The sequence below is a fragment of the Chitinophaga sp. CCNWYY40 genome (genome assembly GCF_037483205.1).
GTDB classification, from domain to species: domain Bacteria; phylum Bacteroidota; class Bacteroidia; order Chitinophagales; family Chitinophagaceae; genus Chitinophaga; species Chitinophaga ginsengisegetis.
The window spans coordinates 518,639-576,309 of record NZ_JBBHLF010000006.1; the positions used below are offsets into that span (position 1 = coordinate 518,639).

A 57,671-nucleotide genomic window follows, 5' to 3' on the forward strand; every position below is an offset into this window, starting at 1 on the left:
TCAGACTTTCCAGTTTAAACAAATCCGCCTGGCTGATCACATCGTTTGCATGCTGCCAGGCTTTTTCATAATCCCCGGTAAACAGGTATACTCTTGCCAGCATTGCCTTCACATACCATTTATTGATCCGGATGCGCTCCGTGTTGTTGCCATCGTAGTTTTCAGAAAGATACCCTGACGCTTCTTCCAGGTCGTTGATGATTTGCTGGTATACAGCGCCAGGGCTGGCGGAAGGGAGTTTTACTGTATTATTATAATCGATGGATAAGGCAAGTGGAATTTTTTCGAACAGGTTTACCAGGTAGAAATATCCCATTGCCCTTACTGCCAGCGCTTCGCCCAGCACCCGTTTCCGGTAGTCCTGCGTAAACTCGTTTGACGTAGCAGCTTTCACACCTTCTATCAACGCATTGGCATTGAAAATTCCCTTATAGGCCGTCTTCCATATTTTCGTGGAATACCCAGGGTTCCGCAATGTGATCCTGGCGGCCATCTCTACATAGTACTGGTAGTCCCCGCTAAGTGAAGGCTGATATAATTCATCCGCCGAATGCCCTGCAGCCAGTGTAATTCCCCCGGCGCTGTATAAATCGCTGCCCAGGTGCTCGTACGAATTGACTTCAAGTTCTCCTCCGCTGATCAGGTAAGAATACAAACCATTAAGCGCAATGGATGCCTGATCATCGCTCTGGAAAACCTGGTTGGTAGTAATCGAATTTACCGGGTCCTTTATATCCAGCAATTTATTGCACCCCGTTACCAGCATGCCTGACAGCAGGATACCGGTTGCATATATATTGAAAGCAAATCTTTTCATACGATTGATTTTAGAAACTTAATCTCAGGTTAGCGGCAATTCTTCTGATCTGCGGCGTAGTGCCCAATTCAACATCCGCCATCCTGTATTGCGAGAATTTGAAAATCTTTGATGAATTCACGGAAACCGTTCCCTGCGTCATGCCTACTTTCTTTAACCATGCTGCAGGTAGCATGTACGACAAACTAAGATTGTCCAGGCTGATATAAGCCCCTTTGGCATAGTAGGCATCCGATCCGGAAAATCCGCCGCTGTTGAAGGTGGAATACTTAGTGTAAAGAGCTTTGTCGCCAGGTTGCTTCCAGTGCCTGTCTTCAATTTCCTTATACATCAGCATGTTGGCAGTATTCCCATACCCGAGGTTATTCAACTTATCTTCCACCAGGGAATTTTCAAAGCTGAATTGTGCATCCAGTGACAACACCCTTTTGAAGTCTACCCGGAAGCCCATCCCACCGAAATATTTAGGATTCAGGTCAATCACCCGGTAATGATCGTCCAGCTCCGTATCCGGAAAATTCGTGGAAGGTATTCCGACAGGTCTCGCCCCATCCCCGTTATAATCCTCAAACTCAGGTGTTCCTTTCATTGGGTTGATGCCGATATAGTGCGCGTAGGACTTGGCGGTTACGGAAGCCCCTATCCTGTACATATCCTTGTAGGGAGAGTCTTCCAACCCTTCAAAAGCTACCAGCGTATTATTGTTCTTACTTACCTGGAAGCGTGCGGTCAGGCCCCAGGTCTTCGTGTTCAGAATCGTTCCATCCAACATCAGCTCCACCCCTCTGTTCCGGATAACAGCGGGCCAGTTGCCCACCACAGCAGAAAACCCTGTGAATGCCGGCGTGGTAATATTTGTCAACTGTTTTCCGTCCCTGTTGATGTAGAAGTTACCTTCAATGTTCACGGTGCTGTTGAAAAATCCCACCCGGGCGCCTACTTCAAACTTGCTGGCACTGGACCAGCTGTATTTCTGGTTAACGGGTTGTATGAGCGTATAAATTGTCTGATCATCGTAGTCCGGCAGTTTGTCGAGAATACCCGTTGGAATGTTCGACCAGCGCGAGAGGTATTGATAATCGCCCACATTGGCATTCCCCATCACGCCATAGGTAGACCTGATTTTGGCGAACGTGAACCAATCCATGCTGGCATTCTTAAACCATTCTTCATTAGATAAAACCCATGAAACCCCTGCAGATCCAAAGTTACCGAAACGGGCCCCGTTACCGAAACGCGACGAGCCGTCCCTCCTGCCGTTTAAACTAACGATGTACTTATTTTCCCAGTCGAATGCCACCGTTGCCAGCAACGAAGCAACTTTCAGCTCGGCATAATTATTCAGCGCCTGCACCACCTGGGCATTGGAGTAGCTTTTGATGAGGTTATCGTTCGAGAACATCAGCGCTATCGTCGTTACCACATCCTGATCGGCATAACTGTAGTCCGCTGCCAGGGAAGCCGACACTTTAGCGCCGCCGAACAGTTTAACATAGTTGATACTTGGCCTTACCAGCAGGCTCTTTCCGGACCCATTACCGAAAATTGCCGTGCTAATGGGAAAGTACATGGGATCTTTCCCGGCTTTAGGCATATAATAGCCGGATTTATTGGAGAAAAATTCCCCGCTAAAGCGAATACCTGCCGTCAGGTCCTTAAGTATTTCGTAAGTAAATCCAACATTGGTCTGACTTTTCAGCGTTTGATTCTCTCCCCAGTTTTTAATATCCGCGAATGGATAAACGCTCGCATACTGGTTCCTGTACGGTTCAAAATTATATTGCCCGTTCTCATCATAAATCCACGGAGCATTGGGCGCCAGCGAGAAAAAGTCTAACGTAGCGGCAGTTTCATTGTTGGAATAAGTACTGTTGGAAGAAAGTTCCACCATCAGTTTGCCGTTCGGGCTGCGATGGTTAAAAGACAATCCCACTGTTAAGCGATCGTTGCCCCTGCCCTGGTTGTACATTTCCGTTGTGGAGGTATATCCCACACTCACGCGGTAGGTATTCTGCAGCAATCCGCCTTCCACACTGAGCTGCACATCATTCGACTGCTCATTTTTGAAGAAGACGCGTTGCCAGTCGGTATAAGCTTTGGGATCCCAGATCGTGAGGTCCGGGGCATTATCCCGGGTAGGAAAAACTGCATCATTGAGCATTGCTTCCTTTCTCACCGCCAGGTACTGTTCTGTGTTCATCATATCCATGTAGCGCTGCACGCCCGAAAACACTTTGGAGTAGCTTACATTAAACCTGGTAGGACCAGGCTTACCCTTTTTGGTAGTGATGAGAATCACGCCGTTGGCGCCTCTGGAGCCATACAACGCTGTGGCATCCGCATCTTTCAGCACATCCACGCTTTCAATGTCCAGGGGATTGATCATATACAAAGGACTTTCGGTAGTCGAATACCCGCCGCTAACAGGTGTACCTGCACCCAATGGGTTAACGGATAAAGTAGCAATCGGTAATCCGTCAACAACATACAGCGGATCTGTAAACATGTTTTCGTTCAGCACATTGCGTCCGCGTAGCTCTACTTTCCTTGCCCCTGCCGTGTTGGCCGATTGGCTGATCCGGAGGCCAGGGATACGGCCTGCGATCGCATCCAGCACATTTACGACGGGTTGCCTTTCAATATCACTGGCTTTCACCGTGGCGATATTGGCGGTGCCAATTCTTTTATTGGTTGTGCCCAAAACAGTGACCTGCACCTCATCCAGTTTGTTTTCGGAAAGCACCAGCTCCGTGTTATAGGATCTGGCAGTAAAAATCTGTTCCGTTATTTTAAATAGATGGTCCACATACCCGATATAGCTGACCCGCATTTGGTCGCCCAATCTCATCGGCACCTGGACAGATCCATTTCCTGCGGTCAGATAGTTCCGTTTGTCGGTAAGATTGCTAATGGTAGCGCTGACCAACGGTGTATAACCGGAAGAATAGACATAGACATTTATCATTTCCTGTTTTGCCGGCACCGTATCAATGGGTTGGCTGGCTGCAGCTAGCCTGAACTCCTTCTGGGATACCAGGATGTTTTTGTCGATGATCTTGTAGGTCAGTGACTGGTTCTCAAATACTTTGTTGAGAAAGGTTCCCAGGTCAACTGCCCTGGCATTGATGGTGACCGGTTTTGCTACCGATAAGGCTGTGGCCTTGTACAGGAAAACATAATCGGTTTGCGATTCCACGGCTGCAAACACTTTTTCGAGTGCAACGTTTTTACCGTTAAAGCTGATGTTCTGTGAAAGGCCTCTGGCAGATACCTGCAACAGGGCAGCGGTAAGAAGAAAGAATGTTAGTCTCATTACTAACAGAGATTTGGTTGAGCTACGTTTCCGTTCATAGGGAACCCGTATGCAATAAGAAATAATTAGCATAGCTTTGCTTCAACCGCCCCTCTCATAAGGGACGGAATGTTTAAGTGAATAAATAAGCAGTCTTTAACCTGATTGTGATTATTACCTTGCTTGAACATCTACCGGAAGTGTCGCAAGCACTTCCGGTTTCGTTTAAGCAACGTCTGTTACTATAGCTATTTTACATACAAAATATTCCCCTTCAGTTCCAAATTAACATCCATCGTTTCCAACACTTTTAATACATCAGACAAGTTGGTATTGCGGTGCATTTTCCCTTTGAAGATTACATTTTCCGGCTTTCCAATGTATTGTACATCTATATTGTACCATCTTTCCAGCTGGCGCATGACACTGTATAAATCCAGGCCGTCAAAATTAAACAGGCCGTTTTTCCATGCGATAATTTTATCCGGATCAGGCGTTTCCGTTATGGTCAGCGTAGCCCCCTCCGATGCATCCGGTTTGCTTAAAACTGCTGTTTGGCCAGGCACCAGCACTTTGGGCTGACTGGTATGCATAGGTGTTATTTTCACAGCACCGGTCAGCAGTGTTGTACGGATTGTTTTTTCATCATCATAGGTGTTGACATTAAATGAAGTACCCAGTACTTCCAGTTTCATCTGATCGGTTTCTATGATAAAGGGCTGCCAGCTCTTTGCGGCGACTTCAAGATAAACCTCCCCGCTGATTTTCACCCTTCGCTCCCGTCCCTTGAAAGCGACCGGATATTGTATAGAAGACGCTGCATTCAGCCATACTTCCGTTCCATCAGGAAGAATGACGTGGTACTGCCGACCTTTAGGTGTGGTGATGGTATTATGGGCCACCCCGTCCGTTGCGGCGGTAGCATCGTATTTAAGCTCGTTATTATTCAGCGAAATTTGCGTCCCGTTCTGCGTAGCAATTTTCCCTTCACCCAAACTGTCTAACACCAGTTGTGTACCGTCTGCCAGTGTCAGGATGGCGCCGTTTTTACCAGGTGGAATATCTTGCTGGGCAAGCTTCCGGCCAAAACGGTCAGCATTTTGCGTACGATGTGTCAGCAGGAAATAAGTGGATACTCCTAACGCCAGTACAAGCACCGCGGCGGCCCATTTCCACGTATGAAGGACCCGCATCCGGTGCACATTTGATTTTACAGGTTTGTTGGAAAGAAAACGTTCCAGCCCGGCGGTTTCGTCAAACCGGCCCATAGCGCGCACATTTTGCTGTTGTATCTCAGGATTGTTCAATTCCATCCATAACTGCCGGTTTTCGTCACTGGCAGCGATCCACGCATCCAGCTTCTCCTGCTCGTCGGCCGTAAGCGTACCCTGTTGCGAACCTGAAATAAATGCTGCAATGATGAATGGATCGTTTGAAGAAGACGCCATGTCTAATCTGTTTATGTTATTACAACATGGTATTCCGATCGTACTAAAGGAATCGAAAAAAAATTATGAGTGGGAGGAAAATAATAAGAATAAGGCTACTACGGCCGGCGACAGGCGCATTCTCAGCAGCTTCATGCCCCTGGTTTTCTGGTTTTTAACCGTTTGGAGGGAAATAGAAAGGATTTCGGCGATCTGTTCGTTTTTCAGTCCTTCAATATAACTCATGCGGACGATCTTCCCGCATTGTTCGGGCAGGTTGCTGATCTCGCGGTAAATCACCCTGAAAACCTCCATGCGGATGATGTCCTGGTCCTCGCCCGTGGTGGCCTTTTCCTGCTCATGGAGAAATTTGGCCTGGCGTTCCTTGCTATGCTGCGCCCCTTTCAGGAAATTAAGGGCAGCATTACGGGTAGCCTTGTACAGGAAATCCTTCAGATGCCGGAGATCCTCGAAGGCATATGGCTTCTGCCATAATTTTTCAAAAACGTCCTGCACAATGTCTTCCGCATGCCCGGGCTCCCCGATAATAGATTCGGCGTAATGGCAAAGCGCATTGTAATACTCCTTAAAGATATAAGAATAATGCAATGTATCCCCCGAAGTCAGTCCCCGCAAAAGCTGAAACTCATTATAAAAAGATTTCCGCGACAAGTTTGCACCCCGATTTTAGTTGAAATGTAAAAATAGTCAAAAATTCAAGCTATAAAAATGCAATTCAGGAGTGGAATTTCTCCCTGCCTCAACCCAAAAACTATATGTGCATCAGCAAAAATCGTAAATTGACAATGATAGTTCTGTTCCTGGCAAACCCCCGTTACGTTTAATTCCCCCGCTAGTTGCCACAAACGGAAGTAATTGACAACTTAATATTTTGTAACTTAAAGTTCACTGATCATGAAGCTTAAACTAATTCTATCGTTTTTTCTTTTAACCACCTGTTTTGTTTCATTTAGTCAGGATATGCCATCTGGAAAATCTCAAAATCACGACATTACTGCTACTGAAAAAGGCTTAATAAAGGTATCCGTCATGTATCCATATGCCGAGGGTAAAACTTTCAATATGGAGTATTATGAAACCAAGCATATGCCCATGGTGGCTGGCTTTTTAGGAGCAAATCTGGTGAAATATACTATTGAAAAAGGGCTTTCCAGCGGTATTCCTAATCAACCTTTACCTTTTATGGCTATTGGTATATTCTATGTAAAAAGCTTAAGTGAATATCAGGCGGCTATTGCGCCAAACAGAGATGCGATTCGTGCAGATTTTATAAACTACACCAATGTCGTTCCCGTCATTTTAGTGAGTGAAGTTGTAAAATAAGCTAGTATAGCGATTTATTGCAGGGATATACTTATAAGAAAAAACAAATAAATTTGTAGCAGAAAAAATGAAAACCCAAACAAGCCAGGTCAATGCAGAAGAGGAAAAACAATCGATCCTGCTTACGCTCAATGATTATCTTCAAGGACGTCCGGTACTAGACATCGAAAGGATCCGGGCGGCGTTTCACCCCGATGCATACATCCGGACCATCATAGAGGGAAAGTTGGTTCAGTGGACACTGCCGCAATATCTGGACCTGGTTGCCCAGGCAACAATACAGGAATGCCATCCAGAACACCTTTCATTTACCTGGGATGGAGACACTGGTTCTGCCCATGTGCAACTGACTTTTGCCACTTTCCGGTTCATTGACCGGTTTAACCTGATAAAGTTAGACGGGAAATGGCTGATCGTGGATAAGGTTTCCTATCGACAGGAATTATGATGAGAAGTCGTTGGGGAAAAGCCACCGGTCTCCGGCAATACCTGATAACATTAAGAAAACAACTGTCTCTCCGGCTTTATGGAATGAATTACAGCGTAAAAACAAAAAACCCGCTTCTACTATGTAGAGACGGGTTTTTCTAAAATCCAGTGATCCACTGGGGGTAACTTATATCTTCGTAATGTCGTGTAGAATCTGTGTTTGATAGCGGTGGGCGTTTATTGCATTTTTAGCCATTGGCCAAACTCGTACCCTAATTTACCAACTTTAATAATCAGTGCTGCCGCTACCAGTACAAAAGCGATTATTTTAACAAGCGGCTTGTCCTTGTAGACCGCTCAGGTAACCTGCCGAAACATTCAACGATGAGGCCACATACTGAACAGTTGGCATTCCATCTCTTAATACCAGCTCGTTATTGAAATATTTATCCGGCAAAGCTTCCAGGCGTTCAAGAATGGAATGACCGGATCTTTTACGTGTAATAAACTGTCGCTGGTTATACCTGTTTGCATAAGTCAGTAGCAATTCCAGTTGTGCTATGATAACAGGGTCACTGAATTGATGAATATTCTTACGATATTCGTGTGCAATGTTTTCCATGACGTCCAGGATGGACCTTTCTTCCTTATCTGATAGAAAGAGTGCCTCATTGACCTTGTGGCCAAAATAATCGTATTGTCTGATCGTCATTGCGATTGTTGTTTTCAATAGGAAATCAGGATGGATGAGCAATACCCATCCTGAACGGTTGGCTGTTTCCGCTTCGTCTGGCTCCATTTCAAATATCTGGCCTGGTGCCCTGAAACGGGGAACGGATTTGCCCTCATTGAGAGAGTTTTAAAGATTGAATCAACAAAACATTCACCCAGACAAATATCTCACAACAGATGAAAAACAAAAAAATACTGCTCATAATATCTATCATGGACTGTTCACAAAATCAGTCAACAACCGCTATTGATAATACTACACAATCATGAAAAAATTGAAAAAACTATTCCCTATATGCTGCATGCTGATCACTGCACTGTCGTGCGATGAATCAAAATTGTCTAAAGGCCCTGTAAACAGCCTCTCGCTCATTCGCGCAGAAATCAATATCACACAACGTTTACATAGCAAGATCGAAAACCAGGCAGTGGTCAGTTTGTTCGATGAAGAAGGAAAGACCATTAAAAAAGATTCTATCAAAATCTATGTGAACGGCGCGGAAGTAAGGTACACGGTCAGACAAGGGCTCTATTACACATCCAGCACCTATTATTTAAAGGATAGTGCTAATCCCAAAAACAATCAATTCAATTTTGAAATAGTGCTTCCGGACGGCAAAAAATCATTCCTGGCCGAGGTGGATGCCCTTGACCTGGTGAATGGTCAAAACATCAGTTATACAGAAACAGGGAATTTAAATAAGGATTATGAAATAACCTGGAAAGAACTGACCGGCGTAAATTACCTGGCCATCGCAAGAACCCTGAAGGTAAAAAAACAGGAGGAGCCGAATATTACTACTTATGAAGAGCATATGCCGGATACGATCAGCATTCATTCTGAAGGGCGTCATGTGATATCTAAGTCAACCTTTGATAATCCAACGCACCAGGTCAACATACTCTCGTTTAGATTTATAGCTCAAAAGATTGGGAAGGTAAGTCCTGAGCTGGCCAAAGGCAGCAGTATCAGTATTATGGGGAGTATTGAAAGAAGTGTATCATTTGAATAGCTATCTAATACCCTGCCTTCAGGAACGGAACATGAAAAATGCAGCACGGCGTATTAAGGCGGCGAAAGAGAATACTACACGCTAAAAGATACGGCTGAGTATCCGTCATCATACATGGCTTCAATGGAAGCACGGCTGTCCGAAGTACCACAAAACAATCACAATATCGAAGGTATCGTTAGCAAGGCACTGGAACTCCTTTGCCAGTTGGATATTCTATATAACAACGGCACCATTGAAGAAAAAAGAAAAATCATTAGTTCAATATTCCCCGAAAAATTAATTTTTGACGGAGCGCATTATCGAACTACAAGAATAAATGAAGCGGCTAATTTAATATACACGCTGGAGCAGCGTTTGAGCCAAAAAGAAAAAGGGACAAACTTTTCTGAAAAAAATTTGTCCCTTATGGTGATCCCCTTGGGAGCAGCACGTATCTTCGTAATAGCTTGTAAAATCTGTGTTTGATAGTGGTGAGCGTTTATTGCTAACCGTTATGCTAACCTGATTACGTGTAACCGTTATAGTCAGGAGTAATGATAGGTAAATATATGAAAAAAATATTTCAGTATGTAACTCGCAACTATTCTATTTTAAGGCTAGAGCCTCCCCCACAAGATGTTGGGTTATTATTCTCTATCCAGCCTAGCGCATTCTTTCCCACATACTCGGCATAACCCCAACCACCCATATCAAACTTATGTTTTTTCAATTTCCGTCTGACTACTTTAATAATATTATCAGCCCATTCTATAAAATCCTCTGATTTATTGACCATTTGCATATTTTCAGCATATTGGGGTTGAAAGTACAAACGTCCTCGATGAAGTTCATTCCCATCAAAGCCGCATCTATCAAAATGTAAGACCGGCAACTCGTTATCCTTAAGCAGCCAATAGTTAAACTTCTCTATATGCCATAATTTCATTGACTCAAAATCCTGTGGTCTGACTAAATATAGCCTTCCACCCTCCTCTATTCCCCTTATTAAGGTATCATCCACCGTTGAAATCTTATTATCATAGTGATAATATGAAAGAATCCGAACCTCTCCAAAAGACTTTAGAAGTATATCGAAATCATTTTGGTCATCTGGATGAAGAAAAAAATTCACTTGCCTGCCCATGGTGTTGAGAGTATTTACAACAATTTATAGCAAAATAAAGTCTTAAACAAAAAGGGCAAGTGGCTATCTGCTCCGTACAGCCAGCTATGTTTTGGTAATACCAAAACCCATAAACTTTTCATGCTCCGCATTCGACTCCCTAAAAAAATGGCGCGAGAAGAATCAAGCGCCAATTATCATTCGATCCGTATTACACAAAAAGAATATTGAGTTACTTTTCTTGATCCCCGAAAATGGAGGTAAACAAGCCATTGGTTACCTCCTCGGCAATCTCTCTTATCTTTTCCTTCTCGGCCTTACTTAAAGCCTGTATGAGCTTGCCCTCCACCCGCCTGTCCATTCCCCGCATCTTCCTGTAGAAAGTCGGAGTACTATAATTACATTCCTCGCAAACGCGCTCCCGAAAGAGAACAGGCAATCTGGAAAACTCTGTATGCAATTCAAGCATGATGTTTACTGGTTGGGATTTAATGCTCATAAATGAAGTTTGAAGGGTTAGTGTTACTCGCTTTCAGATCGCTGATTCGTTCCTCTACGCTTAATGAGTGGAGTGTCAGGAAAAAAGTCTTGAAATAATTGTCCGTAATTGCCGCTATTGTTCCATCAATTCCGTTGTCGCCATCGACCAGTATAGAAATATATTGATCCAATGCAGTTTCCAGCTCCTCTAATTCAATGCCTGACTGAAAACTTGATAATTCATATAGGTCAATTTCAAGTTCAGTTGCCAGTGCGGGCGTTAGGTCTTTAACTCCTTCCCTTCGTATGGCATCACGGATATTAAAAGCCGCAATGGTATTAGTTCTAAACAAGGCGTAGAACATCATGAAATCTGCCCGTTGGTCCGCTGTCCAACTGTCGGCAGTGTTACTGCCAATGACATTCGATAACTCGAACTCGCAAAGCTCAATAAAGCCATCCGAGGTACCGCATGCCGTAATTTGATCTAAGATGCTTAATAGATTCTCCATAACAGAATATTTAAAGTGAATAAAAACAGTTCTGAACAGGCAATACAATCCTTCATCAGCCAGTGGAAGCTGAAAAAACCTCTTATCAAAGTATGTGTTTATAAAAAGTGGGGGCGAAGACTAGACATAAAAAAGCGCGGTACCCACCCTTCGCTTTTGAGGCCCTGAGAAGCCCATGCCACGAAAAAGTGGGCCCGCGCACAAACGCGAGCCATCCACTTCATCGTCTCATGGCATTGAAGATTCTCAGGTTTCAAAAGCGAGACTTAAAAAGCGAATTGCTTACAATATCTTGTATTGAAGAATCGCAAAAATATATTCTTAATGCTAAACTAGTAAATAATTCTCATTTTGTCAAATTTGACAATTTTATTTTTAATCGGTTTAGGACCTTGAGCAGGTGAAAACTAAAAATCAAGCATATATATCAGCTTTCGGTCAAAACTTCAAAAAACTTCTGGAGTCAAAGAAAAAGACCCCAGAAGAAGTTGCTGCCCATGGCAATATTGAAACAAAGCAGGTTTACCGGGTAATCAATGGAGAGCATGCAGCTACGCTATCGGTAATCTATGCATTAGCTAAAGGACTGGATGTACCCCCCAAAGAACTATTCGATTTCAGCTTTGCAGGATAACATCTCTATTTCTCATTATTATTTTCCTGCTGAAATAGTTGCCAGAATTCCTCCCTCAAAAAGAAAACACGCGATCTAATCTTATGCCGTTTTAATTTACCTTCTCTTATCCAGTCGTACACTGTTTGGCGGGAGATCTGAAATAACTCACATACTTCTGCCATCTTATAGACAGGCTTATGAAGCAAACTACCAGCTTCATGAACAATCCTAGTGGGGCTGTTCTTAACGCCCAATAATTCTTCCCGGATTATTACTCTAACCTGCTGCCAAAATTGGTCTGAGCCAAAGGAAAATGACAAAGGGGACATAGCATTTTCATTACTCACATTCTCATTCATACACTTGCTTTTTAAATTATTGGGTATTTAACAATTCGAAAATAATTAAACGTTTTCTGATACCCTTGACCTAGTAGAATTTTGATATAGGTAAAACAGCTTCCCGACTGAGGAAGAGAAGCACTAAAAAAAACGGTTGTATCACAACCGAACATCTTGCGGGTTCCAGCGAAGCGTGGAATTATCTATCCAAAACAAATCAAATGTTGAGTAATAATTTTTACCCCTCAAAATTTTAAAGAGGTTAAAACCAGCGTCCGACTTCGGAGGGGAAGCGGTAAAAACGCAGGTTGTGATACAACCTGTTATCTTGCAGTTTACTGCGAAGCAGGTAAACGAAAGACGATTGTAACACAATAGAATATCTTACGGATTATGGTGAAGTCGAAAGTTTTTAAAAAATCAGATATAAAAATCAATAAAAAGAAACTTCCAAAATGGAAATTTCACCTGAAGCAACTTTATCTAATATCGGATCACCACTTCCTCCACTTATTCTCCACACATCTACCCCCCTCATTCTCAGCGATGTCAATAAACAAAGAAGAGTGAATGGCTTGGGGCCGCAAGGCGCAAGAACAACGCGATAACTAGTCATTAGATCAAGACATAAATTGGATAGTTGACTTTCTGTAAACAACAAATTATGCAAGGGATAGAAAGTCAGATTCCGCCTCGGAACGGAGTTAATTAGTCTTGAATTTTTATTTAAAACATCTAAATGATATTCAATATCATTTTTCGGATCGCTAATAAAAAGATGGGGCTGAACGTCAAAAAATTCAGAAAGGCCAAACGCTCTTAACTCAATATACCCTAACCCAATAATCAATGCCGCCGGGCGGTCTGGTACAGATAAAGAATAAAACCCATCAATAGGTGCAACATACTTATTGTATTTTGCTGATTTTGGACCTTCGATGTATTTGCTATGTGTATAACTAAAATATAGATTAATTTTCTTTTCCATCTCGGAGCTATTTAGATAGCTTAAAATATAAGCATACCATACCCTGGTCATACACGAATAATCTATCAAAACATTGACTTCCTCTGAAGAAATCTTGCATATATTATGCAATACTAAAGATAATCTACCTGTTTCATCACCCGACAATTCATCAATAGTGTAACCTAGATCTGTAAAGATTTTATCATTATTTTTTCGAATTGGATCATCGAATGACTCTTTAAATCCTAAAACTATCTTTTCCGTGAATTTTATATTCTCATCGTTAATGATATTGGCTAAAAAAGAAGCCCTAGACTCATATCCTGAAGCCATTATTACAATATCAAATGGTATGTTTCGAATTTCCGCTAAAGAAACTTGTTTCGTGCGCCTAATATTCATCTGAAAATAGAGTTATCTGATTAATAAGGTTTCCAGGTTTACCGATTATTGCACTTAAATTTGTCTCTTTATATTCTCTACATAATAAATTAAAATAAGGATTAAGAATATACCCCAGTCTAAAACGTTTATTCAAAATTCCTTGTTTTGAAATTACATCACTATTATCTAAATAAACAATAGCCCCCATATACAAAGCCAGTTCAAGCAGTTCTACATACTTATTATTTATATCCGAGTCTACTTTAAAAGATCCTATTGGATCAACTGAAAAATCTTCAACTAGCATTTTGTTTTGAAAATACGAGCCAATGGCTGCAAGAATATCACTCAAATTAATAGTTCTATCCTTAATATAAACATTCGCATCCGGATGAGATGAAAAAAGCATAAACTGCCTTTCTGATATATCTATAATAATTCTTGTTTGTTCCTGAATCTCAAGAGATCTAAACTCACCTGGTCTAAGCTCAGATGCGCTTAACATCTCGTCTACGATACTAATTAACAACCTTGGGTTCCCATCTGCCAGCTCATATATCAAAGGAATTCCATAATAAAGAGGTACAAGTTTTCGGGATCGTTTTTTTCCACCGCTTTTCAAAAACTGATAACGATAAATGGCTAACTGCTTTGCTTTTCGGAAAATTTCGTCCTTCTGCTTAGTATTCTTTGGCACTGGATTGACGGGATCTACTTTTCGCCGATGTAAAAATAATTTAAATGATTGATCAATTCCCCCAAGTTCTTTAAATAGCATCCAAGTATTCGTCCCATTTTCAAAATCATTTTTTGTAAGCAAACTATTTCCCAATGAAAAATTCGATTCCAAAATTCTTTCCAAATCAGAGTCACCAACTATATTCTTAATATTTTTAACTGAATTGGATTTTCGCTTAATTCTGCTCTTTACTAATTGTTCGCTAAACCCTTTCCATGCTTTAAATTCTTTTTGATTAGATGTCCAAATTTTAATAACATTAAAATCGTGCCCCTCAGATGCATTAGTGACTTCTTGACCATTTTTCAATTCTTTATACAAAGAAATTATCGGTGCTGTTGTTAGCTTAAAAATAAGTCTTTGATCAGTACTTCGAAGTAAACCAAGCAATTCCGACTGAAGCCATTCCGGTGCAATTTCTAATTCGTCGAAACAAAGGGCCCATCTCCTTATTGAATTATCATTCCAATAATTCTTCTCAAATAACAAGCAAGCTTGACGAACTAGATCTAAATAATCAAGATAAAAAAAATCTTCCAGCTCTAATACATAGGATGGCATCAATCGCTTCTTCCGAATTTGAAGATTTAATATCGCGACTTTATTCAATAGATCAATTTCAATAGCGTCAAATGTTGGAAGAATTGGTTTCTTTAAAATCCACAGATCAATTATTTGCTTAGAAATCGAATTTTCCTTTACGTATTTTTCTTCAGCCGAAATAACACCTTTGCCAATTAGATAATCAGACAAATAGTTAAATGTTTTAATAACTGAAAGCAAAATATTGATTGTTACGGTGCTTCTAGAAATAAAGCTAGTAAATTCGGAATCCGTAAAATCGATATTTAATTGATCCAACTGTTTTTTCCAGAGTATATCAGATGGAACATATATTGAAATAAACGGTATTTCATCAATTAGCTTAGATTTGTTCTTCTCATCCCAGTACCTCAATGCAGGAATAGTTAACATTTTCAATAAAGTAGTCTTTCCGCAGCCACGTGGTCCCATCAAAATAGAATGACTATTCTTTATCAGGCTATCGAAATAATGATTCCTAATGAAACTATCGGCCACTTCCTCAAAATCTAGATATTTCGCGTTAGCGGAATCGTATGCTGAGTTGAGTTTCATATCTTAAATCATGTATAAAGCTTAGAAATTAGTTTAGGTATGTTCGGCAGTGCTGGCAAGAAATTAACCTGTCTAGCTGCAAGTAAGTCTGTCAATTTCCTCTGTTGTGTTGGCGTCAAATAAATTATTTCTGGTATTTGATTTACCACCTCTGAAAAAGCAACAGTATCAGCACCTTTATTCACTACCGCTAGACACAAATCGGCGATTTCATCTATAGTTATCTTTGCACCAAATCCCGTATTACATGGAAAATAAGTATCCATTCTTTGGTGCCATCCTTCCTTTCTACTATAAATCCAACTCCTAATTTTACCCTTTTTTGTCGCATATTCAATTTCGATTAAATGAAAAACATTCTGAGCGGTAAGGTCAGTTAGATTCATCAATGAAGAAAAACTCCCAGATGCGAATACTGGAAAGTCATTAATAAGTGTTAACCTGGGGTCATGCTTGTGGCCATGTATATGTATAGTAAAATTGTTTTTTATTAACAATTCAATAAGCTCATCCCCCCTTTCTATTGAATCGCCATCTTCATAATCCACATTAGAGTGTTTAATCGGATGATGATGAGTAATACATATTTTAACTTTCCCATTATTTTTTATCGGCTCTATTAAGCCCTCAATTTTTTCGAGAGTGCTTGCTTGTATTAGTGATTTATAACATGATTTTTCATCAATGTGATTAAAACTACTATTGATTACTAATAAATCATATAAATCCAATTCTAGAATACAAAAATGTTCAGACCAAAACATTGTATTTTGAATTTCATAAGAAGTCGGAAATTTTAAAGAAAATCGCTTTAGATAATTGGTCGGATCTTCACTTAGCTTCTTCCTAGAATCAACATCATGATTACCAACTGTAGCTACTAATTCGGAAGCGGATAGTGCCGACTTAATATCCTCCAAATACCGCCAACCGCTTATTAGCCCTTGTTTGTCTGTTTTATCGGTAATATCACCAGGACAAATTAGTAAATCGGCCACTAAGGACTCTTTAAGTATTGTTCTTTTTAAAGCCGCTACAGGGTTCCTTTCAACAGGTACCTCCATCAAATCTGATGTCAACCAGGTATTAACATCAGCTCCCTCTTTTCCATCTCCATATCTGCAGTGCAAATCACTCGCTATTGCGATAGTTAATTTCTCAGCCATTAACGCGATACTTCAATATTAGTAATCATGAGTTCCTTGTCAATTCTTCTATATTTTGCAAATCCTGCGATATTTCTTTGCGTAGTAGTATTCTTAATATTCCACTTACTGAACTTCTGCAATACCTCAGAGCTATTGGCATAACTCATTACAAACTTTGCGCGACGGGAATCAATAAACGCCAAAAGATCTGAAGTTCTATCTAAGTCATTCAACCCAAACGTTTGTGGACCATATTGATTAAAAATTCTTTTATTCGCAACTGCGTAGGGAGGATCGAGGTAAACAAAATCGCCCTTCTTTACACTATTCCGTATAACGCTTTCAAAATCGCCAGAAATAATTTCAGCGCATTTCAGTTTTTCGGAAACCTTTTTGAGATTATCATAATCGCATATTTGTCGTGGCACTTCACCAGAAAAAGGCACATTAAACTCCCCTTTCAGATTAGTTCTATACAAACCATTAAAACAAAGTCTATTTAGATATAGAAACCTAGCCGCCCTTTGATTAATGCCTAACTTAGCTGGATCAATTTTCCGAATTTCATAGTAATTCTCTGAATTTACGGGCCATTTCTCTAAAATCTTATATACCAAGTATGGATTTTTCTTAATTTGATTAAACAACTCAACTAACTGTAAATTTGAATCACTTAAAATTGCACTTGTTACTGGAAGATTAAAAAACAATTGGGCTGACCCCATAAAAGGTTCTAAGTATCTTTCATATTTCGGACTCCAATAACTACTTAATGTTGTTACTAGCTTTTGCTTGCTACCTGCCCATCTTAGGAAAGGCCTTGCTTTACCCACCTCTTTATTCATTAATCTATTAACCTTTTATTTATTACCGTAATATATAATTAAAAAGCATGAGAAAACAATATAAATAAATAGTAAATTTATATTACTCTAATTATCAGTATAAACAGATAGTTAAACTCAATAAAAAATAAGTAACGTTCTTTATAGGGCTTATTTAGACATCTCCATTTCAGGAATTGTATTTATAATTTACGCCGATTTGGGAATTAACAGAAGCTGCATTATAGAACAATTGAACTATATAATTTTCAGTTAAATAAAAATAAATTTTTATTTAATGTGAAATATTCGAAGCCCTTCAAGCTGACCGCCTGCCAAATTCTTCTAATTTATAACAAAACAACTCGTTCTGTCCTCTGGTGTATTCTCGATTAATAGATAATTGCCAGTGAAAAGAAAAACACTTCCTAAAACAAAAGTGTCTTATGAACAGATGTTTTTTCCGATGCGGCCCAATAAAGAACACCGTTGCAAAAACATCTGTTCATAAGGCACCAGCCCGCGGCAGCGATACCAGGCTAAACGATCCGCTGCAATCCTACTCCAGGAGCAGACAACCGATCCCGCAACGCCCGCATATTATTACTTACCTTCTGCTGCGTGATCTTCGCATAAATCTGCGTTGTACGGATACACTTATGCCCTAACATCTGGCTCACCGTTTCAATAGGCACATCATTTTCAAGCGTCACCGTAGTTGCAAAAGTATGTCGTGCGGTATGTGTAGTTAAATGCTTTTTAATGCCGCACAAAACAGCTATTTCTTGTAGGTAGGCATTATACCGCTGGTTACTATTAACCGGCAATAAACGGCGATACAATAGGCAATATGAGGATTCTTTGTACCGGTCTACTATCTCCAATGCAATAGGTAGAAGCGGCACACGTTCCGCTGTATTGGTTTTCATTCTGTCCTTCATAATCCACCTTTCGCCATCAATGCCAATAACGAGATTGTCCGGGGTAAGATGAAGTACATCTGTGTAAGCATAGCCGGTAAAGCAGCAGAACAAATAAATATCCCTTACCTCTGCCAATCGCGGGATCAACTCTTTTTTATACAAGGACGTGATTTCATCCATTGTAAGCCGTTCCCGTTGCGGTTCTTCGTAACTGCATTTAAAACCGCTTAACGGGCTAACGGCTAGCCAACCCTGATCTACAGCCAATTTGAGCATCTGTTTTAAAATCTTCACGTACTTCATGGCGGTATTGGCCCCTATCCCCTGCGTGGTGGTGACGAAATGTTCAAAATCCGGGGCAAAAGAAAACTTGATTTCAGAAAGCGGCTTATCTGAAACATGAAAATGCGCTTTGAGAAAGGCTATTACCTTCTCTTTCGTGATCTCAAAGCGTTTCAGCGTTCGCCCGGACTTCATTCCGGCTTTTACCTTTTCAGCAAACCGGCGGTTATGGAAGTCTATCACTTCGCATAATGTCCGCGAGTGTTCTGTAATTCCGGCGAAAGAATTTTTAATAGCAGCAGCAGTTACCAGTCCACCGGACGTAACTAAGTGGCTGTAATGTTTGTGTAGATTGGCTTTCAGGGTTACCAACTGTCGATTAATCGCCTGCGCTTCTTCGGAATTTCCTTTAATACATTGGGCGGAGGCATTCCACAATGCCGGGGTTACATACTGATACGTGGAAAGTTCTGCACGTTTGCCGTCTACGCTGAGACGTAGATAAATAGCGGGCTTATTGTTTTTAGAGCGGCTTTTATTAAGCCAGAAAAGAACAGAAAAACTGGTCATACACCATTTGTTTTAAGTTAACCAAAATTGTTTCAATTGCACTTATCCTGACATCACTTAACATTGGTCAAACGCAATACAGTATAGCATTTAAGGCCAGTGACGGTTAACACAATTGAATAAATCTGTTGCTAACCTCAACGCTCACTTTTCTATCGTTACTTATCTTTTCACACATTTACCACTAAAAACAAAAAAACCTTGTAGAATCAGCTTCTACAAGGTTTTAATTACGTAAGAGTATTTCTTTTTACTCTCCTTCGTGATCCCCTTGGGACTCGAACCCAAGACCCATACATTAAAAGTGTATTGCTCTACCAACTGAGCTAGGGAATCTTTTACCCCGTCTTTTTGTTTAACGGAGTGCAAAGATAGGAATTATTTATTTCCAGCCAAATTTTATTGAAATTATTTTATCACTTCCCCGTAAACACAAGCTTGTAGCGGATTACAGGATCATCTTTTTCTTCCGCACTGAAAATATGCAGCATATAATATTTGCCCGATACCCAGTCATTTACACTGTTATCATAAAACGGACTACCCGGATTTCCGCTCTGTCCGCCGGGATAAATACCATATGCTTCTGTTTTGTCTGATAGCTGCACCACCATACGCCAGGAAGGTCCATGCGTTTGCTTGGTGGCATTCACAATATGCTGGCCGCCGCCTGTATTCAGATGTAAAGCACTGAAGGCAGGAATGCCGCGGGAAAGGTGATTGATATCTGTACCCCGTGCTTTTCCCAGCTCGAGCCTGCCCGCTTTGTTCAACTCCGACAACTCCGTTACTGTTTGCGCAAATGCGCCTTGCAGCAATTGTGATAAGGTTTCTTTTTGTGGTGTGTTAACGTTATCTATAAAATGGAAGGCGGTATCGCGCAGCAGTAATTGCAATGTGGTGATGGATTGCGGATAAGTCAGGATGGTAGTGTCTTTGGGATGCAGTTCATCGTGCCAGATGGTGTCTTCCAGGTGTGCCCATAGTGCGTTGAAGATGCTGGCTGCTTTGCTGTCGGGTGTGGCCATAAAATCCCAGGAGGTTAACAGCTGCCAGTAGGGCTGCTGTTGTGCAGTGAGTGAACTGGTATCAATGTGTTTCCTGATCATGGGCATGGCTGCGGCGGCGAACAGGTTTTTGTCGTCATTTTGCAGCTGCATCATATCTTGTGTGGTGATGGCGCTCATGGCTGATAATCTTTCATTGATACGCTTGCCACGGAAAAGATCATATTCACCGTACAGGGCGTATGGATAGGTGCTGTCGGTGGGACGTTGATTGGCGGAGCTCACAAATCCTCTTTCAGGATTTTTTATGTGCGGCAATTCCTCATGAGGAATAAATCCCTGCCAGGCATAGGTGCTGTCACTGCCGGGCATGATCCATTTACCCTGATCTTTCCAGCGCAGCGGGTACTGACCATTATGCCAGATGGCGATATCGCCCGCTTTATCGGCGAATACAAAGTTTTGCGCAGGACAGGTATACCTGTTAAGCGCATTGAGATAATCGTCGTAATTACGGGCTTTATTGAGCTTGTTGAAGGTGGCCAGCTCGTTGGATGGGTCCAGCGCTTTCCAGCGCATGGCCAGGAAGGTTTGTCCGGCTGTTTTATCCGGGAAGGTGTTATCAAACATAACGGGCCCAAATACGGTGTAGGCAACGGTATCACGAACGGTGGCGCTGCCCCGTACTTTTATTTCTTCTATACGCAGGTCTGCTTTACGGTAGCTGCCATTGTACAGGTATTCGGAGCGGCCATTGCGGAATTGCATGCTGTAATAATCTTTCACATCTTCTTCTCCGTTGGTAACCCCCCAGGCGATGTGGTCGTTGAAGCCGATGATCACGCCGGGTGCGCCCGGAAGAGAAGCGCCGTATACATTCATATCGGGTGTATGGATCTGTACTTCGTACCAGAGTGAAGGCAGCGACAGGCTGAGATGCGGATCGCTGCAAAGAATGGGCGCACCGGAGCGGGTTTTACTGCCGCCTACGGCCCAGTTGTTGCTGCCGTTGTCCGGATCGGGCTTGTCCGTTTTAAACTTCATGTATGCTGCGGCCGCGGCCAGCACGCTGTCTGGTGGCGCAGTGGGTTTTATCGTAGCCGCCGGATAAGGAGTGCCTTTCGGTATGATGGGATCAGTGGCTTCATGGAAGTCAGGATACATCAGGTCAAAGTCCTGCAGGGAAAATAAACGGCGCGCGTTGGTGAATTCAAGGTCATTGGCGAATCCCGCGAGGTCGTGCGCCATGTATTTCAGCAATAAGGCCGACTTGATAATATCCCATCTTTCCGGTTTATAATCCAGTATTTTATATTCTACGGGATAAGTGGCAGGGGTAAGCGTGGCAATATAAGCGTTAACACCGGCGGCGTAAGAAGTTACGGCTACTTTGGTAGCCGGATCTGCCAGCATCTCTTTTACAGTGCCTTCTGCAGCGTATACCATGCCGAGGCGGCGTTGCTTCCGGTCGTACTGTACCAGTTTAGGGCCCAGTATTTCCGATAAGCGGCCGGCGGCGGCGTAGGTCTGCAACTCCATCTGCCAGAGACGGTCGCGCGCAGTCACATATCCCTGTACATAATAGGCATCTCCTTCGTTTTCTGCAAAAATATGCGGTACCATGCGGTCGTCATACCAAACTTCTGTTTTGCCGGACAGTCCGGGTAACACCAGTTGTTCGCGGGGGAATTCTCCAATAGGTTCTGCATTTTGCCAGAAGCCCGTTTGCGGACTTAACAGCTTTCCCAGTGGCGGTATCTGTCCCAGTTTATGACTGAAAGCGTATGTAAGCGATAAGGTAATTGCTGCGGTGATAACTGCGGGGATGATTCTCATATTACATATCGGATGTAATATGTAAAATACATCAAATTTGATTCATAACCGCTTATGCCTGTAATACTTTTGTAAGATGGGCCACCTCTTCCGGCGTATTAAAACTATGCAATACGATGCGAAGGCGCTCCGCTCCTTTTGGCACCGTAGGATGCAGGATAGGCCGCACATCCAGGCCGGCAGCCTGCAACCGTTGGGCAATACCGCGGGTATGCTCATTACCGCGTGTAAGCACCGCCTGTATGGGTGTAGTACCGGGCAACAGCTCTGCATTAACAATGCCTTCGCGGAATTGCGCAATCAACTCCGACAGCTTTTTTCTTTCTGCCTGCATATAGGGAAATGCGGCATACCCGGCCTCTATAGCAGCCAGTGCAGCGGGTGGTAAAGAAGTAGTATAGATAAAGGACCGGGAGAAGTTGATCAGGTAATCACGTAATATCCCGGAACCCAGCACCACGGCGCCATGACAGCCAACTGCCTTTCCGAAAGTATGAATACGTGCAAAGCAGGCGCCTGTCAATTGCAGGTGTTGCACAAGCCCCTCTCCCCTGTTGCCGATGATACCGGTAGCATGCGCTTCATCCACTATCAGGTGCGCGTTATACTGTTCGCAAATGGCTGCTATACCGGCCAGTGGGGCCAGATCACCATCCATGGAATACACCGATTCTATGGCAACAAAAATATTCCCGGTAGCATTTTTCAGCTTCTTCTCCAGGTCAGCAACATCGTTATGCACAAATGAAAACGCCTGTGCGGCCGATAAACGCACGCCATCACGGATAGACGCATGGATCAGCTGATCGTAGATGATAGTATCTCCTTTGCGGCCTAAACAGGAAAATACACCCAGGTTGGCGTCGTAACCGGAGTTATAAAGCAACCCGGCTGCTGCGCCATGAAAATCTGCCAGGTCCTGTTCCACAGAAACAATCCATTCATAATTACCTGCCAGCAGCCTTGATCCGGTGCTCCCGTGGGCCGGATGCCTTTCCTCCATCAGCGTATGGATATATTCCCTCACTTCCGCATTCCTGGCCAGTCCGAGGTAATCGTTGGAACAAAAATCTATTTTATCTCCCGGCAGCCGCAATTCGCGGAACGACTGCTGTTCCCTGCGCTCATCAAGTAACCGCGTTAAAAAAGAAGTACTGTCTTTACTCATTGATCTGTCTTTATCGATGCACAATTTAAACTTTGCCGTTATCTTCGCAAAAAAGCCGCAGGCTAACCGCTATTTTCATATGAGCAAAGTATCAATACTCGGATTAAAACTGCCTACCGATCCACGATGGGTGAATCTGGCAGCCATTTCATTACAGGACATTCTTACGGATCACGCCTATTGCGAACAAAAAGCGGCATCTTCCGCCATTTCACTGATCCAGCGCAACCCGGAAAGAACACGACTGGTAGAGGAACTGGCGCCCATCGTTACAGAAGAATGGGGACACTTCCGGCAGGTACTTGCTGAAATGAAAAAACGCGGCCTCTCTTTAGGACGGCAACGGAAAGATGATTACGTAAATGCACTGATGGATAACCGGGTGAAAGGTGGTCATGCCGACGACAGCTTCCTCGATGCCCTGCTGATCTTTGCATTGATCGAAGCCCGCAGCTGTGAACGTTTCCGTTTATTGAGTGAAGGTTTGGAAGATGAATACATGCGCGAATTCTACCGCAAATTCATGATCTCCGAAGCAGGACACTACCGCCTTTTTATTGACCTCGCCAATGAATATTTCCCGGAAGAAAAAGTGCGGGACCGCTGGCAGGAATGGCTAAAAATGGAAGCAGAAATATTGCAGAATATTGATGTCCGTGGTGACAGAATGCACTAAGCGGATGTTGTCTTTTTCAGGATTACACTGAAAAAGACAACATCCCTGTTAGAAGTTAAACCCGAGGTTCACATAAAACTTCAGCCGGCCCGACTGATCATTATACATCACTGTGGCCTCTACTGGTCCCAGGCGGCTGCTGTAGCCCCCGCCCAAACCGTAACCGGCCAGGTACTCGTATTTTCCGCCACCGGAAATTTCCCCGTCATATACCGCCGCGCCAACCCGTGGGATAGCAAAAATATTCCGGAGCACTTCGTACTGCCAGGCCACCTGCACCGCACTGATTTTTGGCGTAATCACTTCTCCCTCGTATATCCCCACAAAAGGCACCTGGTTGCGGGTGATATTGGTCATACCGCCCACTACAAACGCGTTCACCACCGACTCTTTATAGTTAAGATTATACCCAATGTTGCCATCCAGCTCTATGGCCGACTTGCGGCCCACCGGGATATAATATTTCAGGTTCAGCGCCAGGCGCTGATAATCGTGAAAGTTTACGCCAAGCGTATCATAGTCCTGCTCCACTCCCTGCGAACTTACTTTAATGCCCGGGTGCTGATTGTAGATATGCCCCGCTTCCAGGTCCAGCAACAATCCTCTGGTAGGATATATTTTCTGGTTGAGGGAATTGATACCGAAATTAATATAGGTATTCAGCTGGTTGGTACTTCCCCGCACCTCCATAAAATTAGACAGCTGCGGCTTGTATTTGATATACTCCCAACGTGTTCCCGCACCTATAGACATATTCCGGGTAAAGGTATACTGCATGTCCACATTTACGTTGGCATACTTGCTGCGATACGGTTGTAGCTTATTAAAATCAATATCATAAAAAGTAAGACCGTTATTTTCATAATACGTGCTCAATCCAAACCCGAAGTTACGGCTGCGTCCCAGGTACTTGAAGTACTCTGCTTCCAGTCGCGGGTTTTCGCTGATCACCGCCGTTACAAACGACCGGGAGTTGGGCACAATGAAATTCCGCTGTGTTAAGTTGATGATCGCATTTGCGCCGGTAAACGTGTTATAGTTCAGGGCAAACTTCACATAGGTAAGCGGGTTTTCTTCTACCTGTATATCCATCCGGCTTTTACCATATCCTTCCGGCACCAGGTTATAGGTAATGAGTTTATAGAAGCGGGTGCCGTATACATTCAGGATGGCATTTCGTAGCTGCGATGGCGTATAACAGCCGCCGGGTTTGAGATGCAGCCGTTGTAAAAAGAATTTCTGATCGGAGTGAATCAGGCCGTTCACATGTATGCTGCTCAATTCTATATCTGTAGCAAATGGCAGACGGTCCGCCACAAAAGGAGGCTGTGGATATAACGCATTCAATGAATCTGCGAGATGCTTAAAAACCGGGTACATCTCCCTTCCTTTCCTGCGTCCTGCTTCAATAATAGAGTCCACGCTGCCAAAGCTGGCGGCGGAATAGTTCTCCAGCTCCTTATTCATCGGCACATAAATATCACAGTGTTTAATGGCTTTGGTAAAATCGTCCGCATCTTTATAAAATCCCAGCTGGTAAAGGATATCAAAAGGAGTAACCAGCTGATCTGCTTTACGCAGGCCGCCGCTCACATTGGCGCCAATCACGATATCTGCGCCCATTTCCTTCGCGGTGATCACGGGGAAGTTACGGACTACCCCTCCGTCCACCAGCTTGCGGTCGCCGATTTTTACGGCGGTGAAAACAGAAGGGATGGCCATGCTGGCACGCAGACTGGTCACAATTTCACCGCTGTCGAGCGTTACAATAGCACCGGTAGCTACATCGGTAGCAATACATTTAAAAGGGATATTAAAGTCTTCAAAGTTTTTGATATCCTTTACGGGCCAGCACAGCTTGGCCAGCTCCAGCCACAACGCTTCCCCGGAAATTACGCCGGAAGCCAGTTTGGGCTTGCCATATTCAAAAGGAATTTCGATGATGTATTTATTGTACTCCCGTTTTTCTTCATAGGAAATATCAGTAAGCACGGGCTGGTTGGAGAACAAACTGTTCCAGTTCAGTTTACGGGCGGCTTCTTCAATTTTATTCCCGGAATATCCCATTGCATACAGGGAACCCACGATGCTTCCCATGCTGGTGCCGGTTACCAGGTCTACTTTCAGCCCGGCGCTGTCTATCGCTTCGAGGATGCCGATGTGCGCAAGGCCCCGGGCTCCGCCGCCGCTAAGCGTTAATCCTATTTTTGGTCTGTTGCTGATCGTTTGCTGAGCCTTCACGGTATAGTGACACGTAATACAAGCTAACAACAATAAACTGATAACACGCCAGATATGAGCTTTTGATCCCTGCTTCATTGTAAATAATTGGCCCTTATTAAAGATAAGGCTTTATAAACATTCCCGGATGTTAAGCACAAGAGATTTTTAGTTAGACATTTGCTCTCATAGTAAATATTCATTATCTTATTCCCCGCAAAAAGCTCACTACTAAAAGCTAGCGTTTACAATTAACACGTATGAAGAACTCGCTCCCCTCGCAAAACATCTGGCAGGTTATCATGGCCTCGTCGGCTGGTACGCTCATTGAATGGTACGACTTTTACATTTTTGGCAGCTTATCCGCCATCATTGCTGAAAAGTTTTTCCCGCCCAGTAATCCGCAGCTGGCCTATATTGCCACGCTGGCCACCTTTGCCGTAGGCTTTATTGTGCGCCCCTTTGGCGCTATTGTATTTGGCCGCCTCGGCGATATGGTAGGACGTAAATATACCTTCCTGCTCACGCTGCTCATCATGGGCGGCTCCACCTTCGCCATCGGCCTTATTCCCAGCTACCATACCATTGGTATCCTGGCGCCCATACTGGTACTGATCCTCCGCCTGGCGCAGGGCCTGGCCCTGGGTGGCGAATATGGCGGCGCCGCTACCTATGTGGCAGAACATTCGCCCGACAACCGGCGCGGCTACTACACCAGCTTCATACAAACCACCGCCACACTGGGCCTGTTTGTATCGCTGGGTGTAATCCTCGTTACCCGCATGCTCATGACGCCCGATGATTTTAACAACTACGGCTGGAGGATACCTTTCCTTTTGTCGGTGTTGCTGGTCATTATGTCCTATTACATACGGATACGCCTGCACGAATCCCCGCTGTTTGCGCAGATGAAAAAGGAAGGTAAAACCTCCACCAATCCTATCAAGGAGAGCTTTGCCAATAAGGAAAACCTGAAACTGGTAATGATAGCGCTGTTTGGCGCCGCGATGGGTCAGGGCGTGGTTTGGTACACCGGACAGTTCTATGCGCTTTCTTTTCTCCAGAAAACTATGAACATAGAATTTGTGCAATCCAATATCATCATTGCTATTGCACTGCTGCTGGGTACGCCGTTCTTTATTTACTTCGGCTCACTGTCCGACCGCATCGGCCGTAAAAAGATCATGCTTGCAGGCATGCTGCTGGCGGCTCTCGCCTACTATCCGATCTATAAAGCGATGGATAATATCGGGAATGTGCAACTGAAGCAGGAACAAACTGAGCTTTTCAGGATAGAAAGTAATTCTACCAAAAGTGAATCCGGGGAACTGGTACTCAAAACCACCCGCGTGCACAGCTATACGGATGGCAGCATTCTGAAGGAAACAGCGGATAAAAAGGAATTAACCGTAAGCCGTATGAATATCCTGTGGCTGGTGATCCTGATATTCATCCAGGTACTGTTTGTAACAATGGTATATGCACCTATTGCGGCTTTCCTTGTGGAACTGTTCCCCACACGCATCCGGTACACGTCCATGTCGCTGCCCTACCATATTGGTAACGGCGTTTTCGGCGGACTGCTGCCCACCATTTCCACCATCCTGGTTACCAATACCGGCAACCACCTGGCAGGATTGATCTACCCGATTGGTATTGCTGTGATCTGTTTTGTAGTTGGTATTATTTATCTGAAAGATAAAAGAGGTATTCCATTGTAAACGGGGTAAAGCGGAGGGAATGTCCCTCCGCTTTACTATTGAAAACGTTGCAGCAGATCATCCAGCTTCAGTTGCGGATGAGCCGCCATCAGTTGTTGTACCTTTGCCGCATAATGCTGTAGAAACTGCCGGTGCTGGGCACTTTCCGGGTTAAATGGCCGGTGATTGGCCGCCCGGTTTATTTCTGCAATGCTGTGCAGCAGTTCCTGGCTGGCCGAACTGATACCCGCCTTCACCACCTGCTCCCAAACATAGTTCACCGCCAGTTCATTGGGATGCACCATATCTTCTTTATAAAAACGATAATCGCGCAAATCATCTATCACCAGCTCATATGCCGGGAAATAAAACAGCCGGTTAAACTTATTCACCAGGTGATGAACCGCCTGCAGTAGTATGGCTTTGCTGAGATTATTTTCCACCACCCCATCACGGATGTAGCGCACCGGGCTAACGGTGAAGAGTATATTAATTTTCTTATTACGGAAAAACAGGCGATGCATCACATTATCCAGTGCCGTCACTATTTCATCTACGGTGAGCAGGCGTTTGTAGAAGTTTCCGGCCGGCACCTTATGACAGTTACCCACCAGGCGGTTATTTTCTTTTAAGATGTATGCATGCGCGGCCCCCAGCGTAATCACGAGCCAATCGGCGTTTTCAATAGCATGCGTGGCGGCCGCCTGCATCCGGGAAATGTTGTCCAGCGTAGCTTCCGGCGTAAGGCCGGAGAAACGGCTGTGGTGATCCCAGCTGTTCCAGAGGTCATTGTGCTGGAAAAGATCTTCGGCCGTATATACTTTCCCGTCGAGATAGGAAGTAAGGGCTTTGGTAATGCTAAGCGGATTGTATAAAATACCATGAGGGTTCACCACGGTATTAAAGCGGTGCTCCTGCAGCTTTTCACCGATTTCTTCTGCAAAACAGGACCCCATCAGCAACAGCTCATGATCGTACTGGATAGCTGCAGACAATGGCGCTACCGGAAAGCTTAAATGAAATTGCATGTAATACAGTTAATCTTTAAAAACAGCATCTGCCAGTCGCTGTGTGCCCCTCAATGCCGTCATATCCAGTGTGAGCGGCTCTTTCCGCTGATGGCAGAAAGCAATCATGTTTTCCGTAGCCAGGTTGCCTACCAGCTCATCTTTAGCCATAGGGCAACCGCCGATTCCTTTAATCGCGCTGTCAAACCGTTTGCAGCCCTGCTCATACGCGGCCAGCACCTTATCTTCCCAGTTATGCGGCGCTGCGTGAAAATGTGCGCCGAACTCCACATCCGGGTACGCGGGGATGAGGTGTTTGAACAGGCCGGTAATAGTAGCGGCATCTGCAACACCTACCGTATCAGCGAGGGAAATAACGCCGATTTCCATCTTCACCATTTCTTCTACCCACTGTAATACAATTTCCGGGCTGTAAGGATCTCCGTAAGGATTACCAAAGCCCATAGAAATATAGATTACCAGTTCTTTCCTGTTCTTAATGCACAGTTCCTGCATGGAATGTACCTGTTCCAGGGATTCGGCAATTGTTTTATTGGTATTTCTTAACTGGAAAGTTTCTGATATGGAGAAGGGAAAACCCAGGTAATTTATTTCATCAAATACCACCGCTTCTTCTGCTCCCCGCAGGTTGGCCACAATGGCCAGCAGCTTACTTTTGGAGCCAGACAGCTGCAGCCGGGGGATCACGTCTTTGGTGTCTGCCATCTGTGGGATGGCTTTGGGAGATACAAAGCTGCCAAAATCGATCGTATCAAAGCCTACTTTTAACAGGGAATTCAGATACTGCACTTTTTCATCCGTACTGATCATTCTGTGCCAACCCTGCATGGCATCACGAGGGCATTCAACTAGTTTTAGCATAGTAAACCATTTTCTTTGCGGGTTCCCGCGGGTCCGCTTAAATATTTACCGTTCTTTGTTTCAGCGCTTCATATAAAATGATGCCGGCCGCCACAGATACGTTGAAGGATTCGAAGTTGCCAGCCATCGGAATACGGAATAACACATCAGAAGCCTTTATCAGCGCGGGGTACACGCCTTTGTCTTCCGAACCCATGATCACCGCCACCGGCTCCCGGAGATCGCAATCGTACAACTTTATTTCCGTTTCCATTTCACTCGCCATTACCTTGATACCGTTGAGATGCAGGGTATCAATGGCTTTGTTCAGGCTGTTGACCCGGCAAACCGCGATACTTTCCAATGCACCGGCAGACGATTTCACGGCCTCTTCATTCAGTGCGGCAATGCCTTTATCAGGAATAATGATGGCCTGTGCGCCGCAACACACGGCACTGCGGGCAATTGCGCCTATATTACGTACATCTGTAATACCATCCAGTATGAGGAACAGCGGGGTTTCGCCCTTTTCTGTAACATGCGAAATCACATCCTGCAGATCCAGGTAGGTTACGTTGCCGGCAATGGCTACCACTCCCTGGTGATTGGCCTGGGTAAGCCCGTTGAGCTTCTCCACCGGAACATAGTTGATGGGGATATTGTTGGTTTGGGCCAGCTCCCTTATTTGCGGAATGATGTCGCCGGTAGCGGTGCGCAGCATGAAGATGCGCTCAATCGACTTCCCGGTGCTCAGGGCTTCCAATAACGGCTGACGGCCAATAATCATGGTAGATTGCTTTGGCCGCTGCGTTGCATATTTTTTCGGGCCTCGTTGCCCGTCTCTTCTTTCACCTTTGAAAGCGTTAAATTTCCTTTCCATTTGCTGCAAAGGTAACGGGTTTATTTGTTTAATAAGCCTTCATAGCCCATTAGCTTTACTTTTTGTATGGCCGCTACCGATAAGGAATCCGTGATCTCAAAGTCATTTACCATCCGGTAGGCTTCTTCAAAAGGCACTTTTTTAACGATCAGCTGCTCGGTTTCTTCGGGTTCAGCCTCCCGTTGCTCCAGTCCCCTCGCCAGGAACACCACGCCTTCTTCATCAGAAACAGAATTGGACAGCGCCATGCGCGTAATTACTTCCCAATGGGATGCCACCAGGCCGGTTTCTTCCAGTAATTCCCTTTTGGCGGTATCCAGCGCAGTTTCTTTTCCCAGCAGAGCACCGCCCTCAGGGATTTCCCAGCAAAACTGCTTTAACGGGAAACGGTATTGCCCTACGAGGTAAATATTCATATCATCGTCCAGCGCCACTACTCCCACCGCGAGGTTTTTAAAATGTACCACGCCGTAAATACCGGCGCCACCGGCAGGATTTAATCCCTCGTGATGCCATATACTGATCCAGTTATTGTCATATCGCATTTCCCGGGAGTGAATGGTCCAGGGATTCTTTGTTGTGTCCATCGTATTTTACGAAGCAGCGCGCGGAAAGTTTCCTTCGCGCCCTGTTTTTTAAAGTGACTTATAATAGTAGTAGGAGTTCGTATCTTTTATGAACCCTTCTTTTTCGTAGAGTTTCTGTGCCCCGGTGTTGGCAATGTAGGTTTGCAACATCAACCAGGCAGCATGGGTAGACTTACCATATTCCGTTGCTTTATCCAGCAGGGCTTTGCCGGCGCCCATACCGCGGTGTTCTTCCAATACATACAGGTCGTTCAGCAACCAGCCTCTTTTCATTCCCAGGGAAGTGAAGATGGGATAGAGTTGTGTGAAACCAATAATTTCGGCATTCAGCATCACCACAAATATTACACTGTCTTGTTTCGCAATCCTTTCTGTAATAAAACCCAGTGCCCCTTTAAAATCGGGCGCCTGATCATAGTAGCCGCGGTAGGCATCAAACAATACCGCCACCTCATTCGTATGTAACTCCGTTGCCTGAATAACGTCCATAAGATAACAGATTTAAGAATCCATCTCAATTTAATTCATTTCCATAACAAAAGAAAAGATGCTCGTCCGGTAAACACCGGGGTGAGCATCTGTCTATTAACTTCTACCTTAAAAAATTATAGCTATTACTATTTTGCAGCCGCTGCAAGGCTTTTCTTACTTTTGTTCACCGCACTGTTCACCAGGTATACGCCACCGATGGTGACCAGTGAACATACACCGGTTAACCAGGTGAGGTTCTCGTGCAGGATGAGCCATCCCAGCAATACCGCCACCACCGGGTTGATGTAAGCATAAATGGATACCTGTGCAGGCGGAAGATTATTCAACGCAAACACATAAGCGGAATATGAAAACACCGAACCTACCAACACCAGGTACAACAGGCTTTCCCATAATTCAGTAGTAAAACTCTGCACTTCCACATGCTGTCCCAGGAATAAAGTAGCTACCAGCAACATGATGATGCCGCTGAAAAACATCTGGAATCCTGCGCCATACAGGTAATTCACACCCAGCGACCACTTCGCCGTAAGTACAGAACCCAGTGCCCAGAATATACAGGAGATAAAACCGATGATGATTCCGAACTGGAAATCCGGGTTCATGAGACTTGATAAATAATTATAAAAGATACCTGCCACGCCGCCAAAGCCCAGGATCATACCAATGATCAGCTGTAAACTAAGCCGGGTACGTTGTACCAGGAAATAGCTGGTGATGGTGATCCAGATGGGAATGGTAGCTGCAATGATCGCTCCCAGTCCGCTGGGAATATATCTCAGCGCCCAGGTAAGCAAACCGTTGCCACCACATAGCATGAGTGTACCAATGACAAATAATTTCGACAACACTATTTTCTCCGGTAACTTATATCCCTTCAGTAAAAAAAATCCGGTGATCAGAAATCCGGCTGCTGCCTGTCTTATGCCTGCCAGCATCACTCCGTGCATGTGTCTTACGCCCACACTGGATGCCAGGTAAGTGGTTCCCCAAAAAATACTTACAATGGCAAGCGCGATGTAAGCATTTGTATTTGATTTACGCATAAGTATATTTATTCACTATTTTTTCTGCCAGTACCTTCATGGTATCGTAGGCCAACAAAACATCTTTCCCGCTGGTGCGCCAGTTTACCAATGCCGCGCGGATGGCCGGCCGGCCGGCATAAGTGGTAGCAGTCATACATACCACGCCGCTGTCGTTCAGTGCATCCAGGTATTCCTGTACGGCTTCTGCCGCTGCTTCCGGCGCCACTTCCAGCGTGAAGCAAACCACGCAGAGCCTTACCGGTGATAGCACCACAAAATTCGGGTCTGTGTCCAGCAGGCTGCCCAGTTGTTTGGCCAGTGAAATATTATTTTCAACGAGCCAGCGATATCCTTCTTTGCCGTATGCCATCAAAGAAAACCATGCCGGCAAAGCGCGTTGGCGGCGCGAGTTTTCGGGTATATAATTTATGAAATTAAATTGCGTTGCCGGGTCGCCTAAATAAGCGGCGCCTGCATTCTGGAATACGGCCGATTGTAACTCCGGGTGCCTGCAAAAGATCATCGCGGCATCATAAGGCACATTCAGCCATTTATGTGCATCGATGGTGATACTATCAACCTGTTCCCATCCGTTCAGCAGGTGTTTCCACTGATCGCTGCAGGCGGCGAATCCGCCGAAAGCGGCATCTACATGCAGCCAGAAACCATATTCCTTTTTCAGTTGCACCAGTGCGGCAATGTCATCAAAATCAACGGTGTTCACGGTGCCGGCATTGGCCACATAAATAATGGGCGTTCCTTTGTTCGCTTCGAGGTATTCTTTCAACGCGGCGATGTCCACACTTTCACGACCGGGCAATACCGGAACACGCACCAGGTTATTGCGGCCTATTCCCATCATTGAAATGGCTTTACCGATGCTGGAATGCGGCACGGCAGATACTACTTTCAGTCCTGGCAGTGCGGCAACACCATCGGCTGCAATGTCCACTCCATGCTGCAATCCCACCCATTGCCGGCCGGTAGCCAGGCCGGTGAAGTTGGACATGGTAGCGCCGGAAACAAAGCATCCTAAAAATGCTTCCGGCAGTCCGAATAATTCTTTCAGTAAAGCAATGGTTTCCGTTTCAACATAATATGCGGCTGAACTTTTATCAGAAGAATTGAGGTCCATTGCAGATGCGAGCCAGTCGCCCATCAGGGCGGCAGGTGTAACGCCGCCGGTTACAAAGCCCCAGTAGCGCGGCCCTGCGGCGGCGGTAATGCTGTTGCCATATTGTTGCCGGAATGCTTCCAATGTAGCTGCACCTCCTATCCCGGTACCGGGAATGGATACACGGCTATTGATCTGCACCTTTTTATCGGCTGCCAGTTTATCTATTGCTGATAAAAACCTGCTGCTGAAATCCTTGGTTAACTGTAATAACTGATCTGTATGTTTCAGGTCTTCCTGCAATTTCAATTCCATGATTACTCGTTGTTGATGAGAATTTTCGGGTGGTAATGCAGGAACAAAATTGAGATAATTTATTATCTGAAAACAGATTCAGTTTTTGAAATATTGACCAGATCAGATTTTTCAGAACAAACCGGTAAATAAATCTGTGCGTTCATGTTCCAGGAGCCAGCGTTTACGCCAGAGACCACCGGCATAGCCGGTGAGCGTGCCATTGCTGCCAATTACGCGATGACAGGGCACAATGATGGCCAGTTTATTTTTACCATTGGTAGTGCCTACTGCGCGGATGCTTTTGGGATTATGGATCCGGCGGGCGAGTTGCTGGTAAGAAATGGTTTGTCCGAATGGAATAACAGTTAGTTGTTGCCACACCGTTTGTTGAAACTCCGTTCCTTCCTGGGAAATGGGCAGGTCAAAAGTTTTGCGGTCGCCCGCAAAATATTCATACAGCTGCTGCGCGCAATCCAGCAGTAGTGCAGGCGCCTGGGGGAAATCCACTGCGGGTTTATCTGTAAAAGAAACAGCGTTTATAAAATGTGCTGTACCACTGATCAGCAGCGGTCCAACGGGGGTGTCTATACGTAGATGATACAATCCGTCTTCCATAAATTTAATCTATTGGGGTAATAGTGACCTCCACAAATAAAAAGTGGCGTATGCTGCATGCTCCTTCCACGGCTTTGTATACTCCTGCAATGCTGGCATAGAAGGCTTCGCTTCCAAATTTAATCTATTTTTTATTGCATTCTGCAAACCAACATCTTCCAGTAAAACGGATTGCGGAAAACGGCGGTACTTCATCAGTGCATAGTTGGCCGACCAGTTACCAATTCCTTTCATGGCAACCAGGCTTTCACGCGCGGCTTCATAGCTCATGGTATCCAGCGTAGCCTCGCTGAGCGCACCACTGGCCATTTGCCGGGCGGTTTCCACGAGGTACAATGCTTTACTGCGGGAAAACTGCATCGGTGTAAGCTGATCCGGTGTTAATGCGGCTATCACCTTTGGATGGGGGTATAAATAAAAATCGGTGTTGTCTACCACTACGTGATACCCAAACTGCCGGATAAACCGCTGCCGCAATGTATAGGCGAAGGCGAGGTTTATTTGCTGGCCTATCACGGGCCAGGTGATGGCCTCAAAAAGATCAGGCATACCTATCAGGCGAAGACCGTTATATTTTTCTGCCAGTCCTTTTAAGAGCGGGTCTGTTTGCGTATACTGATAAAATGGTTGCAGATTAGCGTCCAGGTGCCACCAATGCGTGATATACCTGATAATGGGCGCTTCTGCCACCGCCTCCCCGGCGGGCGCCAGGACGGTTACTTCCAGGAAGTTGTTTTTTGAGCCGGGCGCAATTTCCACTACCACCGGTTCACCTTCCGACAACAGCATGCGCCGCACTTTTCCATGGTGTATATAATGCAAACATTCTTTATCCGATCTCCCGAGGAAACGCAGGCATTCTTCAAAGGAGAAATGCGCCGGGTCGTTGATGGGGATCTTTATTTTCTGCAAAGCCATGTTGCGAAAATACGGAAAGCGGGGATTTTTGATTTACGGTTTCTTGCGGATTTGCCCGGTTAAGCAAATATCCATTGGTATACCAGCGCTCCCGGTAACATGCCGGTAATACCGCCGATAATACTGGCCACGGCGTCCATTACATCGTGGTGTCCTTTGCCGGTGATTAATGAAAACAACTCAAAGCCATAACTGATAACGATGACCACTGCCAGGGCCACAAGGGCCGCCAGTAACGGCCGGCCAGGAAACGTTAATGCTGAAACCACTTCGAGTACCGCCCCCATGAGGATGCCTGCGAAAAAATGCTTCCATTTATCAGGCGCTATCTTATTAAACATATCCGATATAAAATTACCTGCGGGGAAGATAATATATATTCCGGAAGGCGTCTCCAACTAATCATTCAGCCGGAGACACCCTTATGATATTATCCCTGCGGCAATGTTCTTGATGTAATCGCAATGCGGTTCCATGAATTAATGGCGACAATGGCCATTGTGATAATTGCTATTTCCTGTTGCGTAAAAACGGCCTGTGCGGCTTTGTACACCTCATCCGGCACCCGGGTAGCGCTTACCAGCGTAACGGCTTCTGTAAGTGCGAGGGCCGCACGCTCTTTGTCGGTATAATAAGGCGCCTCTTCCCAGGCCGGCAGTCCGTAGATGCGTTGCTCCGTTTCTCCCATCTGGCGGGCTTCTTTGGTGTGCATATTCAGGCAGAAAGCGCAGCCATTGATCTGTGAGGCGCGGATCTTTATAAGTTCTGTGAGGGTTTTATCAAGGCCGCATTCGTTAACAAAAGCCTGCAATCCCATCATGGCTTTATATGCGCCGGGCAGGAGTTTGTAGATGTCCATTCTTGCTTCCATAATTATATTTTTTTAAGATGATTAGTAGAAAAACTGTTCACTGATAATTTTACCGTCGCGTACTTTATAGATGCAAAGTTCATTTCTCGTCCGGCGGCCGATGCCGTTGACCGTTACATCCATCAGCAGCTGCACCGCGAAATAATCGTCGGCCACAACGGGCTCTGAGATCTCCAGCAGGTGTCTTTCCGAGATGCTGTCGAGGAATGCCTGCTCCTTTGCCATGATGGCTGTTAACCCGGTAGTGGTGCGGCCGTCCGGCTCCAGGTTTACCGCATCTTCATGGAACAGCGTGGCCTGTGCCTCCGGAAATTTCCACGCTCTGCAAAGTTGTACCAGCGTTTGTGCAATTCGTTTAACAGCAGTCATGATTGTGGGTTTAGGATTACAAAATAACGGCAAAAAACACCACCAAAACAGATACAGAATTATCGATATTAAACCATAACAGATTAACTTTGGGAAGATGAAAAAGAATAATGGGTTTATCTATCTTCAGCTGGCGGAGAAGATCCAGCATATGATCAGTGAGGGCGTGTATGCGGTGGGCGACAAGCTGCCCTCTGTGCGATCCCTGCACCAGGAACACGGCATCAGCATCAGCACGGCTTTGCAGGTATACACCCACCTGGAAAAAAAAGGCTGGGTGGCCTCCCGGGAAAAATCAGGATACTTTGTACACTATTCAAAAAAATTACGCCCCGATCTGCCGCCGGTAACAAACCCTTTGCCTACTCCACTAAAAGTACAGATCAATGAAAAGCTGGCCATGTTCCGGAAAACCAGCGGATCACATAAAACCATTTCACTGATAGGCGCATCGCCGGATGTGGCGCTGCTACCGGATGTGAAGCTGAAGAAAGCGCTGCAGCTGGTAGCGCGTGAACTGGATACTTCGTATATCCCTTACGGTGATATTTACGGCCATGAACCTTTCCGGAAACACATTGCCAGGCATTGTCTTAACTGGTGCCGGGCGGTATCGCCACAGGATATTATTGTTACCCACGGCGCTATTGAGGCTGCAGGTCTTTGCCTCCGCGCGGTAGCCAAAGCCGGCGATACCATTGCCATTGAGTCACCTACTTTTTTTGGGCTGCTGATGGCCATTGAGAGCCTGGGCATGAAAGCGCTGGAAATCCCCACCGACCCGGTAATCGGCGTGAGCCTGGATAAACTGGAAGACGCTTTTAAGCAAAAGAAAGTACAGGCTTGTCTTTTTGTAAGCAACTACAACAACCCGATGGGCTGTTGCATCCCCGACAACAGCAAGGAACAACTGGCGAAGCTGCTGAAAAAATACCAGGTGCCGCTGATAGAAGATGACGTATACGGCGATCTGCATTTCGCACCGGAAAGGCCCAGAACGGTGAAATCATATGACGAAGAAGGACTGGTACTTTACTGTTCGTCTTTCTCAAAGTCTATTGCCGCGGGGCTGCGCACGGGTTGGGTGATTGGCGGTCGTTACAAGGAAAAAATTGCGCAGTTGAAATTCATGGCCTCCGGCGCCACCGGGATGTTGCCGCAATTAGTGCTGAGTAAATTCCTCGATCAGCAGCGGCTGGACCTGCACCTGAAATCGCTGCGGCAATCGCTGAGTATGCAAACTATGCAGATCACGAAAGCGATACAGGAGTATTTCCCGGAAGATACACAACTGACGCGCCCCAACGGCGGCATCAGTTTATGGGTAGTACTTTCGCCAAAAATAAACACCTGGAAGCTGCATGAAGAAGCGGTGGAGCAAGGGATCACGTTTACGCCCGGCGCACTGTTCTCCAGCCAGGACCACTACCAGAACTGCATCCGGCTTACCAATGCCAATCCCTGGAGCGACGACCAGGACTGGGCCATTCAAACGCTGGGCAGGCTGATAGGGAAACAACTGCGATAAGCACGGGTGGCCGGCGGATGAACTACCGCATTCCTCTCTCCCGAAAAAATTAAAATAAAACAGATGCTATTTTTGTATTTTTGACCAGATCAGATTAGCAATGCCATGATAAAAACCGCCGATCACCTGTACCTGCAGGTAGCTGATAATATTGAACAGCTGATAGAAAAAGACGTGATGAAAATCGGGGAGAAACTGCCGTCTGTGCGCATGCTCAGCAAGCAACAAGGGATCAGTTTAACCACTGCCTTCCAGGCGTATTATCACCTGGAATCAAAAGGACTGATTGAGTCCAGACCCAAATCCGGTTATTACATCCGCTTTAATTCCAGGCGTATGCCTGCCATGCCGGGTACCTGTGCGCCGGTAAAGAAAGCCAGTGAAGCCACGGTGAGCGATATGGTGATGGAAGTGTTCAGTCATATGAGGAACCCGAACATCCTGAACTTCTCTGTGGCTACGCCTCCGCCGGGACTGATGCCTGCCGCTAAAATGGCGAAGGCCGTGGTGCATGCGCTGCGTGACCTGCCCAACAACGGCATCGGCTATGAGGAGTTACAGGGCAACAAGCTGCTGCGTGGACAAATAGCCCGGATGTCGCTTGCCTGGGGCGGCGCCTATACGGAAGATGATATTATTACTACGAGTGGTTGCATGGATGCGCTGACGTTGTGCCTGTCGGCCGTAACACGTCCCGGCGATACCATTGCCATTGAAAGCCCCGCGTATTATGGCTCTATGCAGCTGGCGGAAAGTCTTGGCTTAAAAGTGCTGGAAGTGCCTACGCATCCGGTTTCCGGCATTGATCTCGATTACCTCGACAAAGCCATTCCGCGTCATAAAATCAAAGCCTGTTTATTTGTTACCAACTACAACAACCCGTTGGGTTCCTGTATGCCGGATAAAAATAAAAAGGCGCTGGTAGACATGATGGTGAAGTATGACATAGCGTTGATAGAAGATGATATTTACGGCGATCTGTATTTTACGAAACAACGTCCTGCCAATTGCAAAACGTTTGATAAATACGGTCATGTGTTGTTATGTAATTCCTTTTCCAAATCACTGGCGCCCGGCTACCGCGTTGGCTGGACGTTACCGGGAAAATATAAGGAAAAGGTGCTGCTGATGAAACAGAACCACTCTATTGCCTGTGCATCGCTGCCGCAGGCGGCGGTAGGGCATTTCCTGGAAATAGGCCGGTACGAATTTCACCTGCGCAATTTGCGGAAGGTGCTGCACACCCAGAGTTTACGGTATTCACAGGCCATCAGCGAATATTTCCCGGAGAATACCAGGATATCACGGCCGCAGGGAGGTTGTGTGCTTTGGGTGGAACTCGACGAATCCATCAATACGTTTGAACTGTTCCAGCAGGCGCTGAAACATAAGATCAGCTTCTGCCCCGGAAGGATCTTTTCTTTACAGAATAAATACAACAACTGTTTACGTATCAGTTTTGGTCCGGTATGGAGCAAGCAGGTGGATGACGGGCTGAAAACGCTGGGGAAACTGATCCGGAAGATGAGCTAAAAAAGCGAAGACCGGAATAAGATTATTCCGGCCGCTGTTAAACCTACAACTTAAAATTTTTAAAGTTGCTGCCAGATACCCGTATAGCAAGCGGCATCCGGCAGGCAACCAATGGGGTTTGCAAACATCCTAAACAACCGTTAACTGTAAATCAACAAAGAATTTTTTAAAGTCCCTGCTGCCGGTGCAGCATTTGCACAATGCTGCACACTGCAACGCCAGGATCATTTATTAAGCGATCAACGGGTGCACCATAAGGCCGCCGTCTACATTATATTCTGCACCTGTAATAAACGAAGCATCATCGGATGCCAGGAAAGTGACCAGGCTGGCAATATCTTCCGGTTGTCCTAACCTGCCCAGGGGCGTAATATTGCTCAGGTGTGTTCTGGCTTCATCCGGTAATCCTGCTTTCTCCAGTAGTGGCGTGCTGATAATACCGGGGTTCACTATGTTTACCCGTATTTTCCTTTCCGCCAGTTCCCTCGATAATGTTCTGCCCAATGAGTTCAGCGCTGCTTTACTGGCAGATAGTACTGTGGCATTGGGTGTTCCTGAATATGCGTTCAGGGCCGACAGCAGCGTGATAGAACCGCCATCGCTGATGAGGGGAAGTAATTGCTGGATGGTGAAATAAGCACCTTTGAAGTTAATGTTCATTAATTCATCGTATTGCGCCTCTGTTACCGTTTCAAACGGCGCTAATTTCGCCACGCCAGCATTTACAAATAAGGAATCTATTTTCCCGAAACGGCCCTGCAGGTATTCATACAGGCGCCGTATATCATTCATGTCTGACTGATCTGCTTTAAAACCTTCTGCAGGGTGGCCCAGTGCGTGTACGGCCTTTTGTACCGCACCAGGCTGACGACCTGTTATCAAAACCTTTGCTCCTTTTGCTAAAAATGCCTTTGCTGTTGTGTATCCAATTCCACTGTTACCGCCTGTGATAACAACTATTTTGTCTTTCAGAGATGACATGAATGATGCTTGTTTGAGATTAACCGATTAATGGATGAACACTGATACCTCCGTCGATGTTGTACTCTGCACCTGTGATAAAGGATGCGTCGTCTGAAGCGAGGAAGGAAACCAGTTTGGCAATTTCTTCCGGTTGTCCTATTCTGCCTATCGGTAATGCTTTGGCCAATTGTTCTTCACTGATCGCTTCTTTTGGAATACCTGCCTTTTCAAGGATAGGTGTGGCTACCGGTCCGGGGTTTACAATATTTACCCGGATTTTCCTGGAGGCCAGCTCCCTTGATAAGGTGCGTCCCAGCGAGTTGAGTCCTGCTTTGCTGGCGCTGTATACTACTGCTCCCGGCATACCTGCGAGTGCATTTACGGAAGACAATAAAATGATGGTACCACCGTCGTTGATCAGCGGCAGCAGATGCTGCACGGTGAAGAAGGCGCCCTTCAGGTTAATGTCCATTACCGTATCAAAGGAAGCTTCTGTTACATCAGCAAATGATGCAAACGCTGCTACTCCCGCATTCACAAACAGGATGTCTATTTTGCCATAACGGTCACGCACATACTCCGCCAGTTTCTGTGAGTCATTTATTTTTCCCTGGTCTGCGATAAAACTATCCACCTCTCCTCCTAACGCTGCCACAGCCTGCTGTACGGCTTCCGGCTTGCGTCCTGTAATCAATACCTTTGCTCCTTTCGCCAAAAAATCTGCTGCTGTTGCATATCCTATACCGCTGTTACCGCCCGTGATGACAGCTGTTTTATTCTGTAACTGGTCCATTCTATTGATTTATTTAAGTTTATCAATGTGTCATATCTAAAAAAAAGAGAAAATCTTTCTCTATCAATCCATTAATTTAAAAGTATCAATATATATAAGTATAAAAAAAGCTGTTGGTTACCCGCCCGGTAGCACCTCAGCCCCTTTTTGTACCTAACTTAATTGTAAAAAGAACATAGACAACTGTTTCATCATCTCCTTATTGAGCGTCAGCTCCAGAGATCTCCCATTTTTCACAGAATGCAGTACGCCACTATCTACCAGGATCTTTACGTGATGCGACACCGTAGGCTGCGACAAACACGTAAACCCGCACACATCACCACAAACCAGCTTTCCCTTCTTAACAACCTCCATTATAATAGATAATCGATGTTTGTCGGCGATGGCATTTGCTGCTTTTTCTATAACTGCTAAATCCATAAAGCAAAAGTAAGACTATTTTTGAAATATCGAAATATTTCGATGAATATTTTTTTCAGCCCCCTCTTTTTTGGCCTGAACCTGCTCCTTCCGGTAAGCGGCCGGGGTAAGGCCATAATATTTTTTAAAGAGCCGGCTCATATGACTTTCGTCTGTAAACCCCAGCTCATCAGCGATTTCCGAAATGGTGAGGTCGCTGTAGCTCACCCTGAGCTGCACCAGGTTGAGTTTGTGATGAATAATGAATTGCTGCAGGCTCTCATTCGTTTGCTTCTTGAAAAACTCCCCGATATAATGCGGGGAAAGATTGAATTGTTTCGCCAGGTGCTCCTGCTTCAGCATATCGGGGCAATAAATATATTGCCGGATATACCCGATCATCCGGCTGATCAACGGAGCGGCGTTGTCTGTTCCATCTACATTTATATCCTCCGCCACATTCCGCGCTACTATATTCAACAGCAAACTTACATAGTGCTGCAGGTTTTGCTGGTAATAGGGTGGCTTCTTCTCATATTCATCCATCATATTGCAGATGAGCGCCATGATCATGTCACAATCGTTCTCCTGGCTGATCAATAACTGTTCCTGCCGGTTGTGGTAAAAGAACAGGTACTCCAGTTGCCGGAGCCACTCGCCCAGCCGCGCCTTTTCGGGCGCCGAATGAGACATGCCCACGAACATTTCAGAAAAGCGGATCGATACAAATTTTGTAGGCGTTTCTTCTTCAAACCCGCGGCAGTCGCGCGGCGTAAATAAAAACAGGCTGCCTTTATGATAAGGGAACCGGTTATTATTTACCGTCCGGAACCCGCTACCTTCGCGGATATGGATGATCTCAAAAAAGAAATACACCTTCGGCTGCGGATCCCAATCCGACATATCTGCCTGTAACAACTCAAACGGCGTATATAAATTTCTTTCTCCCATAACCTGTAAAATTACAATAATCACCCCGGATTCTACCTGTTCCATGTCTGCACACCTGTCTAATTTTGTGTTATAAAAAAGATGAAAATGAAATTACTGGAACCGGTTGCCTCAAACACATTCACATTAAACAACAGGATCGTGATGGCGCCCATGAGCAGAAGAAGAGCTACCAACGGCGTACCCGATGATATGGTGGCCACGTATTACAGTCAGCGTGCAGGCGCAGGATTGATCATAGCAGAAAGCACCGCCATAAGCCCTAATGGCGTAGGCTACTACCGCCTGCCTGGCATTTACAACAACGAACAAATAGCCGCATGGAAAAAAGTAACAGATGCGGTTCATGAAAAAGGCGGCACCATATTCCTCCAGCTTTTACATAGCGGAAGAATTGGCCATCCACTGAACCTCCCCGGTGGCGGGCCTTTGCTGGCGCCATCAGCAATAGCTGCCAATGGCAGCATCACTACGGTACAAGGCCCTATGCCCATGCCCGTACCTGAAGCAATGAGCACCACCGCAGTAGAAGAAATGATCGGGCTGCATCTCAAAGCAGCGGAAAATACTATTGCCGCAGGTTTCGACGGCATAGAAGTACATGCTGCACATGGTTACCTTATTGAACAATTTATGCACCCGCATACCAACAGGCGTACGGATAAATATGGCGGCAGTATTGAAAACAGGAGTCGCTTTTTACTGGAGATCGTACAAGGCACCATTGATATTGCCGGAGCACATAGGGTAGGCATCCGCTTCTCTCCTTTTGCAGCACACAATAGCTTGCCATTATACGATGAAGAAATAGCTACTCACCTGTACCTGATCCCGAAACTAAACCAGATGGATATACGCTATATTCATCTCTCTGATCAATCTACCAACGGCAGTTTACCGATCCCTTCAAATTACATTGGTTTATTACGGCAGCAGTTTAAAAACTGGCTGATCCTGGCAGGTGGTTTTACAGCAGACAGTGCAGAAAAAACACTGCAACGAAATGAAGCAGATCTTATTGCATTCGGACGCCCCTTTATCTCTAATCCCGATCTGCCAGAGCGTTTCAGACATCAGCATCCACTGGCGCCGGGCGATAAAAGCACCTTCTATCAAGGTGGCGCAGCAGGGCTGATAGATTATCCATGTATGAACATATTGCAATAGTTGCATGGGGTATATTTTATATTATCTTTACGCCATTACGCTGTAGTAAAGTGTAACGAATATGCCAAACAACTATTGCTATGAAAACCATGAAAAAGCACCTTATCTTACCTTTAGCGCTCATTACTTTCTATGCATGCCAGGAAAGAAAAATTCCGGAGGAAAAAATTCCGACAGATGCAGCTCCACCTGTGCAGGCTGTAACCGAAAGCGCCAGCCAGATTACACGTCCCTGCGCAATACTTCATACGCCCGACAGTATTCAACTGGAACATCTGAAAAAAGATAACGGGGAAGAAGCATTTTATACCATCAATGAAGATTACCAGAACTACATAACAGATGCCCGCGCCTTCCTGGAGGAAAAGGGCGTAAAGATTATTGAACCTGCCGGTGGCAACATCAGTTTTCATTCGGCCAAAGGAAGTGCCGCTACGCTCAATTTAAGTGATGTTAAATACAATTGGGAGATGTGGTTATTTGATGGGGACAAACTCCACAAAATAGATATCATGGATATTGAAAACGAGTATAAGAAATACATGAAATAATTTTCAGCAGGCAGTTTCAAAAATGAAACTGCCTGTTTTTTTATTTGCTCCAGTGGTCGTATGCTGCTTTCGCAATTTTAGCAATGGTTCCCTCCCGCTCTTCCTCACTTGCTTTTGCATCAGACACAAATACCGTAATAGCCAGGTGATGTCCGTTTGGCAAAGTAATAATACCAACGTCATTGGTGGCACGGGTTAACCCGTCTGCGGTCCACGAGGTGCCCGTTTTATGCGCTACCACTGTGCCGGCCGGCAGTAATCCTTTTAATCTTTTTGCACCGGGTCTTGAAGTCACCATCAGGTGCATCAGGTAATTTTTGCTGCTGTCGGACAACACCGGTTCCTGGTAAAATATTTTCAGCAGCTGTGTCATGGCCATTGGGGTAGACCAGTTCTTATACTGGATCATTTCGCTGGGCACCTGCACTTTTTCCGTGGTGGAAATGGCCAGCTGTTTTACGCCCAGGCTGTGTACATAAGCATTCGCTTTGGCGGTGCCACCCAGTAAGCGCAGCAGCACATCACAGGCGCTGCCATCGCTGGCGCGGATATTATAATCGATCAGTTCTCCCAGTGGCATATCAAAATTTCCCTCCGGATGCTGGTCCCGTACCGGGCTTACCCCTCTCGGCCCTATCAGATCGTCTTTTGTTACGTGTATGGGTTGATCCAGCCGGAATTTGTGCTGGTCCACCTGGTGGAGCATGGCCATGGCAATCGGGAATTTATACACGCTCTGCATCGGGAAATGCTGGTCGCGGTTAAAGGAAACGGTGTCCTTTGTTTCCAGGATTTCCGCATATACCCCAACTTTCCCAGATATATTTCCGGCGATACCTGCAATTTGCTGACGAAGTGTTTGCTGGCCTTTGGCCGTTGGGAGACAGGCAACAGAAACGGCCATAGTGGCTGTTATAAACATGGCAACATGCTTTCTCATATAGCAGGTTAAATCAATATAAGAAGTTAAAATAGGGCTTTCCCGGCAACCGGAACAAATTATGCATTTAGAATTTCGCCGTGTTAATATTATTTTAGGCTCCAAATAGAGCAGAAATTGAGTAAACCGATATTAGTTATAAAATTTGGAACAGCGTCGATCACCCATCAGAACGGTGACCTTGATGAAACCGTGATTGCCGGTATAGCACGGCAGGTAGCAGAGTTACATGCCGATTATCATATTGTGCTGGTGTCGTCCGGGGCTGTGGCCGCCGGCAAACAGTTTTTACGTCATTACAACGGCACCATCAGCGAGCGCAAAGCCGCGGCAGCCGTGGGTAATCCGTTGTTATTGAATAAATACAGCCGTTATTTTGCCCCTTATAGTATTGCAGTAGCGCAGAGCCTTTGTGAACGCCAGCATTTCTCCGACAGGAACCAGTTTCTCCAGTTAAAACGTACTTACGAGGAGCTGTGGGCCAGCAACATTATCCCCATTGCCAACGAAAATGACGTGGTGAGCAGCCTGGAGCTGAAATTTTCCGACAACGACGAGCTGGCCACGCTGATAGCCGTGGGCTTTGGTGCACAGCTATTGTTGTTCAGCACCTCCGTAGCCGGCGTACTGGACAGGGAGGGGCAGGTGGTGCCACAGATAGACGTTATTGACAAGGCAGCCCTGGGACTGGCAGATAAAGAGAAATCCGCCCTCGGCTTAGGCGGCATGGTATCCAAGCTCACCTTCGCCCGCCTGGCCACCAGGATGGGCATCAGGGTCGTTATTTTCGGTATCCGCACAGAGGATGGCATCCTCAATGCCATTGCGGGCAAAACAGGTACCTTGTGCCTGCCGCAGCCCTGCAGCATGCCCGCCCGCAAAAAGTGGCTGGCCAGCGGCAGCCTGGTTACCGGCAGGATCCAAATTGACGCCGGCGCACAAAAAGCCCTGGAAAAGCGTCACAGCCTCCTCGCCGTAGGCGTGCAGGCTGTACTCGAAAAATTTGAATGCGGGGAAGTCATTGAAATTGTGAACGAAGACAATATCGCCATCGCCGTAGGCAGGACGAAAATTGCATCAGACACTCTCGACACCCAACACAAAGCACAGAACATTGAAGTGGCCCACGCCGATGACATCGTGCTGTTATAAAGAAAAACAATCATGCAAACGATACAACCATTACTGGAAAAAGCGCAACAGGCAGGCGTTTCCATACGTACCCTCGCCGATGCACAGAAACAGGCATTGCTGCGCAAACTGGCATCGGTGATCCTGATCCGGTCGGAAGACATTATCACAGAAAATAAGAAGGACCTCGACCGCATGCCGGACGAAGACCCGAAAAAAGACCGGCTGCTGCTGACAGATGCGCGCATCCGCGATCTCGCCTCCAGCCTGGAAGATATTGCCGGCCTGCCCGATCCCGCCAATGTACTGGTGCTCGAAAGAACCCTCGGTAACGGCCTCCTGGTACAAAAGAAAACCGTGCCTCTCGGCGTGGTAGGCGTGATCTATGAATCGAGGCCCAATGTAACCGTGGATGTAGCCGCGCTCTGTATCCGCTCCGGCAACGTATGCGTGCTGCGTGGCGGCACGGATGCCTTTTATACCAACACCATCCTCGTAGCACTGATCCAGGCCGTATTAACGCAGTTTGGGGTAGATGAACATGCCGTGCAGCTGCTGCCGGTTGACCGCAGCTTTGTAATGGAAATGCTTACTGCCGTAAAGTATATCGATATCATTATACCACGTGGCTCCGAACAACTGATCGAATTTGTGCGCACCAACTCCAGGGTACCGGTCATTGAAACCGGTGCGGGAGTATGCCATACCTACGTGGAAAAAACTGCCGACCTGCAACAGGCTGCGGCCATTGTTACCAATGCGAAAGTTTCCCGCCCGTCGGTATGCAATTCGCTCGACACCGTGCTGGTGGATGAAGCCGTGGCTGCGGATTTCCTCGCATTACTCGCGCCGCAGCTGCAGCACTACGCGGTAGACGTATATGCGGACCCGTTAGCATTCGATATCCTGCAGAAAAATAATTATCCGCATCTCTTCGCTGCGCAGCCGGAAGATTTTGGCCGGGAATTCCTTTCGCTCAAATGTTCCGTAAAAGTAGTGCCCGACACCAACGCAGCGCTGTCGCATATTCAAAAATATTCTTCCCGTCACTCAGAAGCGATTATTTCCAGCGATACCGCCATCAGTGAGCGTTTCCTCAACGAAGTAGACGCCGCAGCGGTATACGTGAACGCCTCTACGCGGTTCACCGACGGTGGCGTATTTGGTTTGGGTGCGGAAATAGGCATCTCCACGCAGAAGCTGCATGCGCGGGGACCTTTTGCGCTGGAAAAGCTGGTAACGGAAAAATGGTTTGTACGTGGCAACGGCCAGGTAAGATGAGTGGAGGGACTTCCCTCCACTCCCTCCGCTACGCAATCGTGATCTGTTCATTCAGGTATACATCCTGGATGGCATTCAGCAATGCTGCTCCTTCCACCATCGGGCGTTGAAAGGCTTTACGCCCGGAGATCAGTCCTACACCGCCGGCTCTTTTATTAATCACCGCGGTGCGTACTGCCTCTGCCAGATCGGCCTCTCCTTCGGAGGCGCCGCCGGAATTGATCAGTCCCATGCCGCCCATATAGCAATTAGCTACCTGGTAACGGCACAGGTCAATGGGGTTATCTGAGGTAAGTTCTGTATAAATACGTTCGTCCAGTTTACCATACGAAGACGTTCCGGTATTCAATGCTTTATAGCCCCCGTTTACCACCGGCAATTTCTGCTTGATGATATCCGCCTGGATAGTTACACCGAGGTGATTGGCCTGCCCGGTAAGATCGGCTGAGAGGTGATAATCCACATCTTTCTTAAAAGCGTCATTCCGCAGGTAACACCAGAGAATAGTAGCCATGCCCAGTTCATGCGCCCTTGCAAAGGCCCGCGATACTTCCACAATCTGGCGGTCGGATTGCTCAGAGCCGAAATAGATGGTGGCTCCAACCGCTACTGCGCCGAGGTTCCAGGCTTCTTCCACAGTGCCGTACATTACCTGGTCGGCCCGGTTGGGATAAGTGAGCAGTTCATTATGATTGAGCTTGACAATAAAAGGAATGCGGTGCGCATAGTTACGCGACACCGACGATAACACGCCAAAGGTGGAAGCCACTGCATTACAGCCGCCTTCTATCGCCAGCTTCACAATATTTTCCGGATCAAAATAAGCCGGGTATTTGGCAAAAGATGCGCCGGCGCTGTGTTCCACGCCCTGGTCTACAGGAAGAATGGACATATAGCCGGTGCCTCCGAGACGGCCATGCTGAAACAATTGCCCCAAACTGCGCAACACCTGCGGGTTGCGGCTGGAAGGTTGGTAAATTTTATTGACGGTATCCGGTCCCGGCAGGTGCAGCAGGTCTTTACTGATAGTTTTGCTTTGATGCTGCAACAGGGTATCGCTTTCTTTGCCTAATAATTCGCTGATTTTTTCCAAGGATAACATAAGCATGACTTTTTTTGATACACCTAATTTAAGGATTTAATACCGCACCGGTATGCGGCAGTTATTCAGTAAGGAGTTGGGCCTTTCGGGCGGGGCTGGTCTTCCCGCTCTTCCGTTACCATTTCCGTACCTTCAAATGCGCCTCCGGAGCCGTCATGAATAATAGGTTCCGGCTTTACTTCGTCTTCCTTTTTGACTGATTTTTCTTCGTTGGGATTGATACTCATTTCCATAATAACAAATGTACTGATTACTTATAAATCGTTATTTGGGTAGGACATGAAAAAAATGAAATGAATTTAACTTTAGGAATAAATACTATAACTTTGGTTGCCAGCGTTCATACCCCTTAAAAAGGATGCCGGAAGAATTATCAATAGGATAATAACCCTCAGAAGATCATTAGGTTTCTATGAAAAGATTTTTTTGCCTGCAACACAAACTGTCATAGCCCTTTATTTAAGGCTATCCCGAGCTTAACTTACTTAAACCCTACGATGCTTAACATGACTATTAAAATCATTAACCAGATCAAACAAACTGTAAAATCAATTACAAGAGCAGGTACGCAGGGGCAAACAGACGATGAATTGGTATCCAGGATTATACTTGTGAACACACTCAGCCTGGTGCTGGCTTTCTTAATCCTCGTTGTAGGCGCCATATTTATGGTATTCACAAGAGAATTATCTATACTCATACCTGCTTCCATAGAATTCCTCCTTACGGTTTCGGCCATTTATATGAATCACAGGGGATACTACAGAGTGGCGGCTGCCAGTACTTTTTTGGTGCAGTGTTTTGCGTCTATTTATTTTGGCATACTACTCAGTAACCTTATTGAGCTGCAGGCAATGATCATCTTCCTGATCTCTATTATATACCTGATATTTCCAGACAGAATATCGAGAAGAATATCACTGGTGGTAGCTGTAGGCATTCTTTTGCTGCTTGAAACCTATTACCATTATCATTTTGTGGAAGCGATACATCTTCAGCAAGATGTGGCATTTATTTTTCGCATCTCAGCGATGGCGGGTGTTTTAACACTTATCATCGTGGTAAGCAAACCATATGTTCACAGTAATGATTTCAATAAACAGTTAAAGAGAAGTAATCACTTTAAAAAGATATTTGTATACCAGGTATCACATGAGCTGAGAACGCCGCTGAATGCCATCTTTGGCGTAGGACAGTTGTTAAAGCGGGAGATAAAATTAAATGAACAACTCAGGGGGATAGAACCATTGGTAGATCAACTGTTATTGGCAAGCAACCATACCCGCAATATTGTAAATGACGTGCTGGATATGGCACAGATAGAATCAGGAAATTCAGAAGTGCTGAACAGCGAAGCTTTTGAAATAACCCCCTTCATTGAAAAGTTAGTGGACATAAACAGGATAATAGCAAAAACCAGGAATATTAAGATTAAACTAAGCATAGGTGAAATACCTCCTGTGATTATTGCTGATACCTTAAAACTCAACCAGGTTATAACAAATTTGTTGGGGAATGCCATTAAATACTCCCACAAAGGCACTACCATCAACTGTTACATTGCTGCTGCCAAAAATACCTGGTCGCTGCATATTGTTAATATGGGTGATCACATTACAGAAGATAAGTTGAAAACGATATTTGATCCGTTTATTACAGATAAAAGAAAGTACACAGAAGGTGCAGGGTTGGGACTTTATATTGTACAGAATAAAGTCAATTCCATGAACGGCACTATTACTGCAGAAAGCAGCCCTACCGGGATAAACAGTTTCAAAGTAGTGTTTCCCCTGGTACCGGGCAGATATGATGATCTCAAAACGGAAAACAATGAGGAAGATGAAATTACTGACCTGAGCGACATTCATGTAGTAGTTGCTGAAGACAACGAAATGAGCGCCCTGCTGATATCCAGGTTCCTTACCCAAACCGGCTGCTCTATTTGCCTGACTACAAACGGGGCTGAAGTTCTGGAGGAAAGCAGGAAACGCACACCCGATATCATCATCATGGATTACCATATGGACATTATGGATGGGAAAGATACCCTGGTTAGTCTGAAAAAAGATCCGTTATTGAAACATATCCCTGTTATTATCGCCACCGGGGATGCCTTTTTAGAGTCGCGCGAGCTAATGATGAAAGCCGGCGCCAGTGCCTTTATTGAAAAACCAATTGACTATAAATTCCTGATAAAAGTACTTAGTCAGCAACTGCATCCACTCAGTGGCGAATTACAATAAAAAATGAATATGCTTAAACTGCGGCAGCAATAGCTGGTACTAATTGCGTTTCTTTCCAGATAGAATTTGACCGTTTATAACGTTTGGTGTAAACCTGCCATACCCAACTGGCTTGTACGCATCTTTCCAGGCCGCCAATATGTGCATCCAGCTTATCCACCATTTCTGAACCAGCAGGTAATTGCTGGTAACTCCTGTTTCTTACCCTGGTCACCAGCAATGCAAATTCCAGTAAAAACTGCTGTACAATGGCAGCAGCCTTCCTGATAATTTCCTCCAGTGAAAGGCCCGGATCATTTAACGCAAGGATCATCAGCAGGTTTGAATCTGAACTGTTGTCAATCACTTCCTTCTCAAAAGAAAAAAGATCATTCATCAAACAGCCAATAGCAGCGGTAACATATTGAAGGCGCTGCATATCAGTTTTGATACCTGCTGTTTCCATCCATTTCCAGTCAAGAAACTGCCCGTCACTATACTCAATGAGCTGTATGGTATGATGCATGCCGGAAATATGCCCCCGCATGTCAATATACTCTTCTACCGTAGGAATATGTCCGAGGGAATTGGTATTGCAATCCAGGTGTGTTACATCAATGTGGTAGTTATACATCTTTTTAAATTCCCGGAACCAATGGGCTGGCGAAGTATTATAAATATCCAGCAGCATCTCTGCATTGGCAGTTTCCACGCCATGAGCCTCCGGTACGCTTTCGAAAGGATAATCCATCTGTCCGATACGCTGCCTGACCACATTGCAGCGTTCCTGTTCGCCGGCACTCAGGTGCGTAAAAACTTCCCGTCCCATTGTGTCATTCAGAAAAAAGTCTACGGTGCAGTTTTTAAGAATATTATTCATACGATACAAATTGGCGGTAGGGAACAGGTATATGGCACAGGTGACGTAATGCTCCGCATTTTCAAGCCAGATACCATAACGCTCGCAAAACTCCTGGGCCACCCGTTTCAGCTGGCGGGAATAAGGATGAGGTCTGAATGACTGGCAAAATTCATCCAGCCTGAATTCTTCATGATTAAATAGTTGAAATAAAGAAAAGGGTTCCACCCCCTCCCTCATCATGGCAGCGTATTCTTTTTGCATTTTTTGCATTCTGGCATGAGCCAGCATCTGAACATTGTGTTTCATAAATGTTAATTTTTGAATAAGAAATGAAGAAAACTGTATTAATTGGATCCGGTTATAGGGCATGCTGATTTTCACAGGAACAAAACAGCCGCGGATGAAAGTAAGTATGGGCGACACTCCGAACAAATATATTATACTTTTAATATACAAAACGCCGCTGAATTCTGCCTGCGCCGGGAATTTTAACTATTAACCCCGGGGCGTTTTATATATATTTGTTCCCCGGAATGACTAAAAGACCCAATATGACCCAGATCGCTATTATCCGTCACGGTACCACTTCCTGGAATAAAGCAGGCAAACTGCAAGGCCATTCAGATATCCCGCTGGATGAAGAAGGCATTACGCAGGCCCTGAAACTGGGACAACGGCTCACCGGCGAAACCTGGGACCTCATTTATTCCAGTCACCTGCTCCGGGCCCGGCAAACAGCGGCCATCATTGCACAGGAGCTTAACATAGAAAGTGTAATTGAAGACCAACGTATCGGGGAAGCCGGCGGCGGCCTCATTGAAGGTACTACCGAGGAAGAACGCATCCTCCGGTGGGGCGCCAACTGGAAACTGATGGACCTCGGTATGGAAAGCAATAATGCCGTGGTAACAAGAGGACTCTCCTTTATGCAGGACCTCCTCTCCGAAAATAGTGGCAAAAAGATACTGCTGGTAAGTCATGGCAGCTTTATCCGGCAAATGCTGGACGCCCTCCTACCACAAATGCATCCTACTCCCGCCATGAAAAATACTTCCATCACGAGGCTCCAGTTCTCCGACGAAAACTGGAAATGCGAACTGTTTAATTGCGTGAGCCACCTCGAATAGAATTATATTTGTTGTTCATGAAACTATTACTGATAGAAGATGAACCTGCTGTAGTATCTGTTATTACCCGCGGCCTCTCGGAAGCCGGCTACGAAGTGAGTGTGGCCCCCGATGGTACCAGCGGACTGCAAATGGCACTCAATAACCCATCATTCCGGCTGATCATACTGGATGTAATGCTGCCCGGCATGAACGGCATAGAAGTATGCCGCTCCATTCGCAAAGCCCGGCTGGATGTGCCTATACTTATGCTCACCGCACTGGGTACAACAGAAAATATAGTAATGGGACTCGACAGCGGCGCCGATGATTACCTGGTGAAACCATTTAAGCTACAGGAGCTGGAAGCCCGCATCCGTAGCCTGATGCGGAGAAAAACCCCGGTAGATACACCCGTTCCCGTTACCTCCGCCGCTATACTCAGCATGGCAGACCTGGAACTGGATACCGATACCAAATCCGCCAGCAGGAACGGAAAAAATATCCAGCTCACCGCCACTGAATACCGGCTGCTGGAATATTTACTTAAAAATCCGAGAAAAGTGCTCTCCCGCCTGGAAATACTGGAACAGGTATGGGGCATCGAATTTAATATGAATACCAAAGTGGTGGATGTTTATATTAACTATCTCCGGAAAAAAATTAATAAATATAACCCCACAGAACTGATACATACTGTAGTGGGACTGGGTTATATGATCAGGGAAAATAAGGCCGATGAAGATACGCACTAAGATATTACTGCTATTTGCCGGGTTAACGATTTCTACAATCCTCGTGATGAGTGGACTGGTGTATTATTTCGCCAATCAACACTCCTTTGAAGACTTCTATAAACGGCTGGAAATACGCGCCTATCTTACTGCAAAAGCCACCCTTCCCTATTATGAATCCGACTCCGTGATCTATAACGAGATCCGGGAGGAACACCTGGAAAAACTGCCGGCCGAAAAGGAATACTTCCTGAAAGTGGCCGCCGATGGCACCGTTCATAAAGATGAACAACTCACCCTTCCCAACTCCTTCTACGAACAGGTGCACCGCGAAAGCAAGGCCACCTACCGCGAAGGCGACCGCTTCTACGAAGGCGTATTGTATAAAAGCAAACAGGGACTGTATATCGTAATTGTATCTGCTATTAACCAATACAGCGTGGAATACCTGGGATGGCTTCGCAAAATCCTGATCATCTGCTCCGTGGCCTCCAGCGTCATCCTGGTTGGCGCCGGCATTTTCTTCTCCAAATATATTCTAAAACCTATCCGCCACATGATGGTGCAGGTAAAAAGCATCAGCTCCCGCAACCTGCACCTGCGGCTGAATGTAGACGACAGCGGCGATGAAATCAACGACCTGGCAGGTACCTTTAACAATATGCTGGACCGGCTGGAAACCGCGTTTGAAACACAAAATAATTTTGTCAGCAACGCCTCCCATGAGCTGAGCACCCCTCTCACCGCCATCATCGGCGAAGCAGAACTGGCACTTAATAAAGAACGTACCCAGGATAAATATATCTACTCCCTGAAGAATATCCTTCATGAAGCAGGGCGACTGGAACACATCACCAAAAGCCTGCTGCACCTGGCCCAAACCGGCTTTGACGGCAAGAAACAGGAATGGGGACAAATCCGCAGCGATGAACTGCTGTTCACCGTAAAAAACACCATCGATAAACTGCACCCGGGTAACCAGGTGGAAATAGATTACAGCCTGTTCCCGGAAGAAGAAGAAAAATTAGTGATTCCCGGCAACGAACAACTGCTGGAACTGGCGCTCAGCAACATTGTGATGAATGCGGTGAAATATTCCAACAACGAACCGGTGTCCATTGCACTGGCCGCTACAGAAAAGAAAAATATTATTATCGTAAAAGACCAGGGCATCGGCATCCCCCCGGAAGATCTGCCCTATATCTTCTCCCCCTTCTTCCGCGCCTCCAATACCGGCCGTTTCAAAGGGTATGGTATCGGGCTGCCACTGGCTATGAATATTATCCGTATGCATAAGGGAGACATCATTGTAAACAGCCGTGTAAACCACGGAACCGAGATCAGGGTGGAACTTCCACTGTAGCGGCTGCTTTTCTTACCGGATTCTTACCACATTCTTACTATCTTTTAACGCGGCTCTTACTGGTTACTTATTTCACAGCAATAATTTTGTTGTTATAAAAGCTACCAGATATGAAAAATATACTCATACCCACAGATTTCTCTATCCGCTCACTCAGTTATGTACACAACATCGTAGCGCAGCATCCAGGCGAGCAGGTAAATATTATATTAATGCACGCACTGGAAATGCCGGACTCTTTGTTTGACCTGATGACCTACACCCGCAACAGCAGGCACGTGGAACTTATTTCGTCCGACTTCCAGGATGGTTGTGAAATAATCCGTAACAAATATTCATCTGCCATTAACCAGCTGAAGATAGAATTCTTTCATGGCAACACCCGCGCAGCATTACGCAATTTCCTGCTGGCACAAAACATCGACCTGATCATTCAACCAACCGATCATGAATTTAATGCGCCTTCCAAAAGAAGCTATGATCCGGAAAAACTGATCAGCAAATGCAATTATCCAAAGATGAAGATTCAACTCCAGAAACGGAAGTATGTGGTAGACAGGTCTACCATCTCAGCACTTTTGCTGGCAACAGAATAAAAAGCTAGGTTATGTTACTGAAAAATAATATCCCCTTAAATTATGTTTTTGGTAAAATAAAGATAGAAATCCTGCTGGTGACCATCTACTCACTGGCTATTAATATTCTTTATTACCAATATGATTTCACCAACCTGGTTATTCCTATAGCTGTACCAATGGTGCTGGGAACAGTGTTATCGTTACTACTCGCATTCCGCTCCAACCAGGCTTACGACCGATGGTGGGAAGCCAGGACAATATGGGGCGCAATTGTAAATGATTCACGCTCGCTGACAAGACAGGTACTAAGCCTGATGGATACTACGTATCAATCGGAAGACCTTACCCTTTTCCAGGAGCGTTTTGTAAAGCGACAGGCAGCATGGTGCTATAGTTTGGGACAATCGTTACGTAAGACAGATCCGCTCAAAGGTGTAGACAGATTATTATCAAGACGGGAATTAAACTATGTGATGAGATATGATAATGTGCCGGCTGCCTTGTTGCTTTTACATGGAAGAGATCTGAAACATGCGATGGACCAGGGTTGGATAAACCAATACCAGCAAATTGCCCTGGACCAGACGCTGACCAGGCTCTGCGACGCAATGGGTAAATGTGAACGTATTAAAAACACCGTGTTCCCGGCTACTTATAGTCTTTATACACACTTCACCGTTATCTTCTTTATACTGTTATTGCCGTTTGCCTTGATAGATGTGCTGGGCTTTATGGAAATACCCCTCGTGGTAGCCATTGCCTCATCTTTCCTGCTGATCGAAAAAATGGCGATCAACCTGCAGGACCCGTTTGAAAATAAACCTACAGATACACCGGTAACAACTATTGCCAGGAAAATTGAAAATGATCTCCGGCAAATGTTGCACGAACAGGAAGCTGCACCGGAAGAGCAGGTGGAAACACCCGCTTACTACGTACTTTAAAGCTGATTTGTGTTTAAGGCGCCCTCTCCAAAAGGGCCGTAATTTATAGCGTTAAGACAAAGGCTCCGGTATCCACCGGAGCCTCTTCTTTATAACGTAGCCAATTCTTTTTTTGATAACCATACCCACTTGCGGATCGTTCGCCTCACATAGCGGGGATGCAGATCAATTTCCTGCCCCGTTTTTTCGAACTGTGCCCGCGCTTCGCCGGTCCGGCCCTGCTTCTTCAGCAGCAATCCATAATAATACATTGCCTCCAGTGAGTGATGCACCCGGATAATTTTCTGGTACTCTTCTTCCGCCCTGCCGGTTTCCATTGTTTGTTCCAATGCGCGTGCGTACATCAGTTCATCCTCTGCCTTACTCATCCGCACACCCTTGAAAGTATTTACTTTATCAAAGCTCACAATACTCGCCGCATACTGCCCGTTCAGGAATTGGAGCCGGGCCAGTTGCAGGATAATACCCGGATCTTTGGTAAAAGTATTGGCGCACTCCAGGGTCAGCGCAATGGCTTTGTCGTATTGCTTTTGCTGTGCATAGGCATCTGCCAGCTGCATTTTGTTGGTAACTGTATCGGATATACGTACCTTCTTCTCCCACTCCTGGATACGCCCGTTGGGCCACAACGTACGCAACAGGTTTTCACCAAAGCTGCCATTGGTAATATCAGGCAATATTTCGCGGATAAAATAAACGACTACGCCTATCACCGGGATAAACAGGATAAAAAATAACCACTCCCTGCTTCTCCCCGATTTCAGGACATGCACCACACAAATAATCTGC

At 45.5% G+C, this 57,671-nt stretch carries 57 protein-coding genes and 1 tRNA gene (2 of these 58 running past the window's edge); 19 read left to right on the forward strand and 39 right to left on the reverse strand.

The features are described 5' to 3' along the window. The 4 genes from V7S65_RS24940 to V7S65_RS24955 form a co-directional block, all read right to left on the reverse strand. Window positions 1-817 carry the 5' portion of a RagB/SusD family nutrient uptake outer membrane protein gene (locus V7S65_RS24940; protein ID WP_336388184.1) on the reverse strand. Its footprint begins 641 nt before the window's first position, so the window shows 817 of its 1,458 coding nt (coding positions 1-817); its start codon is at window positions 815-817; its stop codon lies beyond the left edge, outside the window. Between the two features lie 10 nt (window positions 818-827). Beyond that, window positions 828-4,130, reverse strand: coding sequence for a SusC/RagA family TonB-linked outer membrane protein (locus tag V7S65_RS24945; RefSeq protein ID WP_336388185.1), 3,303 nt, complete (start codon window positions 4,128-4,130; stop codon window positions 828-830). Between the two features lie 227 nt (window positions 4,131-4,357). After that, window positions 4,358-5,557 carry a FecR family protein gene (locus tag V7S65_RS24950; RefSeq protein ID WP_336388186.1) on the reverse strand — a complete coding sequence of 400 codons (1,200 nt, stop codon included), beginning with the start codon at window positions 5,555-5,557 and terminating at the stop codon, window positions 4,358-4,360. A gap of 63 nt (window positions 5,558-5,620) precedes the next feature. Next, window positions 5,621-6,208, reverse strand: coding sequence for an RNA polymerase sigma factor (locus V7S65_RS24955; RefSeq protein ID WP_336388187.1), 588 nt, complete (start codon window positions 6,206-6,208; stop codon window positions 5,621-5,623). Between the two features lie 243 nt (window positions 6,209-6,451). On the opposite strand from V7S65_RS24955, the gene V7S65_RS24960 reads away from it, so the two are divergent. Then, window positions 6,452-6,880 (forward strand): EthD family reductase, encoded by a 429-nt coding sequence (locus tag V7S65_RS24960; RefSeq protein WP_079473675.1) that lies wholly within the window; start codon window positions 6,452-6,454, stop codon window positions 6,878-6,880. Between the two features lie 67 nt (window positions 6,881-6,947). After that, window positions 6,948-7,328, forward strand: a complete 381-nt coding sequence (locus V7S65_RS24965) for a nuclear transport factor 2 family protein (RefSeq protein WP_111579129.1) — start codon at window positions 6,948-6,950, stop codon at window positions 7,326-7,328. A 309-nt stretch (window positions 7,329-7,637) separates the two neighbouring features. Here the strand turns inward: V7S65_RS24965 and V7S65_RS24970 are convergent, their stop codons facing one another. Continuing rightward, window positions 7,638-8,108: a hypothetical protein gene (locus tag V7S65_RS24970; RefSeq protein WP_336388188.1), complete on the reverse strand. Its 471-nt coding sequence runs from the start codon at window positions 8,106-8,108 to the stop codon at window positions 7,638-7,640. Window positions 8,109-8,307: 199 nt separating this feature from the next. On the opposite strand from V7S65_RS24970, the gene V7S65_RS24975 reads away from it, so the two are divergent. Continuing rightward, window positions 8,308-9,054, forward strand: a complete 747-nt coding sequence (locus tag V7S65_RS24975; RefSeq protein ID WP_336388189.1) for a hypothetical protein — start codon at window positions 8,308-8,310, stop codon at window positions 9,052-9,054. A 123-nt stretch (window positions 9,055-9,177) separates the two neighbouring features. Further along, a complete protein-coding gene (locus V7S65_RS24980) occupies window positions 9,178-9,522 on the forward strand; it encodes a hypothetical protein (RefSeq protein ID WP_336388190.1) in 345 nt (114 codons plus the stop codon). Between the two features lie 115 nt (window positions 9,523-9,637). Here V7S65_RS24980 and V7S65_RS24985 read toward each other — a convergent pair whose 3' ends face one another. From V7S65_RS24985 to V7S65_RS24995, 3 genes are all read right to left on the reverse strand, one after another. Next, window positions 9,638-10,180 (reverse strand): hypothetical protein, encoded by a 543-nt coding sequence (locus V7S65_RS24985; protein WP_336388191.1) that lies wholly within the window; start codon window positions 10,178-10,180, stop codon window positions 9,638-9,640. 211 nt (window positions 10,181-10,391) lie between these two features. Further along, window positions 10,392-10,658 carry a hypothetical protein gene (locus tag V7S65_RS24990; RefSeq protein WP_339546582.1) on the reverse strand — a complete coding sequence of 89 codons (267 nt, stop codon included), beginning with the start codon at window positions 10,656-10,658 and terminating at the stop codon, window positions 10,392-10,394. Continuing rightward, on the reverse strand, window positions 10,648-11,151 hold the full coding sequence (locus V7S65_RS24995) for a hypothetical protein (protein ID WP_336388192.1): 504 nt from the start codon (window positions 11,149-11,151) through the stop codon (window positions 10,648-10,650). Before V7S65_RS24995 ends, V7S65_RS24990 begins: the two co-directional genes overlap by 11 nt. A 400-nt stretch (window positions 11,152-11,551) precedes the next feature. On the opposite strand from V7S65_RS24995, the gene V7S65_RS25000 reads away from it, so the two are divergent. Beyond that, a complete protein-coding gene (locus V7S65_RS25000; protein WP_336388193.1) occupies window positions 11,552-11,785 on the forward strand; it encodes a helix-turn-helix domain-containing protein in 234 nt (77 codons plus the stop codon). A 5-nt stretch (window positions 11,786-11,790) separates the two neighbouring features. Here V7S65_RS25000 and V7S65_RS25005 read toward each other — a convergent pair whose 3' ends face one another. From V7S65_RS25005 to V7S65_RS25045, 9 genes are all read right to left on the reverse strand, one after another. After that, complete coding sequence (locus V7S65_RS25005) at window positions 11,791-12,126, reverse strand: helix-turn-helix domain-containing protein (RefSeq protein WP_336388194.1); 336 nt, start codon at window positions 12,124-12,126, stop codon at window positions 11,791-11,793. 415 nt (window positions 12,127-12,541) lie between these two features. Then, the gene (locus V7S65_RS25010) at window positions 12,542-13,480 is read right to left on the reverse strand and encodes a hypothetical protein (protein WP_336388195.1); all 939 of its coding nucleotides are present in this window, start codon (window positions 13,478-13,480) and stop codon (window positions 12,542-12,544) included. Next, on the reverse strand, window positions 13,470-15,338 hold the full coding sequence (locus V7S65_RS25015; RefSeq protein WP_336388196.1) for an ORC-CDC6 family AAA ATPase: 1,869 nt from the start codon (window positions 15,336-15,338) through the stop codon (window positions 13,470-13,472). Before V7S65_RS25015 ends, V7S65_RS25010 begins: the two co-directional genes overlap by 11 nt. A gap of 8 nt (window positions 15,339-15,346) precedes the next feature. Beyond that, window positions 15,347-16,504 (reverse strand): metallophosphoesterase family protein, encoded by a 1,158-nt coding sequence (locus tag V7S65_RS25020; protein ID WP_336388197.1) that lies wholly within the window; start codon window positions 16,502-16,504, stop codon window positions 15,347-15,349. Then, entirely contained in the window at window positions 16,504-17,331 is an 828-nt protein-coding gene (locus V7S65_RS25025; protein ID WP_336388198.1) for a DNA adenine methylase, read from the reverse strand. Before V7S65_RS25025 ends, V7S65_RS25020 begins: the two co-directional genes overlap by 1 nt. Window positions 17,332-17,849: 518 nt before the next feature. Next, the gene (locus tag V7S65_RS25030) at window positions 17,850-19,085 is read right to left on the reverse strand and encodes a site-specific integrase (RefSeq protein ID WP_336388199.1); all 1,236 of its coding nucleotides are present in this window, start codon (window positions 19,083-19,085) and stop codon (window positions 17,850-17,852) included. 263 nt (window positions 19,086-19,348) lie between these two features. Next, window positions 19,349-19,421, reverse strand: a tRNA-Lys gene (locus V7S65_RS25035). An 80-nt stretch (window positions 19,422-19,501) separates the two neighbouring features. Continuing rightward, window positions 19,502-21,928 carry a penicillin acylase family protein gene (locus tag V7S65_RS25040; RefSeq protein ID WP_336388200.1) on the reverse strand — a complete coding sequence of 809 codons (2,427 nt, stop codon included), beginning with the start codon at window positions 21,926-21,928 and terminating at the stop codon, window positions 19,502-19,504. Between the two features lie 52 nt (window positions 21,929-21,980). Next, on the reverse strand, window positions 21,981-23,096 hold the full coding sequence (locus V7S65_RS25045; RefSeq protein ID WP_336388201.1) for an aminotransferase class I/II-fold pyridoxal phosphate-dependent enzyme: 1,116 nt from the start codon (window positions 23,094-23,096) through the stop codon (window positions 21,981-21,983). 79 nt (window positions 23,097-23,175) lie between these two features. Between V7S65_RS25045 and V7S65_RS25050 the strand changes: the two genes are divergently transcribed. Continuing rightward, a complete protein-coding gene (locus V7S65_RS25050; RefSeq protein WP_079473531.1) occupies window positions 23,176-23,772 on the forward strand; it encodes a tRNA-(ms[2]io[6]A)-hydroxylase in 597 nt (198 codons plus the stop codon). Between the two features lie 48 nt (window positions 23,773-23,820). On the opposite strand, the gene V7S65_RS25055 is transcribed toward V7S65_RS25050, so the two are convergent. Continuing rightward, window positions 23,821-26,091 (reverse strand): patatin-like phospholipase family protein, encoded by a 2,271-nt coding sequence (locus tag V7S65_RS25055; RefSeq protein ID WP_079473491.1) that lies wholly within the window; start codon window positions 26,089-26,091, stop codon window positions 23,821-23,823. Between the two features lie 161 nt (window positions 26,092-26,252). Between V7S65_RS25055 and V7S65_RS25060 the strand changes: the two genes are divergently transcribed. Then, window positions 26,253-27,713, forward strand: a complete 1,461-nt coding sequence (locus V7S65_RS25060; RefSeq protein WP_336388202.1) for an MFS transporter — start codon at window positions 26,253-26,255, stop codon at window positions 27,711-27,713. A 35-nt stretch (window positions 27,714-27,748) separates the two neighbouring features. On the opposite strand, the gene V7S65_RS25065 is transcribed toward V7S65_RS25060, so the two are convergent. The 12 genes from V7S65_RS25065 to V7S65_RS25120 all read right to left on the reverse strand — a co-directional run bounded on the left by V7S65_RS25065 (window position 27,749) and on the right by V7S65_RS25120 (window position 36,731). Next, complete coding sequence (locus tag V7S65_RS25065) at window positions 27,749-28,720, reverse strand: GSCFA domain-containing protein (RefSeq protein WP_336388203.1); 972 nt, start codon at window positions 28,718-28,720, stop codon at window positions 27,749-27,751. Window positions 28,721-28,729: 9 nt separating this feature from the next. Further along, window positions 28,730-29,581 carry a hydroxymethylglutaryl-CoA lyase gene (locus V7S65_RS25070; RefSeq protein WP_079473488.1) on the reverse strand — a complete coding sequence of 284 codons (852 nt, stop codon included), beginning with the start codon at window positions 29,579-29,581 and terminating at the stop codon, window positions 28,730-28,732. A 37-nt stretch (window positions 29,582-29,618) separates the two neighbouring features. Further along, window positions 29,619-30,440, reverse strand: a complete 822-nt coding sequence (gene rlmB, locus V7S65_RS25075; protein ID WP_227024617.1) for a 23S rRNA (guanosine(2251)-2'-O)-methyltransferase RlmB — start codon at window positions 30,438-30,440, stop codon at window positions 29,619-29,621. A 20-nt stretch (window positions 30,441-30,460) separates the two neighbouring features. Continuing rightward, window positions 30,461-31,027 (reverse strand): NUDIX hydrolase, encoded by a 567-nt coding sequence (locus V7S65_RS25080; RefSeq protein WP_336388204.1) that lies wholly within the window; start codon window positions 31,025-31,027, stop codon window positions 30,461-30,463. 48 nt (window positions 31,028-31,075) lie between these two features. Beyond that, window positions 31,076-31,516: a GNAT family N-acetyltransferase gene (locus tag V7S65_RS25085; protein ID WP_336388205.1), complete on the reverse strand. Its 441-nt coding sequence runs from the start codon at window positions 31,514-31,516 to the stop codon at window positions 31,076-31,078. A 128-nt stretch (window positions 31,517-31,644) separates the two neighbouring features. Next, window positions 31,645-32,565: an EamA family transporter gene (locus tag V7S65_RS25090; protein ID WP_336388206.1), complete on the reverse strand. Its 921-nt coding sequence runs from the start codon at window positions 32,563-32,565 to the stop codon at window positions 31,645-31,647. After that, the gene (locus V7S65_RS25095) at window positions 32,558-33,976 is read right to left on the reverse strand and encodes a pyridoxal phosphate-dependent decarboxylase family protein (protein WP_336388207.1); all 1,419 of its coding nucleotides are present in this window, start codon (window positions 33,974-33,976) and stop codon (window positions 32,558-32,560) included. The genes V7S65_RS25090 and V7S65_RS25095 overlap by 8 nt, the downstream gene beginning before the upstream one ends. Window positions 33,977-34,087: 111 nt before the next feature. After that, entirely contained in the window at window positions 34,088-34,573 is a 486-nt protein-coding gene (locus tag V7S65_RS25100) for a methylated-DNA--[protein]-cysteine S-methyltransferase (RefSeq protein ID WP_111579117.1), read from the reverse strand. A 9-nt stretch (window positions 34,574-34,582) separates the two neighbouring features. Beyond that, a complete protein-coding gene (locus V7S65_RS25105; protein ID WP_336388208.1) occupies window positions 34,583-35,491 on the reverse strand; it encodes a DNA-3-methyladenine glycosylase family protein in 909 nt (302 codons plus the stop codon). Between the two features lie 59 nt (window positions 35,492-35,550). After that, window positions 35,551-35,832, reverse strand: a complete 282-nt coding sequence (locus V7S65_RS25110) for a hypothetical protein (RefSeq protein WP_336388209.1) — start codon at window positions 35,830-35,832, stop codon at window positions 35,551-35,553. Between the two features lie 89 nt (window positions 35,833-35,921). Then, window positions 35,922-36,362, reverse strand: coding sequence for a carboxymuconolactone decarboxylase family protein (locus tag V7S65_RS25115; RefSeq protein WP_079473482.1), 441 nt, complete (start codon window positions 36,360-36,362; stop codon window positions 35,922-35,924). A gap of 21 nt (window positions 36,363-36,383) precedes the next feature. After that, window positions 36,384-36,731: a nuclear transport factor 2 family protein gene (locus V7S65_RS25120; RefSeq protein ID WP_111579114.1), complete on the reverse strand. Its 348-nt coding sequence runs from the start codon at window positions 36,729-36,731 to the stop codon at window positions 36,384-36,386. A 97-nt stretch (window positions 36,732-36,828) separates the two neighbouring features. Here V7S65_RS25120 and V7S65_RS25125 point away from each other — a divergent pair, with 97 nt between their 5' ends. Then, window positions 36,829-38,259: an aminotransferase-like domain-containing protein gene (locus tag V7S65_RS25125; protein ID WP_336388210.1), complete on the forward strand. Its 1,431-nt coding sequence runs from the start codon at window positions 36,829-36,831 to the stop codon at window positions 38,257-38,259. A 105-nt stretch (window positions 38,260-38,364) separates the two neighbouring features. Then, a complete protein-coding gene (locus V7S65_RS25130; RefSeq protein ID WP_336388211.1) occupies window positions 38,365-39,792 on the forward strand; it encodes an aminotransferase-like domain-containing protein in 1,428 nt (475 codons plus the stop codon). Between the two features lie 231 nt (window positions 39,793-40,023). Here the strand turns inward: V7S65_RS25130 and V7S65_RS25135 are convergent, their stop codons facing one another. The 4 genes from V7S65_RS25135 to V7S65_RS25150 all read right to left on the reverse strand — a co-directional run bounded on the left by V7S65_RS25135 (window position 40,024) and on the right by V7S65_RS25150 (window position 42,901). Further along, entirely contained in the window at window positions 40,024-40,773 is a 750-nt protein-coding gene (locus tag V7S65_RS25135; protein WP_079473478.1) for a glucose 1-dehydrogenase, read from the reverse strand. A 19-nt stretch (window positions 40,774-40,792) separates the two neighbouring features. Then, complete coding sequence (locus tag V7S65_RS25140) at window positions 40,793-41,548, reverse strand: glucose 1-dehydrogenase (RefSeq protein WP_336388212.1); 756 nt, start codon at window positions 41,546-41,548, stop codon at window positions 40,793-40,795. A 153-nt stretch (window positions 41,549-41,701) separates the two neighbouring features. After that, window positions 41,702-41,971 carry an ArsR/SmtB family transcription factor gene (locus V7S65_RS25145; protein ID WP_079473476.1) on the reverse strand — a complete coding sequence of 90 codons (270 nt, stop codon included), beginning with the start codon at window positions 41,969-41,971 and terminating at the stop codon, window positions 41,702-41,704. Between the two features lie 15 nt (window positions 41,972-41,986). Then, window positions 41,987-42,901 (reverse strand): AraC family transcriptional regulator, encoded by a 915-nt coding sequence (locus V7S65_RS25150; RefSeq protein ID WP_336388213.1) that lies wholly within the window; start codon window positions 42,899-42,901, stop codon window positions 41,987-41,989. Between the two features lie 87 nt (window positions 42,902-42,988). Here V7S65_RS25150 and V7S65_RS25155 point away from each other — a divergent pair, with 87 nt between their 5' ends. Beyond that, entirely contained in the window at window positions 42,989-44,068 is a 1,080-nt protein-coding gene (locus tag V7S65_RS25155; protein ID WP_336388214.1) for an alkene reductase, read from the forward strand. A gap of 89 nt (window positions 44,069-44,157) precedes the next feature. Next, window positions 44,158-44,619, forward strand: a complete 462-nt coding sequence (locus V7S65_RS25160; protein ID WP_336388215.1) for a hypothetical protein — start codon at window positions 44,158-44,160, stop codon at window positions 44,617-44,619. Between the two features lie 40 nt (window positions 44,620-44,659). Here V7S65_RS25160 and bla read toward each other — a convergent pair whose 3' ends face one another. After that, on the reverse strand, window positions 44,660-45,559 hold the full coding sequence (bla, locus tag V7S65_RS25165) for a class A beta-lactamase (protein WP_336388216.1): 900 nt from the start codon (window positions 45,557-45,559) through the stop codon (window positions 44,660-44,662). A gap of 117 nt (window positions 45,560-45,676) precedes the next feature. Between bla and proB the strand changes: the two genes are divergently transcribed. Further along, window positions 45,677-46,711 carry a glutamate 5-kinase gene (gene proB / locus V7S65_RS25170; protein WP_079473472.1) on the forward strand — a complete coding sequence of 345 codons (1,035 nt, stop codon included), beginning with the start codon at window positions 45,677-45,679 and terminating at the stop codon, window positions 46,709-46,711. A 12-nt stretch (window positions 46,712-46,723) separates the two neighbouring features. After that, entirely contained in the window at window positions 46,724-47,971 is a 1,248-nt protein-coding gene (locus tag V7S65_RS25175) for a glutamate-5-semialdehyde dehydrogenase (RefSeq protein WP_336388217.1), read from the forward strand. 28 nt (window positions 47,972-47,999) lie between these two features. Here the strand turns inward: V7S65_RS25175 and V7S65_RS25180 are convergent, their stop codons facing one another. After that, on the reverse strand, window positions 48,000-49,073 hold the full coding sequence (locus tag V7S65_RS25180; protein ID WP_336388218.1) for a class I fructose-bisphosphate aldolase: 1,074 nt from the start codon (window positions 49,071-49,073) through the stop codon (window positions 48,000-48,002). A 65-nt stretch (window positions 49,074-49,138) separates the two neighbouring features. Next, entirely contained in the window at window positions 49,139-49,306 is a 168-nt protein-coding gene (locus V7S65_RS25185) for a hypothetical protein (RefSeq protein ID WP_336388219.1), read from the reverse strand. Window positions 49,307-49,579: 273 nt separating this feature from the next. Between V7S65_RS25185 and V7S65_RS25190 the strand changes: the two genes are divergently transcribed. After that, entirely contained in the window at window positions 49,580-51,316 is a 1,737-nt protein-coding gene (locus tag V7S65_RS25190) for a hybrid sensor histidine kinase/response regulator (RefSeq protein ID WP_336388220.1), read from the forward strand. Window positions 51,317-51,329: 13 nt separating this feature from the next. Here the strand turns inward: V7S65_RS25190 and V7S65_RS25195 are convergent, their stop codons facing one another. Next, on the reverse strand, window positions 51,330-52,463 hold the full coding sequence (locus V7S65_RS25195; RefSeq protein WP_336388221.1) for a terpene synthase family protein: 1,134 nt from the start codon (window positions 52,461-52,463) through the stop codon (window positions 51,330-51,332). Between the two features lie 245 nt (window positions 52,464-52,708). Between V7S65_RS25195 and V7S65_RS25200 the strand changes: the two genes are divergently transcribed. The 5 genes from V7S65_RS25200 (at window position 52,709) to V7S65_RS25220 (ending at window position 56,882) form a co-directional block, all read left to right on the forward strand. After that, window positions 52,709-53,284, forward strand: coding sequence for a histidine phosphatase family protein (locus V7S65_RS25200; protein WP_079473467.1), 576 nt, complete (start codon window positions 52,709-52,711; stop codon window positions 53,282-53,284). A 17-nt stretch (window positions 53,285-53,301) separates the two neighbouring features. Beyond that, entirely contained in the window at window positions 53,302-54,018 is a 717-nt protein-coding gene (locus V7S65_RS25205) for a response regulator transcription factor (RefSeq protein WP_079473466.1), read from the forward strand. After that, window positions 54,002-55,360 (forward strand): HAMP domain-containing sensor histidine kinase, encoded by a 1,359-nt coding sequence (locus tag V7S65_RS25210; RefSeq protein ID WP_336388222.1) that lies wholly within the window; start codon window positions 54,002-54,004, stop codon window positions 55,358-55,360. Before V7S65_RS25205 ends, V7S65_RS25210 begins: the two co-directional genes overlap by 17 nt. 110 nt (window positions 55,361-55,470) lie before the next feature. Further along, the gene (locus tag V7S65_RS25215; RefSeq protein WP_079473464.1) at window positions 55,471-55,956 is read left to right on the forward strand and encodes a hypothetical protein; all 486 of its coding nucleotides are present in this window, start codon (window positions 55,471-55,473) and stop codon (window positions 55,954-55,956) included. Between the two features lie 11 nt (window positions 55,957-55,967). After that, on the forward strand, window positions 55,968-56,882 hold the full coding sequence (locus V7S65_RS25220) for a bestrophin family protein (RefSeq protein WP_079473463.1): 915 nt from the start codon (window positions 55,968-55,970) through the stop codon (window positions 56,880-56,882). Between the two features lie 89 nt (window positions 56,883-56,971). On the opposite strand, the gene V7S65_RS25225 is transcribed toward V7S65_RS25220, so the two are convergent. Continuing rightward, on the reverse strand, window positions 56,972-57,671 hold the 3' portion of the coding sequence (locus tag V7S65_RS25225; protein WP_336388223.1) for a tetratricopeptide repeat protein. It continues 44 nt past the right edge of the window; the window shows 700 of its 744 coding nt (coding positions 45-744); its start codon lies beyond the right edge, outside the window; it ends in the stop codon at window positions 56,972-56,974.

Coding starts and splice junctions, on each gene's coding strand:
- V7S65_RS24945 (WP_336388185.1), bottom strand. CDS start 4,130: ATGAGACTAACATTCTTTCTTCTTACCGCTGCCCTGTTGCAGGTATCT.
- V7S65_RS24950 (WP_336388186.1), bottom strand. CDS start 5,557: ATGGCGTCTTCTTCAAACGATCCATTCATCATTGCAGCATTTATTTCA.
- V7S65_RS24960 (WP_079473675.1), top strand. CDS start 6,452: ATGAAGCTTAAACTAATTCTATCGTTTTTTCTTTTAACCACCTGTTTT.
- V7S65_RS24965 (WP_111579129.1), top strand. CDS start 6,948: ATGAAAACCCAAACAAGCCAGGTCAATGCAGAAGAGGAAAAACAATCG.
- V7S65_RS24970 (WP_336388188.1), bottom strand. CDS start 8,108: ATGGAGCCAGACGAAGCGGAAACAGCCAACCGTTCAGGATGGGTATTG.
- V7S65_RS24975 (WP_336388189.1), top strand. CDS start 8,308: ATGAAAAAATTGAAAAAACTATTCCCTATATGCTGCATGCTGATCACT.
- V7S65_RS24980 (WP_336388190.1), top strand. CDS start 9,178: ATGGAAGCACGGCTGTCCGAAGTACCACAAAACAATCACAATATCGAA.
- V7S65_RS24985 (WP_336388191.1), bottom strand. CDS start 10,180: ATGGGCAGGCAAGTGAATTTTTTTCTTCATCCAGATGACCAAAATGAT.
- V7S65_RS24990 (WP_339546582.1), bottom strand. CDS start 10,658: ATGAGCATTAAATCCCAACCAGTAAACATCATGCTTGAATTGCATACA.
- V7S65_RS24995 (WP_336388192.1), bottom strand. CDS start 11,151: ATGGAGAATCTATTAAGCATCTTAGATCAAATTACGGCATGCGGTACC.
- V7S65_RS25005 (WP_336388194.1), bottom strand. CDS start 12,126: ATGAATGAGAATGTGAGTAATGAAAATGCTATGTCCCCTTTGTCATTT.
- V7S65_RS25010 (WP_336388195.1), bottom strand. CDS start 13,480: ATGAATATTAGGCGCACGAAACAAGTTTCTTTAGCGGAAATTCGAAAC.
- V7S65_RS25015 (WP_336388196.1), bottom strand. CDS start 15,338: ATGAAACTCAACTCAGCATACGATTCCGCTAACGCGAAATATCTAGAT.
- V7S65_RS25020 (WP_336388197.1), bottom strand. CDS start 16,504: ATGGCTGAGAAATTAACTATCGCAATAGCGAGTGATTTGCACTGCAGA.
- V7S65_RS25025 (WP_336388198.1), bottom strand. CDS start 17,331: ATGAATAAAGAGGTGGGTAAAGCAAGGCCTTTCCTAAGATGGGCAGGT.
- V7S65_RS25030 (WP_336388199.1), bottom strand. CDS start 19,085: ATGACCAGTTTTTCTGTTCTTTTCTGGCTTAATAAAAGCCGCTCTAAA.
- V7S65_RS25040 (WP_336388200.1), bottom strand. CDS start 21,928: ATGAGAATCATCCCCGCAGTTATCACCGCAGCAATTACCTTATCGCTT.
- V7S65_RS25045 (WP_336388201.1), bottom strand. CDS start 23,096: ATGAGTAAAGACAGTACTTCTTTTTTAACGCGGTTACTTGATGAGCGC.
- V7S65_RS25050 (WP_079473531.1), top strand. CDS start 23,176: ATGAGCAAAGTATCAATACTCGGATTAAAACTGCCTACCGATCCACGA.
- V7S65_RS25055 (WP_079473491.1), bottom strand. CDS start 26,091: ATGAAGCAGGGATCAAAAGCTCATATCTGGCGTGTTATCAGTTTATTG.
- V7S65_RS25060 (WP_336388202.1), top strand. CDS start 26,253: ATGAAGAACTCGCTCCCCTCGCAAAACATCTGGCAGGTTATCATGGCC.
- V7S65_RS25065 (WP_336388203.1), bottom strand. CDS start 28,720: ATGCAATTTCATTTAAGCTTTCCGGTAGCGCCATTGTCTGCAGCTATC.
- V7S65_RS25070 (WP_079473488.1), bottom strand. CDS start 29,581: ATGCTAAAACTAGTTGAATGCCCTCGTGATGCCATGCAGGGTTGGCAC.
- rlmB (WP_227024617.1), bottom strand. CDS start 30,440: ATGGAAAGGAAATTTAACGCTTTCAAAGGTGAAAGAAGAGACGGGCAA.
- V7S65_RS25080 (WP_336388204.1), bottom strand. CDS start 31,027: ATGGACACAACAAAGAATCCCTGGACCATTCACTCCCGGGAAATGCGA.
- V7S65_RS25085 (WP_336388205.1), bottom strand. CDS start 31,516: ATGGACGTTATTCAGGCAACGGAGTTACATACGAATGAGGTGGCGGTA.
- V7S65_RS25090 (WP_336388206.1), bottom strand. CDS start 32,565: ATGCGTAAATCAAATACAAATGCTTACATCGCGCTTGCCATTGTAAGT.
- V7S65_RS25095 (WP_336388207.1), bottom strand. CDS start 33,976: ATGGAATTGAAATTGCAGGAAGACCTGAAACATACAGATCAGTTATTA.
- V7S65_RS25100 (WP_111579117.1), bottom strand. CDS start 34,573: ATGGAAGACGGATTGTATCATCTACGTATAGACACCCCCGTTGGACCG.
- V7S65_RS25105 (WP_336388208.1), bottom strand. CDS start 35,491: ATGGCTTTGCAGAAAATAAAGATCCCCATCAACGACCCGGCGCATTTC.
- V7S65_RS25110 (WP_336388209.1), bottom strand. CDS start 35,832: ATGTTTAATAAGATAGCGCCTGATAAATGGAAGCATTTTTTCGCAGGC.
- V7S65_RS25115 (WP_079473482.1), bottom strand. CDS start 36,362: ATGGAAGCAAGAATGGACATCTACAAACTCCTGCCCGGCGCATATAAA.
- V7S65_RS25120 (WP_111579114.1), bottom strand. CDS start 36,731: ATGACTGCTGTTAAACGAATTGCACAAACGCTGGTACAACTTTGCAGA.
- V7S65_RS25125 (WP_336388210.1), top strand. CDS start 36,829: ATGAAAAAGAATAATGGGTTTATCTATCTTCAGCTGGCGGAGAAGATC.
- V7S65_RS25130 (WP_336388211.1), top strand. CDS start 38,365: ATGATAAAAACCGCCGATCACCTGTACCTGCAGGTAGCTGATAATATT.
- V7S65_RS25135 (WP_079473478.1), bottom strand. CDS start 40,773: ATGTCATCTCTGAAAGACAAAATAGTTGTTATCACAGGCGGTAACAGT.
- V7S65_RS25140 (WP_336388212.1), bottom strand. CDS start 41,548: ATGGACCAGTTACAGAATAAAACAGCTGTCATCACGGGCGGTAACAGC.
- V7S65_RS25145 (WP_079473476.1), bottom strand. CDS start 41,971: ATGGATTTAGCAGTTATAGAAAAAGCAGCAAATGCCATCGCCGACAAA.
- V7S65_RS25150 (WP_336388213.1), bottom strand. CDS start 42,901: ATGGGAGAAAGAAATTTATATACGCCGTTTGAGTTGTTACAGGCAGAT.
- V7S65_RS25155 (WP_336388214.1), top strand. CDS start 42,989: ATGAAATTACTGGAACCGGTTGCCTCAAACACATTCACATTAAACAAC.
- V7S65_RS25160 (WP_336388215.1), top strand. CDS start 44,158: ATGAAAAAGCACCTTATCTTACCTTTAGCGCTCATTACTTTCTATGCA.
- bla (WP_336388216.1), bottom strand. CDS start 45,559: ATGAGAAAGCATGTTGCCATGTTTATAACAGCCACTATGGCCGTTTCT.
- V7S65_RS25175 (WP_336388217.1), top strand. CDS start 46,724: ATGCAAACGATACAACCATTACTGGAAAAAGCGCAACAGGCAGGCGTT.
- V7S65_RS25180 (WP_336388218.1), bottom strand. CDS start 49,073: ATGTTATCCTTGGAAAAAATCAGCGAATTATTAGGCAAAGAAAGCGAT.
- V7S65_RS25185 (WP_336388219.1), bottom strand. CDS start 49,306: ATGGAAATGAGTATCAATCCCAACGAAGAAAAATCAGTCAAAAAGGAA.
- V7S65_RS25190 (WP_336388220.1), top strand. CDS start 49,580: ATGACTATTAAAATCATTAACCAGATCAAACAAACTGTAAAATCAATT.
- V7S65_RS25195 (WP_336388221.1), bottom strand. CDS start 52,463: ATGAAACACAATGTTCAGATGCTGGCTCATGCCAGAATGCAAAAAATG.
- V7S65_RS25200 (WP_079473467.1), top strand. CDS start 52,709: ATGACCCAGATCGCTATTATCCGTCACGGTACCACTTCCTGGAATAAA.
- V7S65_RS25205 (WP_079473466.1), top strand. CDS start 53,302: ATGAAACTATTACTGATAGAAGATGAACCTGCTGTAGTATCTGTTATT.
- V7S65_RS25210 (WP_336388222.1), top strand. CDS start 54,002: ATGAAGATACGCACTAAGATATTACTGCTATTTGCCGGGTTAACGATT.
- V7S65_RS25215 (WP_079473464.1), top strand. CDS start 55,471: ATGAAAAATATACTCATACCCACAGATTTCTCTATCCGCTCACTCAGT.
- V7S65_RS25220 (WP_079473463.1), top strand. CDS start 55,968: ATGTTACTGAAAAATAATATCCCCTTAAATTATGTTTTTGGTAAAATA.